This is a genomic window from Pseudomonas sp. dw_612 (assembly GCF_018449725.1).
GTDB lineage: Bacteria > Pseudomonadota > Gammaproteobacteria > Pseudomonadales > Pseudomonadaceae > Aquipseudomonas.
Genome location: NZ_JAAVVC010000001.1, coordinates 230,687 through 288,357 on the forward strand (window position 1 = coordinate 230,687; position 57,671 = coordinate 288,357).

The 57,671-nt window shown below is 59.4% G+C and carries 51 protein-coding genes and 4 tRNA genes (2 of these 55 running past the window's edge); 9 read left to right on the forward strand and 46 right to left on the reverse strand.

Going from position 1 to position 57,671, the window contains the following annotated elements; translation table 11 throughout:
- On the forward strand, positions 1 to 1,199 hold the 3' portion of the coding sequence (locus HB680_RS01010; RefSeq protein ID WP_213936742.1) for a heavy metal sensor histidine kinase. It extends 199 nt beyond the left edge of the window; 1,199 of the gene's 1,398 nt are visible here — the last part of the coding sequence; its start codon lies off the left edge, out of view; its stop codon occupies positions 1,197 to 1,199.
- Positions 1,200 to 1,334: 135 nt separating this feature from the next.
- Positions 1,335 to 1,547, forward strand: coding sequence for a hypothetical protein (locus HB680_RS01015; protein WP_213936743.1), 213 nt, complete (start codon positions 1,335 to 1,337; stop codon positions 1,545 to 1,547).
- A 98-nt stretch (positions 1,548 to 1,645) separates the two neighbouring features.
- On the opposite strand, the gene HB680_RS01020 is transcribed toward HB680_RS01015, so the two are convergent.
- Positions 1,646 to 2,014, reverse strand: coding sequence for a DUF6124 family protein (locus HB680_RS01020; RefSeq protein WP_213936744.1), 369 nt, complete (start codon positions 2,012 to 2,014; stop codon positions 1,646 to 1,648).
- A gap of 756 nt (positions 2,015 to 2,770) precedes the next feature.
- On the opposite strand from HB680_RS01020, the gene HB680_RS01025 reads away from it, so the two are divergent.
- From HB680_RS01025 to HB680_RS01035, 3 genes are all read left to right on the forward strand, one after another.
- Positions 2,771 to 3,268: a PAAR domain-containing protein gene (locus HB680_RS01025; protein WP_213936745.1), complete on the forward strand. Its 498-nt coding sequence runs from the start codon at positions 2,771 to 2,773 to the stop codon at positions 3,266 to 3,268.
- Between the two features lie 133 nt (positions 3,269 to 3,401).
- Positions 3,402 to 3,941 (forward strand): hypothetical protein, encoded by a 540-nt coding sequence (locus HB680_RS01030; RefSeq protein ID WP_213936746.1) that lies wholly within the window; start codon positions 3,402 to 3,404, stop codon positions 3,939 to 3,941.
- Between the two features lie 79 nt (positions 3,942 to 4,020).
- Positions 4,021 to 4,383, forward strand: a complete 363-nt coding sequence (locus HB680_RS01035; RefSeq protein WP_256735435.1) for a hypothetical protein — start codon at positions 4,021 to 4,023, stop codon at positions 4,381 to 4,383.
- Positions 4,384 to 4,606: 223 nt separating this feature from the next.
- Here the strand turns inward: HB680_RS01035 and HB680_RS01040 are convergent, their stop codons facing one another.
- Positions 4,607 to 4,852 carry a hypothetical protein gene (locus tag HB680_RS01040; RefSeq protein ID WP_213936747.1) on the reverse strand — a complete coding sequence of 82 codons (246 nt, stop codon included), beginning with the start codon at positions 4,850 to 4,852 and terminating at the stop codon, positions 4,607 to 4,609.
- Between the two features lie 278 nt (positions 4,853 to 5,130).
- Between HB680_RS01040 and HB680_RS01045 the strand changes: the two genes are divergently transcribed.
- Complete coding sequence (locus tag HB680_RS01045; RefSeq protein ID WP_213936748.1) at positions 5,131 to 5,601, forward strand: hypothetical protein; 471 nt, start codon at positions 5,131 to 5,133, stop codon at positions 5,599 to 5,601.
- A 180-nt stretch (positions 5,602 to 5,781) separates the two neighbouring features.
- Here HB680_RS01045 and HB680_RS01050 read toward each other — a convergent pair whose 3' ends face one another.
- The 4 genes from HB680_RS01050 to HB680_RS01065 all read right to left on the reverse strand — a co-directional run bounded on the left by HB680_RS01050 (position 5,782) and on the right by HB680_RS01065 (position 8,090).
- Positions 5,782 to 6,183, reverse strand: a complete 402-nt coding sequence (locus tag HB680_RS01050; RefSeq protein WP_213936749.1) for a hypothetical protein — start codon at positions 6,181 to 6,183, stop codon at positions 5,782 to 5,784.
- 60 nt (positions 6,184 to 6,243) lie between these two features.
- Positions 6,244 to 7,065 carry a hypothetical protein gene (locus HB680_RS01055; protein ID WP_213936750.1) on the reverse strand — a complete coding sequence of 274 codons (822 nt, stop codon included), beginning with the start codon at positions 7,063 to 7,065 and terminating at the stop codon, positions 6,244 to 6,246.
- A gap of 177 nt (positions 7,066 to 7,242) precedes the next feature.
- On the reverse strand, positions 7,243 to 7,740 hold the full coding sequence (locus tag HB680_RS01060; RefSeq protein ID WP_213936751.1) for a hypothetical protein: 498 nt from the start codon (positions 7,738 to 7,740) through the stop codon (positions 7,243 to 7,245).
- A gap of 273 nt (positions 7,741 to 8,013) precedes the next feature.
- Positions 8,014 to 8,090 (reverse strand) — tRNA-Val (locus HB680_RS01065).
- A 183-nt stretch (positions 8,091 to 8,273) separates the two neighbouring features.
- Between HB680_RS01065 and HB680_RS01070 the strand changes: the two genes are divergently transcribed.
- Entirely contained in the window at positions 8,274 to 9,557 is a 1,284-nt protein-coding gene (locus HB680_RS01070) for an FAD-binding oxidoreductase (RefSeq protein ID WP_213936752.1), read from the forward strand.
- A 132-nt stretch (positions 9,558 to 9,689) separates the two neighbouring features.
- Here HB680_RS01070 and HB680_RS01075 read toward each other — a convergent pair whose 3' ends face one another.
- The gene (locus HB680_RS01075; protein WP_213936753.1) at positions 9,690 to 10,538 is read right to left on the reverse strand and encodes an oxidoreductase; all 849 of its coding nucleotides are present in this window, start codon (positions 10,536 to 10,538) and stop codon (positions 9,690 to 9,692) included.
- 116 nt (positions 10,539 to 10,654) lie between these two features.
- Here HB680_RS01075 and HB680_RS01080 point away from each other — a divergent pair, with 116 nt between their 5' ends.
- Entirely contained in the window at positions 10,655 to 11,554 is a 900-nt protein-coding gene (locus HB680_RS01080) for a LysR family transcriptional regulator (RefSeq protein WP_213936754.1), read from the forward strand.
- 124 nt (positions 11,555 to 11,678) lie between these two features.
- On the opposite strand, the gene HB680_RS01085 is transcribed toward HB680_RS01080, so the two are convergent.
- The 32 genes from HB680_RS01085 to truA all read right to left on the reverse strand — a co-directional run bounded on the left by HB680_RS01085 (position 11,679) and on the right by truA (position 47,680).
- Positions 11,679 to 12,650 carry an XdhC family protein gene (locus HB680_RS01085; protein WP_213936755.1) on the reverse strand — a complete coding sequence of 324 codons (972 nt, stop codon included), beginning with the start codon at positions 12,648 to 12,650 and terminating at the stop codon, positions 11,679 to 11,681.
- Between the two features lies 1 nt (position 12,651).
- On the reverse strand, positions 12,652 to 13,887 hold the full coding sequence (locus HB680_RS01090; RefSeq protein ID WP_213936756.1) for a cytochrome c: 1,236 nt from the start codon (positions 13,885 to 13,887) through the stop codon (positions 12,652 to 12,654).
- 2 nt (positions 13,888 to 13,889) lie between these two features.
- Positions 13,890 to 14,429, reverse strand: coding sequence for a (2Fe-2S)-binding protein (locus tag HB680_RS01095; RefSeq protein WP_007982256.1), 540 nt, complete (start codon positions 14,427 to 14,429; stop codon positions 13,890 to 13,892).
- Positions 14,422 to 17,253 carry a xanthine dehydrogenase family protein molybdopterin-binding subunit gene (locus HB680_RS01100; protein ID WP_213936757.1) on the reverse strand — a complete coding sequence of 944 codons (2,832 nt, stop codon included), beginning with the start codon at positions 17,251 to 17,253 and terminating at the stop codon, positions 14,422 to 14,424. Before HB680_RS01100 ends, HB680_RS01095 begins: the two co-directional genes overlap by 8 nt.
- Before the next feature lie 488 nt (positions 17,254 to 17,741).
- Positions 17,742 to 18,374 (reverse strand): RraA family protein, encoded by a 633-nt coding sequence (locus HB680_RS01105; protein WP_213936758.1) that lies wholly within the window; start codon positions 18,372 to 18,374, stop codon positions 17,742 to 17,744.
- Entirely contained in the window at positions 18,365 to 19,150 is a 786-nt protein-coding gene (locus HB680_RS01110; protein ID WP_213936759.1) for an IucA/IucC family C-terminal-domain containing protein, read from the reverse strand. The genes HB680_RS01105 and HB680_RS01110 overlap by 10 nt, the downstream gene beginning before the upstream one ends.
- Positions 19,147 to 19,938, reverse strand: coding sequence for an ABC transporter ATP-binding protein (locus HB680_RS01115; RefSeq protein WP_054615494.1), 792 nt, complete (start codon positions 19,936 to 19,938; stop codon positions 19,147 to 19,149). Before HB680_RS01115 ends, HB680_RS01110 begins: the two co-directional genes overlap by 4 nt.
- A gap of 12 nt (positions 19,939 to 19,950) precedes the next feature.
- Entirely contained in the window at positions 19,951 to 20,982 is a 1,032-nt protein-coding gene (locus HB680_RS01120; RefSeq protein WP_213936760.1) for an iron ABC transporter permease, read from the reverse strand.
- Complete coding sequence (locus tag HB680_RS01125; RefSeq protein ID WP_213936761.1) at positions 20,975 to 21,964, reverse strand: iron ABC transporter permease; 990 nt, start codon at positions 21,962 to 21,964, stop codon at positions 20,975 to 20,977. Before HB680_RS01125 ends, HB680_RS01120 begins: the two co-directional genes overlap by 8 nt.
- Positions 21,961 to 22,875, reverse strand: a complete 915-nt coding sequence (locus HB680_RS01130) for an ABC transporter substrate-binding protein (protein WP_213936762.1) — start codon at positions 22,873 to 22,875, stop codon at positions 21,961 to 21,963. Before HB680_RS01130 ends, HB680_RS01125 begins: the two co-directional genes overlap by 4 nt.
- A complete protein-coding gene (locus tag HB680_RS01135) occupies positions 22,865 to 24,694 on the reverse strand; it encodes an IucA/IucC family protein (protein WP_213936763.1) in 1,830 nt (609 codons plus the stop codon). Before HB680_RS01135 ends, HB680_RS01130 begins: the two co-directional genes overlap by 11 nt.
- Positions 24,695 to 24,698: 4 nt before the next feature.
- Positions 24,699 to 25,472 carry an aldolase/citrate lyase family protein gene (locus tag HB680_RS01140; RefSeq protein WP_213936764.1) on the reverse strand — a complete coding sequence of 258 codons (774 nt, stop codon included), beginning with the start codon at positions 25,470 to 25,472 and terminating at the stop codon, positions 24,699 to 24,701.
- Positions 25,466 to 27,319: an IucA/IucC family protein gene (locus HB680_RS01145; RefSeq protein ID WP_213936765.1), complete on the reverse strand. Its 1,854-nt coding sequence runs from the start codon at positions 27,317 to 27,319 to the stop codon at positions 25,466 to 25,468. Before HB680_RS01145 ends, HB680_RS01140 begins: the two co-directional genes overlap by 7 nt.
- 29 nt (positions 27,320 to 27,348) lie before the next feature.
- The gene (locus HB680_RS01150; protein WP_213937098.1) at positions 27,349 to 28,764 is read right to left on the reverse strand and encodes a DHA2 family efflux MFS transporter permease subunit; all 1,416 of its coding nucleotides are present in this window, start codon (positions 28,762 to 28,764) and stop codon (positions 27,349 to 27,351) included.
- Positions 28,761 to 29,963, reverse strand: a complete 1,203-nt coding sequence (locus HB680_RS01155) for a type III PLP-dependent enzyme (RefSeq protein ID WP_213936766.1) — start codon at positions 29,961 to 29,963, stop codon at positions 28,761 to 28,763. Before HB680_RS01155 ends, HB680_RS01150 begins: the two co-directional genes overlap by 4 nt.
- Entirely contained in the window at positions 29,956 to 31,737 is a 1,782-nt protein-coding gene (locus HB680_RS01160) for an IucA/IucC family protein (protein WP_213936767.1), read from the reverse strand. Before HB680_RS01160 ends, HB680_RS01155 begins: the two co-directional genes overlap by 8 nt.
- A 199-nt stretch (positions 31,738 to 31,936) precedes the next feature.
- Positions 31,937 to 33,313 carry a diaminobutyrate--2-oxoglutarate transaminase gene (locus tag HB680_RS01165; protein ID WP_213936768.1) on the reverse strand — a complete coding sequence of 459 codons (1,377 nt, stop codon included), beginning with the start codon at positions 33,311 to 33,313 and terminating at the stop codon, positions 31,937 to 31,939.
- Positions 33,314 to 33,671: 358 nt separating this feature from the next.
- Positions 33,672 to 36,095, reverse strand: coding sequence for a TonB-dependent receptor (locus HB680_RS01170; RefSeq protein ID WP_213936769.1), 2,424 nt, complete (start codon positions 36,093 to 36,095; stop codon positions 33,672 to 33,674).
- A 67-nt stretch (positions 36,096 to 36,162) separates the two neighbouring features.
- Positions 36,163 to 37,113 carry a FecR domain-containing protein gene (locus tag HB680_RS01175; RefSeq protein ID WP_213936770.1) on the reverse strand — a complete coding sequence of 317 codons (951 nt, stop codon included), beginning with the start codon at positions 37,111 to 37,113 and terminating at the stop codon, positions 36,163 to 36,165.
- Positions 37,110 to 37,619 carry a sigma-70 family RNA polymerase sigma factor gene (locus tag HB680_RS01180; protein ID WP_213936771.1) on the reverse strand — a complete coding sequence of 170 codons (510 nt, stop codon included), beginning with the start codon at positions 37,617 to 37,619 and terminating at the stop codon, positions 37,110 to 37,112. The genes HB680_RS01175 and HB680_RS01180 overlap by 4 nt, the downstream gene beginning before the upstream one ends.
- Positions 37,620 to 38,000: 381 nt before the next feature.
- Positions 38,001 to 38,077: transfer RNA gene (locus HB680_RS01185), tRNA-Asp, on the reverse strand.
- Positions 38,078 to 38,170: 93 nt separating this feature from the next.
- Positions 38,171 to 38,247 (reverse strand) — tRNA-Asp (locus HB680_RS01190).
- Between the two features lie 55 nt (positions 38,248 to 38,302).
- Positions 38,303 to 38,378 (reverse strand) — tRNA-Val (locus tag HB680_RS01195).
- A 183-nt stretch (positions 38,379 to 38,561) separates the two neighbouring features.
- Positions 38,562 to 39,335 (reverse strand): SDR family oxidoreductase, encoded by a 774-nt coding sequence (locus tag HB680_RS01200; RefSeq protein ID WP_213936772.1) that lies wholly within the window; start codon positions 39,333 to 39,335, stop codon positions 38,562 to 38,564.
- Complete coding sequence (locus HB680_RS01205; protein ID WP_213936773.1) at positions 39,332 to 40,543, reverse strand: O-succinylhomoserine sulfhydrylase; 1,212 nt, start codon at positions 40,541 to 40,543, stop codon at positions 39,332 to 39,334. The genes HB680_RS01200 and HB680_RS01205 overlap by 4 nt, the downstream gene beginning before the upstream one ends.
- Before the next feature lie 174 nt (positions 40,544 to 40,717).
- A complete protein-coding gene (gene purF, locus HB680_RS01210; protein ID WP_123403603.1) occupies positions 40,718 to 42,223 on the reverse strand; it encodes an amidophosphoribosyltransferase in 1,506 nt (501 codons plus the stop codon).
- A gap of 41 nt (positions 42,224 to 42,264) precedes the next feature.
- Positions 42,265 to 42,825, reverse strand: a complete 561-nt coding sequence (locus HB680_RS01215; protein WP_213936774.1) for a CvpA family protein — start codon at positions 42,823 to 42,825, stop codon at positions 42,265 to 42,267.
- A 284-nt stretch (positions 42,826 to 43,109) separates the two neighbouring features.
- Positions 43,110 to 43,769, reverse strand: a complete 660-nt coding sequence (locus tag HB680_RS01220; RefSeq protein WP_213936775.1) for an SPOR domain-containing protein — start codon at positions 43,767 to 43,769, stop codon at positions 43,110 to 43,112.
- Entirely contained in the window at positions 43,753 to 45,060 is a 1,308-nt protein-coding gene (folC, locus tag HB680_RS01225) for a bifunctional tetrahydrofolate synthase/dihydrofolate synthase (RefSeq protein ID WP_213936776.1), read from the reverse strand. The genes HB680_RS01220 and folC overlap by 17 nt, the downstream gene beginning before the upstream one ends.
- Positions 45,057 to 45,977 carry an acetyl-CoA carboxylase, carboxyltransferase subunit beta gene (accD, locus tag HB680_RS01230; protein ID WP_054052935.1) on the reverse strand — a complete coding sequence of 307 codons (921 nt, stop codon included), beginning with the start codon at positions 45,975 to 45,977 and terminating at the stop codon, positions 45,057 to 45,059. The genes folC and accD overlap by 4 nt, the downstream gene beginning before the upstream one ends.
- Before the next feature lie 185 nt (positions 45,978 to 46,162).
- The gene (locus tag HB680_RS01235) at positions 46,163 to 46,792 is read right to left on the reverse strand and encodes a phosphoribosylanthranilate isomerase (protein WP_213936777.1); all 630 of its coding nucleotides are present in this window, start codon (positions 46,790 to 46,792) and stop codon (positions 46,163 to 46,165) included.
- Positions 46,793 to 46,855: 63 nt separating this feature from the next.
- Entirely contained in the window at positions 46,856 to 47,680 is an 825-nt protein-coding gene (gene truA / locus HB680_RS01240) for a tRNA pseudouridine(38-40) synthase TruA (RefSeq protein ID WP_213937099.1), read from the reverse strand.
- A gap of 176 nt (positions 47,681 to 47,856) precedes the next feature.
- Between truA and HB680_RS01245 the strand changes: the two genes are divergently transcribed.
- Positions 47,857 to 48,516 (forward strand): M24 family metallopeptidase, encoded by a 660-nt coding sequence (locus HB680_RS01245; RefSeq protein WP_213937100.1) that lies wholly within the window; start codon positions 47,857 to 47,859, stop codon positions 48,514 to 48,516.
- Positions 48,517 to 48,701: 185 nt separating this feature from the next.
- On the opposite strand, the gene HB680_RS01250 is transcribed toward HB680_RS01245, so the two are convergent.
- From HB680_RS01250 to leuC, 7 genes are all read right to left on the reverse strand, one after another.
- Complete coding sequence (locus HB680_RS01250; RefSeq protein ID WP_213936778.1) at positions 48,702 to 51,368, reverse strand: FimV/HubP family polar landmark protein; 2,667 nt, start codon at positions 51,366 to 51,368, stop codon at positions 48,702 to 48,704.
- Between the two features lie 208 nt (positions 51,369 to 51,576).
- On the reverse strand, positions 51,577 to 52,587 hold the full coding sequence (locus HB680_RS01255) for an aspartate-semialdehyde dehydrogenase (protein WP_213936779.1): 1,011 nt from the start codon (positions 52,585 to 52,587) through the stop codon (positions 51,577 to 51,579).
- Positions 52,588 to 52,812: 225 nt separating this feature from the next.
- Positions 52,813 to 53,925, reverse strand: coding sequence for an aspartate-semialdehyde dehydrogenase (asd, locus tag HB680_RS01260; RefSeq protein WP_064676830.1), 1,113 nt, complete (start codon positions 53,923 to 53,925; stop codon positions 52,813 to 52,815).
- A gap of 69 nt (positions 53,926 to 53,994) precedes the next feature.
- Positions 53,995 to 55,077, reverse strand: coding sequence for a 3-isopropylmalate dehydrogenase (gene leuB / locus HB680_RS01265; RefSeq protein ID WP_213936780.1), 1,083 nt, complete (start codon positions 55,075 to 55,077; stop codon positions 53,995 to 53,997).
- 51 nt (positions 55,078 to 55,128) lie between these two features.
- Complete coding sequence (locus HB680_RS01270) at positions 55,129 to 55,896, reverse strand: class I SAM-dependent methyltransferase (RefSeq protein ID WP_213936781.1); 768 nt, start codon at positions 55,894 to 55,896, stop codon at positions 55,129 to 55,131.
- Positions 55,897 to 56,054: 158 nt separating this feature from the next.
- Positions 56,055 to 56,699 (reverse strand): 3-isopropylmalate dehydratase small subunit, encoded by a 645-nt coding sequence (leuD, locus tag HB680_RS01275; RefSeq protein ID WP_213936782.1) that lies wholly within the window; start codon positions 56,697 to 56,699, stop codon positions 56,055 to 56,057.
- 10 nt (positions 56,700 to 56,709) lie between these two features.
- Positions 56,710 to 57,671, reverse strand: the 3' portion of a protein-coding gene (gene leuC, locus HB680_RS01280) for a 3-isopropylmalate dehydratase large subunit (protein WP_213936783.1). Its footprint extends 457 nt past the window's final position; the window shows 962 of its 1,419 coding nt (coding positions 458–1,419); the start codon falls outside the window, past its right edge — the gene reads right to left on this strand; the stop codon is at positions 56,710 to 56,712.

Here is a 57,671-nt window from a genome sequence, read left to right on the forward strand (position 1 = left end):
TCAAGAGCAAACCGGCCTTGTTCCAGAACATGCTCGGCAACCGCGAATCGGTGCTGGTGATCGGCGCGGCCGGACAAAAACCGTTGCTGGTGGTCAATCCCGGCAGACTCGACTTGCCAAACTTGTCGCCCGTGACCATGGACCATCCGCTGGTGCTGGCCGACGTACAGCACTTTTCCGGCGTGGACGGTGTGCCCTTCGCGGCGCTGGCGGCGACCATCGACTCCGGCGACCTGGGCAGCCTGCAAGTCGTGGCCGGGCGGTTGATGACTGAACGCACCAGCGTGTTGGCCAACTACCGGATACGCGTTTACCTGCTGGCCGGCGTCGCCGCCCTATTGCTCGCACTCTGCGGCTATTTGCTGCTTTATCGCGGGCTGCTGCCATTACGCCGCCTGGCGAAACACGCCCACGGCATCGGCGTCGGCAACCTCACCGAACGCCTCGACAACCACGGCGCGCCGCTGGAAGTGCAGCCGATGATCGACGCCTTCAACGGCGTCCTCGACCGCCTCGCCAAAGGCTTCGTCCAGCTCGGCCAAGTCTCCACCGACATGGCCCACGAACTGCGCACCCCGATCAACAACCTGCTCGGCGAAACCCAAGTCGCCCTCCAGCAAAACCGCAGTGTCGAAGCCTACCAACAACTGCTTGCCTCCAACGTCGAAGAACTCGAACGCCTCGCGCGCATGCTCGACAACATGCTGTTCCTCGCCCGAACCGACCCCGCCAGCGCCCTGCGCCAACGCCAGGAACTCGACGCGGCGGACGAAATGGAACGCATGGCAGATTACTTTGAAGGGTTGGCGGCGGATGTCGGGATCAGTATCAACGCTCATGGTAGCGGCGTGATCTGGGCCGAGCCGATGTTGCTGCGACGCGCGTTGGCCAACTTGTGCTCGAACGCCATCAAGTATGGCGCGCCGGATTCAGAACTGGTGGTGAGTGCGACACCCTCTTCCGAGGGCATCCGTTTGCGGGTGAGCAATCACGGCGCGACCATTGAGCCGGAACATCTGCCGAAGCTGTTTGATCGGTTTTATCGGGTGGATGAGTCGCGGGAACGGTCGGCGCAATCCAACGGGTTGGGGTTATCGATTGTGGCGACGATTATGCAGTTGCATAGCGGACGGTATGGCGTCACCAGTGAGAATGGGGTGACGTGTTTTGAGTTGTTCTTTCCGGCGCGGGCACTGTAAGGATAATCGTGTTTAGTTGTCGATTTAAGTAACAGATTGCGGCATGACTGGCGAACAGCCAGCTATCTCCCTATCATGCCGCCCACTGGCCCTCGAATCTGAGGTCAGAGGACAATCATTCAAAAGGGAATAGACGTGAAAGAGTTCGTAATCGGCGTTAACAATGCAGTTCTGTACGTCGCGCTGGCCGTTATCTGGATCGCCGCAGTGGTCATGATCTTCGTTCAGGGCTTCTGGTCCGGGGCAGGCATTTTCATTGCCGGCACTCTGACGTGGTGCATCATCTCCGGCTTCTGGTTTGTACAGTCGGCGACTTATGAAGAACTGAAAAAGTTGAACGCCAAGTAAGATTGGTTTTAGTTAGTTGGACCTGCCACGCAGGTCCGATGTTGCTTCACGCAACAGTTGTAACGAGGGGACAATCCCCTCGTTACAGTGCCTGGCGACTAGCCAGGCTTGTGGTTATCCAGTACTCGATTCACCGCTAACTCACCCAACCTGATTACCTGCTGCAACACCAGCATCTTCCTGCGCTGTGGGCCGTCCATTGTGTCGGCGATCTCACTCGCCATCTCGGTGGCAGACGCCAACGATTCGCAGGCCTGGACGAGCAGTGTTTCGTCATCCGCCGCTGGGTTGACGATGAAAGTGCTGCAGGGGCTGCGGGGCGGTATCTGCGTTTTCGTCGCCCCGGGGTTGAGGTAGAAGTTGAGTGCGCGGTCGGCGGCCTCTTTTAGTTTCTTGGGGTCAAGATCAAGAGAAGCGTCGTAGGGCACTGGATTGGTGTGCGGGGGATTAGGTGTGACTTTGAACATAGGGACTTTCTCCAGTAGGGCTGCAACCGACTCGCTACTAATACGAGAGGGTGGCGGCTGTGCACAGGTTAGTAGACCGGCAAAGTCACCTAAAACCCCGGCGCGCCCGAGAGCGCCCTGTACACAACCACCATCAAATGCAGGCGATTACCTGACTGGATGACGCTTGTACAACCGAAGATGACTGCCGAGCTACTAAACCCGATCACTGATGAGCAGTGACAGGAACAAAGTTACCGATTAGCCACGAGGTGAACAAGCCGGCGGATTCTGGCGCACGCGTAGGTAATGGCGCAAGGATTTGTAGCCCTTCGGACGTTACATAGCGTGTCTTTAAACAAACAGTTCGCAACGGTTAAACAAACCTCTAAAAACCAAAAAACCGACTGAACGTCCGCGTCGAAAATCGCAACAGGCGCAGCGCCTATCCGCGCCCTCGATGCCTGCTTTTGAAGGGCCAAACCCACCGCCAACATCGCTTAATTCTGTGAACCACAAAACGTCAACTCAAAACCTGTAACAATTGTTGACCAAGACTTCGACTTAGTAGGATTATCCGCAGGCGAATTTACACGGATGGTTAAATTTGATGCGTTCTTCACCCATGGACGGGCCTTCCCCAGCGAATGCGCGCGCCACACCACGCCTCTCCCCATACCGTCCGAACATTTCATAACGCCCCTATGGACAGCTCGCATCGTCGAATTCAGCGACAGCCTGCCAGCACCCATTTGAAACCTTGAAAAGGACCTTCCCATGAGTGGCAAACCTGCTGCCCGAGTCACAGATCCCACCAACTGCCCCTTGCCGGGACACGGCACGAATCCGATCGCCAGCGGCTCCCCCAACGTAAACTTCGACGGCCTCGCCGCCGCCCGAATGACCGACAAATCCGCCTGCGGCAGCCCCATCACCGGCGCCGTCAGCGCCACGGTTTTCATCAATGGGCTGAACGCGGCAACGCTAGATAGCACCGGCGCCCACGGTAACGTAATCGTCGGCGGATCAGGCACAGTCATCATCGGCGACTCGGTGGTCACAGCTCCGTTTAGTGGGCTGATGCCAATGCCTGTGCACTTCAGCGACAAATTCAGACTGGTTGACGAAGACTCCGGCGAACCAATGCCCAATCACGACTACGCCATTCAGCGAGCCAACGGGACTCTTGAACATGGCGTCAGCGATGCGATGGGATATACCCATGTGGTGAGCTCGCACTTACCTGAAAGCATCCAACTGTTTTTAGAGGATTGAGGTATGGCTGCAGAACAGGTAATTCTTTCAGCTACTACGACTGTTAAGCTCGCGAAATGCGATTTGTCGACAGCAACTGACTTCTCTATCTGTCAGATAGCGTTCGTGAAAATCTATTTTGGTGGATATCGCAATGACTGATGTGGTTAGCAAGAACGGTAAAAAAATGTCGTCTAAAGCCACGAAAACGATCACACCAATCAAAGACGCTTCTCCAAAAGACATTGTGGTTTCAGTTAAGCAACAGAAAAGACGGGCGGAGAACGCCGAGTATTTGAAGAATAAGAACGTGAAGGCGTTTTTGGATACCCTTGCGCAGATTGAAGGCGGCGATTACCACGCAAAGTTTGGTTTTGGATGGGCACCAGGCTTTAAGACTGGAAAGTGGACATTTAGTGATGAGTCTACCCACCCCGGTGCGGGTCATGGCGGCTCAGTAACGGCATCAGGTAGGTATCAGATTACGAAACCCGCATGGTCGGAGTCTTCCATTGACGCCATGGGACTCTCTGACTTCAGCCCCGGAACACAGGATTTAATTGCGGTTGAACTTCTGCGCACAGTGAGTGCAATCGAGCCACTGATAAGCGGAGACTTGAAAACCACAATAGGAAAAGCCTGTAGGAAATGGGAGGCTTTACCGATGGGCCAGGAATGGCAAATCGGCCTTTAAAAGGCAAACCATCAGGACAGCCGTATACTGAATACGACGAAGTTATTAATATCTATAAGGGCTATGGCGGCATTGTGAAATGAAACCACTTAAAATACTTATCTGTTTATTATTCAGCGCTAGCTTTTTTGCAAACGCAACAGATGTACCAATAAGAGAAGGCATGTCGTTCTTAAAAGCCAGAAAAGCTTTAATTAAAGACGGCTGGAAACCAAACCCAACCTACTCAGGAGAACCTGGCGTTGAGAAAATCTATATGAGAAAAGGCTTCATTGAATTTGAGTCTTGCACCATGGGTATTCAATACTGCGATCTAAATTACAAAAAAAATGAAATCTGCCTGGGCGTAGCAACTGTAGGCGAAGAAGTAAAAGATATGAAAATCTACTCGTGGAATTTTGAGTGTCCCGAGCCGGAGGAAGAGCATCAAGACAGCGAATAAACTAGCGACGGCTGATACTGACTGAACGTCAGAAGGTAACGAATTGATTTGAGGGTGGATTTATGAAAAATAGATAAGCCCACCTTCTGGCCTGGGGTGATGTCCGGGTCAGCATTATGAGTGAGGCGCCAGATTCAAAATAAATCTCTCCCCTTTTCCTTTAGATACATCCATGAAATGGTGCAGTGGGCCGCAAGCGTAGCGAACGGTACTGTCGGCCTGCTTATGGCTTGGGAACATGACCCTGGAACAGCTTGGTATAGGCGAAATACCCCCCCGCAATTTCAGCGACGGCGAGCACCCCATACACCGCGCCAAACATGAACGATGAGGCGATGAAACCTATCGCCACGATGCCAACAAAAATCTGGATGATTTTCAGCGTCTTTTCGTCTAGAGAAAATTTCCCATGCAGAAACAGACCTGCTGCCAGACCAATCAAAACGCCCACAATGATTCGTGCAAACATCACTCAACTCCTTTTGCTGAAAGGTGGGAAGCTTACTCCAGAAAAGACAACCGCACCCCCTCCAAAGCCAGAGCATCGTAGGGGCTAATTTTTTGGCTATCCCGGAAAATGCAGGAAATTCATTATGGTGGTTCCTTCGAACTATCGGTTCGCTCAGTTTCAGACTGCGCTTCATTCTGCCTTTTTTCAGTAATTGCGACACTTTTTCGACAGTTCCGGCCCTGTGAGCTAGCCTTTTTGTGTCGTGTTACTACCAAGTAGAATGGAGCGCTCTCGCTATGATTACCTGCGATATAAAGGAAGTAACACCGGTAGAGTATGAAGCGTATGCACAGTCGTTTATTGAGTTAATGCAGTTTGATGCAAACGTTGATGCATTTTTTATGGGCAATGCTGAAAAAGCAGCAAATATAGCGGAGTCCTACAGTTCAATAATTCCCGGAAAAAAGTACGTTGCGCTTGCAAAAAAAGGGAATGACATCTACGGTCTGGTTGGCTTGATGACTCTTTCTGTTAAAGACGCCTATATTCAGGTTGATTACATTTGCACACATCCTCTCACTAGCCAGGGAGGGGTGTTACTTATAACACACGCGATTGAAGTATCAAAAGAACTGGGGAAAGGTGGTACGCTTCGTCTTTATGATGCTAGCGGTGGGAGCTTTTACGATAATCTTGGCTTTACTCCTGTTGAGGCCGGATCAGGCACGAAGCAACTAGTGCATGGCGTATTCAGGGATAGAGTGTAGGGTACCCGGCCAACTTTACGCATCTCGCGCAGTCAATGAGCGTCCTGTGCGAAATGGTGAAGATCAAAAAGGTGACAAATTAATTTATTGGTTGGACCTATGAAAAATTAATCCGCAACCATTCTGCAAGCGTAAAAAAGCCATAAAAATAAATGCGTGGCGCCTTTTTCAATGAGCACATTACTCTGAGTCTAAATCCATCTGAATGCGGGCGGCGATAGACGGAGCCCAGTTTTGGCCGGTGATTTGAAAAGTCGAACGCTTTTTGCTGACAATACGAATGGCATACTCATTCGCAGAGCTTGAGACTGGCGTAATAAACAACCCAATGACTTCACCCCACGTAGCCATACCAGCTGGCGCTTCAGATTTGATCACACCTTTGCCCTTGTCCATTTCGACGATAGCCAAATTAGTGCTCATAGCGCTTACCGATGACTTCCAAACCTCAGCAAAAGATTTATTTGAAACATTGACGGTTATACCGGTATCAGAAGGTTGAATGCCATCGATCGTTGAACAAGCACTCATACCAAAACACAAAGCACTGACAGCCAAAATCTTGAACACTCTATTGATCATAAAAACTCCTTATTCATATGAAAATAAATCCATCCCCTTTCCCCGCCCCCCCGAACCAGCTCATTCCAACCTATATTTTCTGAAAGAAATATATTTCGTAAAGCCGAATTTTATGTATGGCTTCCCATTACCAGCGCGAAACGCAACGCCCACAACAATAAAATCAGCACCTTGTAATTCATCAACATCTTTCAGCCGAAAATCTTCAACAAGCTGTTCTTCCAGCTCATCATCTTCAATTAAGATACTTGGCTCTTTTTTATAGTTTCCGCAATTGAGCCAAAGAGCTCCATTTTTTCGATTGACATTGTTTATCCGCCCCCAAAAGATCTTTGGCTCACCTAGAGGAACATTTAATATTTCACTTTGTGAGACTAGATGTTCTGCGAGCCCGCCTTCAAGTACTACCCGCCCACCGTCGGCAACCATTTTTATCTGTTTATCAGATTCAGAAAAATCCGCCTCTCGAGTTAGCTTCGTCAATATCTGCCTAAGTGATTTATTCTCAGGATAGTCTCCAACATTTGAATATCGTCTGACGACACCCCAATTAGAATCTTTCCTTGACTTAGATTGCGACACTACAACATCAATAACTTGTTTACGCTGCTTATCCAGATCTATATTAATTACAGACAAGGGCCCTGGAGATGCATCACCATCGTCATCAGGTATCAGAATAATTTTATTATTACATCCTTCAGCGTGATGAGCTGCAAAACATGGAGCCCGGAGGTACTTCTCGGTTGCAAATCCTTTAACAAACCACGATTTTTCGCGACATACATCGCACAGAATATTTCCTCGGTATTTTTCAGGATGTTCTTGATACAACAAAATTGAACAATCTGAACCATCTACCACATAACAAACGTTTTCCACTCAGCCATCCTCGCTAAATGTATGCCAGAGGCATTTTTCACCGTATTGCTACGGGGTATAAAAAAGGTGACGGATTTATTTAAAGACTAACTCCATGAAAAATAAATCTACCATCTTTCAACTCCGTTCTCTTGATGTAGTGAAAGTGGCCTAGATCGCGCAGCCACTACCATCCGCTCACTTCAATTTGCATGCTTGCATGAATTTGTCTGTTTCTCGTGTAGATCCACCTGCGGAAGCGGTTCCAGACCATTTAGAGTCAAATTCTTCCGACTGAAGTCCGAGCTGAATTACTGACTTCGCATTACGAAGATCAGCTAAAACCTTAAGAATTTCCTCTTTCTCACGAGTGATGTACTGAGCGTAATCGTTATTACGCTGAGCGCTCTCCGCCGTGAAGTGGTGAATCTCACCTTGATCTACTTTGATCAGAAGTTTCCACTCTGAACTGGTCCGCCCGTCCGCCCATTTTTCTTTTTGCAAGAGCGCAAGGGAAAGCCCTTCCGAATCGCAGTCGAACGCAACCGCTTGGCTCAGGCTAATGTTGCCAAAAAGCATTGCTTTCTTGCCACCCGAAAAGATGTCGTCTTGAGTGCTGGTACTCCAATCAGCACTAGCAACTGATGGAATGGCGATACCGAGAAATAAAACCGTTGCGGCTATCCCTGCTTTCATGTCGATACCCTTCGGAAAGATAGGGTGATCTTAGCCGCTCTATGGGCACCTTGCCATCACGTCACGCGCTGGATCTACGGTGGGTGATTGCCACCCTCCTCGCTTCGAGTCCGATGTAGGGCCCACCCACGAAATTAGCCACTATCGGCATTCGCATGCCAAACGTGATCGAACTCAAGATGTCGCGAACGCAGCTCCAAAAACACACAGGCACAAAAAAGGGCCCACCTTTCGGTGAGCCCCTCTAGACCGCCCAGCAGAGCGGATTTTGTTTGGTAGGCGCGATTGGACTCGAACCAACGACCCCCACCATGTCAAGGTGGTGCTCTAACCAACTGAGCTACGTGCCTGCTGTGAGGCGGCATTCTACGGAATTCCGGAGGGGTGTCAACACCTTTTTTCGAGCTAACCCTATGAATATGCAAAATATTTAATTTCGCTGCTGCGACGAAGATTTTCCGGTGGCTGGCGGCGGTTTTTTATCTCGGGTAGGATCGGTGCACTCGTAAAATATATTAAACAGAGGCTGCAGGATGGCGAACACCCCCTACCCAGAGTCCTATTACGCTGCATCGGCGAATGCGGTTCCGCCGCGCCCGGTTTTGCAGGATGACGTAGAGACTGATGTCTGTGTGATTGGCGCCGGTTATACCGGGTTGTCCTCTGCCCTGTTTTTGCTGGAGAACGGTTTTAAGGTAACGGTGCTTGAGGCGGCCAAGGTTGGGTTTGGGGCGTCGGGGCGTAATGGTGGCCAGATCGTTAACAGTTATAGCCGTGACATTGATGTGATCGAGCGCAGTGTCGGGCCCAGGCAGGCGCAGTTGCTGGGGCAGATGGCGTTTGAGGGGGGGCGGATTATTCGTGAGCGGGTCGCCAAATATAATATCCAGTGCGACTTGAAGGACGGCGGTGTGTTCGCGGCCATCACGGCCAAGCAGATGGGTCATCTGGAATCGCAGAAACGTCTGTGGGAGCGGTTCGGGCATACGCAGCTTGAGTTGTTGGATCGAAAGCGCATCCGTGAAGTGGTGGCGTGCGATCAGTATGTCGGCGGCATGCTCGACATGAGCGGCGGGCATATTCATCCGTTGAACCTGGCGCTGGGTGAAGCGGCGGCCGTGGAGTCGTTGGGCGGCACTATTTATGAGCAGTCGCCAGCGGTGCGCATTGAGCGCGGGGCGAATCCGGTGGTGCATACGCCGCAAGGTAAGGTTCGGGCCAAGTTCATCATTGTTGCGGGCAACGCTTACCTCGGGAATCTGGTGCCGGAGTTGGCGGCGAAGTCGATGCCCTGCGGGACGCAGGTGATCACCACCGAGCCGCTGGGCGATGCGTTGGCCAAGGCGCTGTTGCCGCAGGATTACTGTGTCGAGGACTGCAATTATTTGCTCGATTACTACCGGCTGACCGGGGACAAGCGTTTGGTCTTCGGCGGTGGCGTGGTGTATGGCGCGCGGGATCCGGCGAACATTGAGGCAATTATTCGGCCGAAGATGCTTAAGGCGTTTCCGCAGTTGAAAGACGTGAAAATTGATTACGCCTGGACCGGAAATTTCCTGCTGACTTTGTCGCGTCTTCCGCAGGTTGGGCGGTTGGGGGATAACATTTATTATTCCCAGGGTTGCAGCGGGCATGGGGTGACGTATACGCATCTGGCGGGCAAGGTGCTGGCTGAAGCGTTGCGCGGGCAGGCTGAGCGGTTTGATGCGTTTGCGGATTTGCCGCATTACCCGTTTCCGGGCGGGCAGTTGCTGCGCACGCCGTTTGCGGCGTTGGGAGCTTGGTATTACGGGTTGCGGGATAAATTCGGTTACTAAGTAAGCCACACCACAATCCAATGTGGGAGCGGGCTTGCTCGCGAAAGCGGTGTGTCAGTCAATATTGATGTCGACTGATACACCGCTTTCGCGAGCAAGCCCGCTCCCACATTTTGTTTTGTGTTGTGCCTGTTAATCGGGGAAGTCTGCACCTTCGCTGACGCTGGCCCAGCCTTCGAAATCCTTACGCAGGGCTTCGATCTTGCCGCGTCCGCCGGCCAGTGCCGCTTTGCCCAGCAGCAGGCGCAACGGTGGGTTTTCGGCCTCGACCGCATCGACGATCGCCACCGCCGCCCGCACCGGGTCACCCGGTTGTTTGCCGTTGTAGCCCCGGATCATGTCCATGCGCTTGCCCGCTGTTTCATCGTAATCACTGATGGTCCGACTCGCTTCATTGGCCGAGCGCCCTGCCCAATCGGTGCGGAATCCGCTGGGTTCAACGATCAGCACTTTGATGCCCAGCGGCCCGACTTCCTGGGACAGGGATTCGGAAATACCTTCCACAGCAAACTTGGTGGCGTGGTAGAAACTCACCGCCGGGAACGCGACGATGCCGCCGACGGACGAGATGTTCACCACCGAACCGCTGCGCTGCTGACGCATGCCGGGCAACACGGCGCGGGTCATCTGCACGAGGCCCCAGACGTTGATTTCCATCATGTTGCGCACTTGCTCCAGATCGCTTTCTTCGAACGAACCGAAATAGCCAATCCCTGCATTGTTCACCAGCACGTCGATGCGACCGAAACGTGCGTGGGCGGCGTCCACGGCAGCGCTGATTTGCGCCGGGTCGGTGACGTCCAGCTGCAAGACCAGCGCAAGGTCTTCGTGGTCTTTGACGATGTCTTCGACCTGCGCCGGGTTACGCGCGGTAACCACGGTCGGATAGCCGAGGCTGAGGGTGTGCAGGGCCAGTTGACGGCCGAAACCTGTTGAGCAGCCGGTGATGAACCAGACCGGTTTTGTAGTCGATGCAGTCATGCGGGTCTTCCTCCAGGTCACTGCCCGCAGGTGCGAGCGATGTCCTAGAGTATGGGCACGCCTGGCTTTGCGAAAAAGAGCCATAATCTGCAAGACCTTTTCGGAAAAACCACATAATGAAAGACCCGGATTTCCAGCAACTGCGGCTATTCATGCAGGTCGCCCAGGCCAAAAGCTTCACCAGCGCCGCCGATGCCACGGGGTTGTCGGTGTCCACGGTCAGCCATGCCGTGCGCGAACTGGAGAAACAACTGGGGCTGCGTTTGCTGAACCGGACCACCCGCAGCGTCAACATCACGGAAGCGGGCGAACAGTTGATCAGCAAGATCGCACCGCTGATGGAGGATCTGGGCCTGGCATTGCGCAGTGCGTCGGCGGCAGGCGATGAGGTGGCCGGGACGTTGCGTTTGAGCGTGCCTTCAAGCGCCAGTCGGCTGATCCTGCAACCGCTGCTGCGGCGGTTTCTGCTGGCACATCCGGGGATCAATCTGGAAGTCGCGGTGGACAACAGCCTGATCGATATCGTCACCCAACGCTTCGACGCCGGGATTCGTTACGACGACGTGCTGGCCCAGGACATGGTGGTGGTGCCGATTCTGACGGACATGCGCTTTGTGGTGGTGGCCTCGCCGGAGTACCTGGAATGTCGGATGATTCCGCAGCAGCCGCAGGATTTGTTGCAGCACGAATGCCTGAATTATCGCAGCGCCGCGTCAGGCGCCCTGCCCCGCTGGGATTTCGAGAAGGACGGCAAGCACACGCGGGTTGCGGTCAAGGGACGGCTGGCGACCAATGACAGTGATTTGCTGTTGCGGGCGGCACTGGATGGGTTTGGGTTTGCGTACTTGTCCCATGCGCCGATTGCGCAGCATGTGGAGAGTGGGGCGTTGGTGTCGGTGCTGGAGGATTGGGTGCCGACCAGCACGCTTTATCTGTATTACTTTGAGCGCAATAACACGCCGAAGAAATTGCGGGCGTTTATTGATTTTTTGAAGGGTGAGGCTGAAATAAATTAGTCCCAAACAACACAGATCCCCTGTGGGAGCGGGCTTGCTCGCGAAAGCGGTGTGGCAGGCGACATAGATGTCGACTGACATGGCCTCTTCGCGAGCAAGCCCGCTCCCACAAGGAGACCAGTGTTCAGAGGCGATGTCGCGGGATGCCGCTACGGATTCGCAAGATGTCAGCGAGAACCGCCAAGGCAATTTCCGCCGGGGTTTTGCTTCCAAGGTTCAATCCGATTGGAGCGTGAATTCTTGCAAGCTCCGCATCCCCCAACCCACCAATCCTGCGCAACCGCTCAAAGCGCTTCTGCGACGTCTGCATCGAGCCCATCACGCCGATGTAAAACGCCTCGGTGCGCACGGCTTCCATCATCGCCAAATCATCGATGCGCGGATCATGGGTCAGCGCCACCACCGCCGTGTCGCTGTGACAGCCGCCATCGGCGATAAACACCGACGGTAATTGTCGGCGAATCTCGACGCCCTCCAGCACCACACCTTCCAGCACTTCGTCCCGGGGATCGCACAGAATCACTTCGAAGCCCAGGCCCACGGCAAATTCCGCACAGGCCTGGGCAACGCTGGAATACCCCGCCAGCAGTAAGCGTTGAGCCGCACCAATCCGCACGCGCACCCGATCAATCTCACGTTCGATGCGCACACCTTGCTCGCTGTCCGCGAACACGCCGCGCGCACCGCTGGCCAGCTCGACCTCGCGGATCAACCGACGCTGCCCGAGCAGCGCCGATTCCAGTTCCCGCAGATGCACCTGAACCTCGCAATCCGAACCAAGCTTCTCCACCAACACATCGAGCACGCCGCCACAGGGCAGGCTCACCCGTGAGCGCGGGTCATCGCCTTCGCCGTAACGCACGACGCTGACGGCTTGCTCGAACAAACCTTCGGCCACCCGCTCAAGGAAATCTTCCTCAACACAGCCACCGGACAGCGAACCGATCCACTGCCCTTGCGCGTTCACCGCCAGCAGCGAGCCCGGCGCACGGGGCGCCGAGCCATAAGTCGCAAGCACCGTGCACAACCACACACGTTGGCCGGCCACCGACCATTCCAGCGCCCGGCGCACCACTTGCAGATCGAGATGCTGCATGTCAGTGCGCCTTGTGCTCGGCTGGTGGAGCGTCCGCTTGCAGTTTCTGCACGTCGCTGACGACCAGTTCCGCCGATTGCCCGCCCCAACCCTGACGCAAGTAATTCAACAGATCGGTCAGTTGTTCGTGATTGAGTTTGTCAGCGAAGCCCGGCATCGGTTGCATGCGTTCGAACCCGGCGAATTTCTGCTCGCCGATGCCATCCTCGATCACCCGCAGCAGGTTGCGCGGGTCTTCCAGGCGCAACGTGGTGTTGCCGCGCATGGCCACCGCGATGTGCGGTTTGCCCTCGCCGTTCGGTGCGTGGCAACCGGCGCAGACGTTGAGGTAATCCTGACGACCGCGCTGGGCGCTCGGGCTCATCCTGTCCAGCGGCACTTCGGTCAGCACTTTGGCCGCAGGCGCTGGATCGCCCAGCAAATAAGTCGCCATCGCCGACAGGTCCGGATCGCTGAGGCCTTGGGTGCTGTTGTGGAACACCGGGAACATCTCGTTGAACATCGTGCCCTGGGCGCTCATGCCGTGCTTGAGGAACGAGCTCAGGTCTTGATGATTCCAGCCGCGCGCGGCCAAATCAGTGGCCAGCAGGCTGGGCGCCAGATAACCATTGAGCACGCCGCCAGTCAGGCGTTTGTCCTGTTGCATCGCGCCGGGCAAGCCGCGTGGAGTGTGGCATTCGCCGCAGTGACCGAGCACTTCGACCATGTACTCGCCGCGCTTGAAGGCTTCGCTTTTGCCCTCGGTCGGCGCGAGTTTCACGTCCTTGCCGTAGAGCATGTTCCAGCCCATCAAACCGAGGCGCACGTTGAATGGAAAGCTCAGGCTGGTGACCGGCGCCGCCCGTTCGATGGGTTCGACAGTTTTCAGGTACGCATGAATCGCGTCGGAATCTTCGCGCGGCATCAGGTGATACGAGGTGTACGGCATCGCCGGGTACAGGTTCGCACCATCCCGGCGTTTGCCTTCGGTGAGCGCGGCAAAGAATTCGTCATCGCTGTACAGACCGATACCGTGCTCTTTGCTCGGGGTGATGTTGGTGCCGTAGATCGTGCCGAACGGCGAGACAATCGGCAGACCGCCCGCATACGGCGCGCCACCCGGTGCGGTATGGCAGGCCATGCAGTCGGCGGCGCGAGCGAGGTATTCGCCGCGCTTCACCTGATCATCCGCGTGAGCCAGCAACACCGGCGCAGCCAGACCGACCGCCAGCGTCAGGCGGGAAAGTAGATGCTTCATGCTTAACCCTCCTTGACCAGGCCGAGATCGGTCAGCACGTTGCGCGTCGCGCTGTAGTAGCGCACGTAGCCAGTGCAGCGGCAGATGTGATGGCCGAGGCTGTCCTCGATGACTTTTTCGAGTTGGCTTTTGACGATTGGCTGGCGTTGCAGCTTCTCGACCAGCACCGTCGCCGCATTCACAAAACCCGGCGCGCAGTAGCTGCACTGGAAGGCGAACTCATCGACGAAACGCTGCTGGATCGGGTTCAGTTCGGTGACTTTGCCCTGCTCATCACGGGTCGCGTGGCCTTCGATGGTCCGCACTTTCTTGCCTTCGAAATAGTGCGCGCCAGTGATGCAGGTGCGCACTTCTTCGCTGGTGCCGTCCGGGTTATCGACGATCACCACGCAGGCGTGGCAAATGCCCTGGCCGCAGCCGAGGCGCGAGCCGGTGAGGTTTTTATATTCGTGCAGGTAGTCGATCATCGGCAGGTCATCAGGGATGTCCACCGGGCCGACGGATTGACCGTTGAGGGTCAGTTGAAGCGGACGGTTAGCCATTGAGGGCCTCCTTGATGCGTGCGGAAGTGATAGGCAGGTCGCGGACCCTTTTGCCGATAGCGTGGGCCACGGCGTTACCGATGGCGCCGACCACCGGGATCATCACCACTTCGGCAATGCCCTTCGATGGGTCGCTCGGCGACAGCGGCGGCAGGATTTCGGCGGTCTGGTTCCACACCGCAACGTGGCGCGCCATCGGCAAGCGGTAACGGTTGAAGTTCCAGTCGCCTTCCCCCGGTCCGCCTTCGTACAGCGGCATCTCTTCGAGCAGCGCATGGCCGATACCCATGGCGATCCCGCCTTCGAGCTGGCCCTTGACCAGTTCTTCCACCAGCACCCGACCGCACTCGACCCACGAGTGATGGTTGAGCACTTGCACGTCGGCTGAGCCCTTGTTCACTTTCAATTCCACCAGCGTCGCGACCGGGCTGTAGTAAGTCACCGCCGCGTTGTTCAACTGGGTGTCCGGGTAGTGCACGTTCTGGCGATCCAGCAAATGGAAACCGGCGCTGGTCATCTGCGCTTTCTTCGCGTTCGGAGCACCGTCGCCGTACTTCACCGCCAAGCCGTCGAGGGGCAAACGCTCGCGCACGCCGTCGATGCTGAACTCGGCCTCGGCCCAGCTCCAGCGGTTGAAACCGTGCACAGTCGCGCCGGTCACCAGGCCTTTTTCGTGGGCGTGTTTCGCCAGTTGCTCAAAGCTCAGCGGCTGCATGCCGTTGGCGGTGAGTTTGCCGTCCACCCAATGCGCATCTTCGCGACGCACCACGTACGGGTTGGCCTGGCCGCCGTACGGGCCCTGGCCCCAGATCTGCAACGCCGCCGGCCACAAGCCGTGGTTGAACAGCACGCGGGACGCTTCACGGGTGGCGTGGCTGAAGTAGTAGGCGGAGTTGGTCGCCGACGACGCCGAGGCGAGTTTGCCGACCCAGCGCGGGTTGCGCAGGAAACCGTCCTGTTCGGTCTGGCTCATGATGTACGGGTTGCCGCCGGTGATCAGCTGCAACTCTTTCCATTCGGTTTCGCCGGTCTTCACTTCGGTGGCCGGGATGCCGATGAAATCCGCCACCACCAAGGCTTGGGAGGTGGACATGCCGGTGCCGATTTCGATGCCGATATGGCGCAGGGTCACGTGGCCCTCGGCGGTGAATTCGATGCTGGCCATCGGCGCTTCGGAACCGGTGCCGAAGTCTTTCTGGCAGATGGCGAAACCGACGCCGTACCAGTGATCCGGATCGGCCGCTTCGCGCTGCTTTTTGATCGCGTCGCGGTTTTTCCAGACTTCGTGGGCGGAAGCCTTGTCGAGAATCTCGTGCAGGCGCAAGGCCCCGGCAGGGACCGCGCCCTGGGTGTTTTTCATGCCCGAGAGCATCGCGTTTTTCTTGCGCAGGTCGATGGCGTCGATGCCGAGGCGACCGGCGATTTCATCGACCATCATCTCGGTGGACGCCATGCTTTGCAGGGTGCCGTAACCACGCATCGAGCCGGCTTCAACCGCGCGGGAATGGTAGGCCGTGACCTGCAAATCGTTCTGCGGCATGTAGTAGATCGACTGCGCCGCCGTGGCGCCAACCGCCGCCACCGAGGGGCTGTAGTTGATCCGTCCGCCGCCATCGACACTCATTTCGGCGCGGAAAATCTTAAAGCTGTGATCGGTCTTGTCCACGGCCAATTGGTAGCGGATGTCGAACGGGTGGCGCTTGATGCCGCTCTGGAATTGCTCGTAGCGGTCATTCGCCAGACGCACCGGCACACCGGCGCCATACAACGCGGCCAACGCGGCGTAGTAGACGAAGATGTTGTGGTCTTTGGAGCCATAACCGACGGTGTAGCCGGGGTGCATATTCAGGTTGGCCAGGCCGAAACGCGACGGCGCGATCATCTTCGCGGTTTCGGTAGCGGCTTCCAGCGGGCACTGGGTTGCAACCACAAAGTGCAAGGTCTTGGTCGCCGGGTCGTACCAGCCGTTGCCGTTGTCCGGCTCCATCGCGGCGGGCTCGATCGACGGGGTTTTGTAGCGCTCGTCGAACACCAGCCAATTGTCCGGCGGCGAGTCAATTTGCTGCTTCATGCGCTCGGCATAAAACAGACCGCGCTCGGTCAGGTTGCCGTGCAGGTCCGGCTGGGAATTCCACACCGGGCGACGGTTTTTCAGCATCGGGAACAGGATCGAATCCTTGAGGCTGGCGAATTCGTCTTCGTCCGCCGAGGTCGCGCCGCCGACTCGCACGTAGCGGAAGCTGCCGTAGGGATCGCCTTCGTAGAACGGCGCTTTTTCGCCGTAGCGGATGGCTTTGTCATTGAACTTGAGTTTGGCCTTGGCCTGGCGGAAGCGCTCGAAGTCGTTCCAGATCAGGATCGCCACCGGGTGCCCGATGAACATCGGCACCTTGCCTTCGGGCAGCAGCGGATCGGGCGCGTGCTCTTCCGGGAAGACGATGCCGTCCTTGTCCAGGTCGGCGGCGGTGACGATGCGGTCGGGTTGCAACTCGGCGCCGAGCCACGCCAGGTCTACACCTGCGTAGATGCGGTCGGCCTTGGTGGTTTTCAGCAGCATGGCGTGGCCCTGCTGCTGGGGCCAGCCCGGCATGTCCTTGGCGCGGATGTCGCGGGCAAAGACTTTGCTGCCACAGACCTTGGACAAGGCATCGTTACGCGAGCGCGCCTTGCCGTTGTTGCCGAGCCATTGCTCGGACGGCACGGTCACGCTGTTTTCCATCAAGGCCGCCAGCGCCTGGGAGCTGAGCGGCGTGAGCGTCACGCTCACACCCGCCACCAGCCCGCCCTGAAGGAACGAGCGCCGGGAGATATCACGGTTGGACATGGATCATCCTCTGGGCGGTTATGGGTCCGCCCTTCTGGTTATGTTCTGGGGATCTCGAGTCTTGCAGGAGCGCTTTTGGACGAAGCAAAAGGCTGTGTTGACAGTGCAAAGCTGACCGAAAGGTTAACTTTATAGGTTTCTGCGCTTGCGGCAAACAACCGGTTACAAAAAACTGACCAATGAATCAAAATATTGCCGCGTTGCGCTGCAATACATCGATGCAACACGCTGATCTCTATCGATGAAAAACGCTGTCCCCTGTAGGAGCGAGGCTTGCCCGCGAAGGCGTCCTTGAGATCGCTATCGCGGGCAAGCCTTGCTCCTACAGGTGGTGCCCTCGAGGACGCCTTCGCGGGCAAGCCTCGCTCCTACAGGTGGTGCCCTTGAGATCGCTATCGCGGGCAAGCCTTGCTCCTACAGGTGGTGCCCTCGAGGACGCCTTCGCGGGCAAGCCTCGCTCCTACAGGTTTTACGTGAGCCGGGCAGCTCTAGCTACGTCGGGCTTCGAGTCTTTGGAGGAATTCTGTGCGGCGGCGTTGGTCGGCTTCTTCTTTGGCCAACAGTTCGGGCAGCAGCTCGGCCGCTCGCCCGGCATCGAGGATGTAAACACCGTCATCGTCACCAATGGCCAGATCCCCCGGATGCACCGTCACCTCGCCAATCCGGACAGGCTGATTGACCTCACCCTGAACGCCAATACCACGCGTGGTGTACGCACTGACGTCACGACAAAACACCGGCAACCCATGATCGCGCAATGCTCTGACATCGGTGACCGCGCCCGACACCACAACTCCGGCCAACCCTTTGATCAATCCGGCCAACGTCCGCAATTCGCCCCAGCAGCCGCACTCTTGATCACCCAGGCATTCGATCACCAGCACATCCCCCGGCTGACTCAGCAACAGCGCTTCACGCAAAACGCTGCCATCCGGCGGGAAGACTTTGACCGTGACCACGTTGCCGACCATGCGGATGTCGTTGAACAGCGGCTTGATCCCGCGCAGGAAGCCGTGATCGGAAAAATGGCCAACGGTGGACGACGGGATCGTCCGATACCGGGCGATCAATTCCGGGCTGAGGTTTTGTTGGCGGGGGTTTATCTGGTAACTCATCGGCATTTTTTCCCCGGACGCAGCAATGGGCAGGTCGAGCAGTATTCCGCCGGTTCGGTGGCCAGGTAGTAAAAGCAGCAGGTTCGGCGAAAACGAATGCTGCGCTGCCCGTCGTCCACCAGCGTCGGCGGCCGGCGGAAGTGGCTCAGCGGGTTGTAATCGAGGCCGAACAGCGCGGGCTCGGCCTGGGTCATCAGCCAGGTGAAATCCGCTTCGCAGCGCTCGCGCACTGCTGGGTCGTCGATTTTCGCCATGCGTTTTTCGTACAGCGAATACACGCGCACAGCGGTGTTTTCCCAGAGGATGCGCCGGGAAACGCCGGTGATCCGGTTGAAGGTTTGCCACAGTGGTTTCAGCAGATCGGCGAACAGCGCTTGAACGATAGTTTCGCGCCAGGCTTCGCGTGCGCCCGCTTCATACGTCAATGGAAGGGAATGGCTAATCGGCATCGACGACGTCCACAACCCGTCATCGTGACCGTATTCGACCACCGTGTTGTCGAGGGTCAGCAACAGCCCCTTGTCATACACCGACATCGCATACAAACACGCGCCGGTCGCCAGAAATGACAAACGCTTGCCCAGCAACGAGGCGGCGATCGCCCGGGTTGGCGAGCCGATCACCGGGCCTAACGTGTCCAGCAATTGCTCGCACACGCCCTCTTGCAACAAGTCCCGAGCCATCAGCGAACGCGGCAAGTCGCGTTCGGCGCTGTCCTTGAGCCGTAACCCGCCGGACAGCACCGCCCACTCTGACTCGGTGAAATGGCCAGCCAGATTCATTGCGGCAATTCCCGGCCAAACGGAATGCACAGCGGCGTGCCGAAGAACGGATCGGGGATGATCCGGCAATTGAGGTCGAACACGGTTTTGACCAGCGCCTCGGTCAACACCTCATCCGGCCGGCCCTGGGCGAACGCGGTCTGGTTGTGCACCGCCACCATGTGGTCGGCGTAGCGGCAGGCCAGGTTGAGGTCGTGCAGCACCATGATGATGGTTTTGTTTTCCAGCCGATTGAGGTCGCGCAACAGGTCCAGCACTTCGATCTGGTGCGCGAGATCGAGGAACGTGGTCGGCTCGTCGAGCAGCACGATGCCGGTGTCCTGGGCCAACGTCATGGCGATCCACGCCCGCTGGCGCTGCCCGCCGGACAACGCGTCCACCGGCCGATCCGCCAGGGCCAGCAGACTGGTTTGCGCCAGCGCGCGGTTGACCATGGCTTCATCTTCCGCCGACCACTGCTGCATCCAGCTTTGATACGGATAGCGTCCCAGCGCCACTAACTGGCGGACGGTAATGCCCTCCGGCGCGCTCGGGGTCTGCGGCAAAATCGCCAACTCCCGGGCCACCGCTGCGGTGGATTTTTGCTGGATGTCCACACCGTTGAGAATCACCGAGCCCTGCTGCGGTTTCAGCAGCCGGGCGAAGGATTTGAGCAAGGTGCTTTTGCCGCAGCCATTGCTGCCGATCAATACCGAAATCTTGCCTTGGGGCAGTTGCATGTCCAGCGCGTCAATAATCACCTGGCGCTGATAACTCAGGGTCAGGCCGCGACTTGCAATCGACGTCATACGTTGAATTCCTTAATGACGTTGTTTAATCAACAGATAGAGAAAAAAGGGTGTGCCGAGTACCGCAACAAAAATCCCGGCGGGCAGGTCCAGCGGCAAAAACAGCGTGCGCCCGGCGAGGTCGGCCAACACCACCAGGTTCGCCCCGACCAGCGCCGACATCACGGCTTGGCCACCAAAACCCGGCGCCACCAGACGCTTGGCGATGTGCGGCGCAATCAACCCGACAAACGCAATCGCCCCGCCCCAGGCAATCGCCGCACCGGCCAACGCTACGCTGACCAGCAACAAACCGGCGCGCAACCACTGCACGCGCACGCCAATGCCTTGGGCGAGGCTGTCATCCAGTTGCTGCACCATCACCTGCCGCGCCAGGAAAATCAGCAGCGGACAAATGCCCAACAACCAGGACCCCAGCGCCAGCGGTTCCGGCCAACTCGCGCCGTACACGCTGCCAGTCAGCCAGACGTAGGCCGACAACGTCGTGGTCAGCGGACTGAACACCAGAATGAACGTGGTGGTAGCGGTCAACATCGCGGAGATGCCGACGCCGATCAACACCAGTCGCAGCGGCGAAGTCCCCTGTTTCCAGGCCAACAGATAGATTGCCAGCGCTGCCAGTCCCGCGCCGAGCATCGCCGCCAGCGGCAGATACTGTTGACCCAGCGCCACGGAGAAGAACGACAGATACAACACCGCCGCCGCACTGGCGCCGCTGGTGATGCCGAGTAAGTCAGGCGAGGCCAACGGGTTGCGGATGATGCTTTGCAGGATCAACCCGGACACCGACAACGCCGCGCCCACCAGCGCCGCCAACAGCAGGCGCGGAAAGCGCAGTTGTTCGACGATAAACGTCAGGCTGGCGTCCTGGTTCGAGAACAAAATTCGCAGCACTTCCAGGGGCGAGAGCATCACTTTGCCCAGGGACAGCGAGCTGAGCATGATCAGCGCCGTCACCATCAACGCCGCCAGCAAGCGCCACAACGTCGCGACATTGATCCGCCGGGAAAACCCGCTGCGACGCCAGGTCAGGACCTTATCCATAACGACCTCCACGCCGGGCCAGCAGAATGAAAAACGGCGCACCGAACAGTGCGGTCATCACCCCCACCGGCACCTCTTGGGGCAAGATCAGCACCCGCGACAAGGTGTCCGCCAGCAGCAGAACTATCGCACCAAGCAACGCACAGCCCGGCAGCAACCAGCGATGATCAATCGACAACCCTTTGCGCACCATGTGCGGCACCAGCAAACCGATAAACCCGATGCTGCCAGCCAACGCCACCGCGCTGCCCGCCAGGCACACCACCAGCACGCTCATCAGCAATCGGATCAACCCGGTTCGCTGCCCGAGGCCCGTGGCGATTTCTTCCCCGGCGTTCAGCACATTGACCTGCCCCGCCAACAACATCGCGCCAAACAACCCAAGCACGCAGCACAGCAACAACGGCGCAGCGACCGACAGGCTGCGCTCGGTCAACGAACCCGCCATCCAGAACAGCACCGTGTCGAGTCCATCCTGATTCACCACCAGCAACGCCTGGCTGAACGCGGAAAACAACGCCGCCATCGCCGCGCCCGCCAGCACAATGCGCAACGGACTGAGGCTGCCCTGCCCCATGTTGCCGATCAGCCACACCAGACTGCCCGCCACCGCCGCGCCGATAAACGCGCACCACAGCCACGCATCCGGGGACGACAGGGAGAACAGCGAAGAAAACAGGATGATAAAAAACGTCGCGCCGGCGTTGATCCCGAACAATCCGGGGGACGCCAGCGGGTTGCGCGTCAGCGCCTGCATCAACGCGCCCGCCACCGCCAAACTCGCGCCCACGGCCATCGACATCAAAGTGCGCGACAGGCGCGTGGTGGTCACCAGCACATGGCTGACGCTCAATGGATCGGGATGCACAAACGCCGCAAAAATCTGCGACAACGGAATCCAGGTCGCGCCGACCGCCAGGCTCAGCACGCCGCTCAACAGCAACACAACACCTGCGCTCCACATCTTCAACGCGTTGCTCATGAAGTAGTGACCAGACGAGCGACATCATCGAGCATCAAATTCGCCCCGAGCATGCCGCCGGACAGGCTCCACGCTACGCCATCCACCCGCCACACCTGGCCCTGTTGCGGCGCGCGCATTTGCCGCCACAACGGGTGCTGTACCAGGCTTTCATAATTTCGCTGCACTGCCGCTTTCTCCGCGCGCAAGAAGATGAAGAAAATATCGGCATTCACCACCGCCAGGCTTTCCTTGCTGGTGAGTTTGATCGACACCCCGCTCGCCGCCCGACTGGCCTCGCTCCAGTCAAAACCCAACTCGGTGATGACAGAGCCCGGAAAACTCGCCGGCAAGTAACTGCGGATATGGTCTTCGCGCACATCCAGAATCGACACCGTCGGCGGCCAGCGTCCGGCAAACTTCTGCTGCAATTGCACACGCAGTTGCGCCACACGCTGTTGCCATTGGTTCAGCAATTCGTCGGCCTGCTGCTTTCGGTACAGGGCAGCCCCCATCAGCGCCAGGGTCTTTTTAAACTCGAACACTTCCTCCAGCATCAGCACCGGGGCGATTTGCTTGAGCAACGGGGCGATGCGTTCATGGCGAAAGCGCGAGGCGATGATCACGTCCGGCTTCAGCAACGCGATGTCTTCAAGACTGGGCTGAGTCTCCAGCCCGACATGGGGCACCTGCTCCAGTGCCCAACGCAAATAGTGATAGGTGGGTTTCTCGCTCCAGGAATCAACGATGCCGCACGGCGTAACGCCCAACGCCACGGCGCTGTCGGAGGCCCCCTGAAACAGGGTGATCACCCGCAGCGGCGCGGCGTCGGATTGCGCCCAGGCCGGTAACGAATACCTGAGGGCAAGCGCGCCCAACGACAGGCGCAACAACGTACGCCTGGAGGGATGGCATTGAAGGTCAGTCTTCACGGTGCAACCGGTGGAACGGGTTCACCACCTGACCTTTGCCAAACGGCATGCTGCCGGGGCCGCCCGCTCGCTCGATCATCGGCGTGAGCAGCAATTTCTGTGGCCAGTGCGGTGCTTCGAACAGTTGCTGTTTAATCATCGCGCGAGCTTCGGGGTCGAAGTCGATGGTGTCAATCAACTCGTTCAACACTTCGCCCATTGCCGTCCACAAACTGCGTTCCTGCAGCGCGTAAACCAGCGCCAGCGTCTCGATGATCGAGCGGAAGTTGACCTGGATGCCGAGGGTCTGCAACCAGAACAACAGGTCTTCAGGACGCTCGTGATACAGGGTGTTGGCGTGGCCCTTCTTCAACCGGTATGCCGGATCGGCGAGGCCGTTGCGCTCCAGCCACGGCACGAAGATGCGCAGCGAATCGTGGTCGCGCAGCAACAGCCCTTGGGCATGACCAGCCTTCCACACCAGCACCGCGTTTTGTCCGTGGATTTCCCCGAGCATGCCGATGCGGAACATCCGCAGGTTGATGTCGAAGAAGCTGTGGCACAGCTCGCGGAACAGCGTCATCACCGAGGCTGCGTTGGTCGGCAGTTGACGATAAGCCATCCAGTCATCGAAGAAGTGCTGGTTGCTGCCGGGTAGCGGCGTGCCGAGGGCGGCCATGGGAATCAGTCGGGTGTCCCGATCCTCCAGCAACGACGGTGGATAACCGCGAACCATGGCCGCCAAATGACGCGGCGCTTCGTCGAACAGCGTCGCGTCCGGCGGCATAAACGCCCACCACCTGGTTTCATCGCACAGGTGCAGTTTTTCTTGCAGGGTTGCATCTTTGCCCAGCGCCTGACGCAGCAACTTTTCACTCAAGCCGCCGTTGATCATTTTCACGGCGGGCAGGTAACGCGAGGCCCCCAGCGAATAGATCGCCATCGGCAATTTGAGGTAATCGGCGCTGTTGAAGCACGGGGTCATCGAACGCAACGATGAAGTGGCGTAGAAATCGCCATCAGTGAAGTCCAGGCGTTGGCAATCACCCTTGGCGAAGGCGTCGCCGAGTTGCGCTTGCAGCACGTGGTCGAACTGCCACGGGTGCACCGGCAGCGCGATATGGCTCTCGTAAATGCCCCGTTGCTGCATCTCGTGTTGCAGGCCGGCGTGTAACGCGAACGGCAACAAGTACTCGGCGGGCGTCTGCTGCGCCAGGTCGGTCACGCCGTCGCCGCATTGCAGCAAGGTGCGGTCGATGGCGACCCAGTTCAGCGCCACCGGGCGGGCGAACTCGGCTTGATAGTGTTGATATTCCGCGTCGTTCAACCCCTGCTTGGCCTTGGCCAACGGGTGATAAGGACGATCACGCAATGAAGCCCACTGTTCCATGGTCAGGAAAAAGTCGGCGTTGCTCTTTTCCAGCAAGCGCTCGCTGTTGACCCGATGGGCCAGGGACAACTCGGTCTGCCGAACGCTGGTGCGCAGCACATCGAGGAACAGCGCAAAACCCTTTTCATTGTCCTGATAGCGGTCGGTCATCCCGGCCAGCACTTGGGTCATGAAGGTTTGGGGGGACAGCTCGGTCAGTTGCCCATTGTCTCGACCCAATACCGGCGTGCCCGGTACTTTCTCCCATTGCTGCGTGATGCCGGGGCGCAGGGCGACGAGCATTGAACCCTGCCATTCCCAGATGCGCTGATCGGCACTCAACCCGCTGAAGGGCTGGTCGGCTGCGGGCGCCACCAGGTTCAGCAGTTCCGTCCCGAAAAAATGCTCGGCCAGCAAACAATCGACCAGATCCTGCATCACCCTGTCGGCGGCCATTGTGGTGAAGTTCATCGGATTACTTTCCTTCTGCTGAAGTGGCGGCCAATTTGGCCTGGAGGGCACGAAAAGCGATGCCACGCTCGTCACCCAAAACAAAACTTTTAACGCCTCGAGCCAACCAGCGTTCGTGATCGCCCGGCTGGCGTGGAATCGCGCAATACGGCACGCCCGCCGCGTTCGAGGCTTGCCAAGCGCTGAGCAGCGCCGCTTGCACGTCGGGACGGTCGATCTGCCACGGCGTCCCCATCGATTGCGACAAATCCGCCGCGCCTTCGAGGATCATGTCCAGCCCCGGCACCGCAGCAATCTCCGCCGCACGTCGCACGCCTTCGGCACTTTCGATCATCGCCACGATCATGATTTGCTCGTTGGCGAGCCCGATGTACTCCGCGAGGCTGTGTTTACCGAACGCACCGGGGCGTCCGGCATTCAGGCTGCGAGTGCCCTGCGGATGGTATTTGCAGGCGCGAATGCTCTCGGCCAACGGCTCGGGGCCTTCGATCATCGGCAACACGATGCCCTGGGCGCCGCCATCGAGCAGGCGCAGCATGGTTTTCGGGTTGAGGTCCGCCACCCGCACCAGCGGCGTGATCGCGTAGCTTTCGGCGGTGCGGATCATGTTCTCCACGGTTTGCGGATTGATCAGCACGTGTTCCATGTCGATGATCACGAAATCGAACCCGGCTTCGGCGATCAGCTCGATGGCCGCTGGCGCTGGAATCGAACTGATCAGCCCGTAGGCCGACTCCCCGTCAAGGAGCTTCTGCTTGAACAGATTGGTCCTCAGCATGATTGCGGCCGGAACGCGTGCAGCGGATTCGGCACCTTTTTGAACCGACGTTCGCCATCGCCCAGCAGGCGGCGCTTGGTCAGTTCTTCGACTTCATAGAACGGCGCGAACACATCGAACGCTTCATAACGCGCACGGTGTTGCGGATGTGCTTGCTGGTAACCGGTGATGACCTCGGCGGTCATCTGCCAGAACTCGGTTTCGGCCAGTTGATAGTGCTGATGCAGGAAAATCGCCATCTCGGCCATGGCGATGAAAAAGAACGAGTCACAGGAGAAGTCGCGCACCGCATCCACGTCGTCGGTGAGGATGAACGAGTTGCGGTTGAGCTTGGCGTGGCTGGCGGGCAGCGGCACCAGGGTCGGACTCAGTTCGGGGCGGCCGAGGTGTTGCGGCGAGTAGCGCACGCCGTCATGGAAGTCTTTCAGGGCGATGCGTTGCGGCCAGCCTTGCTTGACGATCAGCACGATGTTCTGCCCGTGGGATTCCATGCCAATGCCTTCGGCGTAGAGCATGTGAATGATCGGCGACACCGCGACCTGCACCAGTTGGCGGGTCCAGGCGTGCAGGCCGTATTGCTTGATCCAGGCGTCGATAAACGGGGTTTGTTCACCGCTGCCGTAGCGATTGTCCACGGAGCTCAGGCCGTTGAAGGGTACCGCTTGCTCGTCGTCTTCCAGGTACTGATGAATGCTCTCGCGCCACAGCGTACCCAGGGTGCCGTAGGCCTGGGACATGCGCGTAGCAGGCAAATGGTCGTAGTCAAAACTGACGCCGACCACTTCGCCGAGAATCACAAAACCGAGGTCGCGGGCGGTGCTGTCGCTGCGGATCAACTGGTGCAGCCAATCGGTGATGATCGGGCCGTTCATCACCGTGTGCCGGGCCAGGATGCGCGTGCTGGAGGTGTTGGTCATGCTCAGTGCGAGCTTGACGTACGGCCGCTGTTTTTCCGTGACGTTGGCCAGGGTGCGGATCGATTGCTGCGCCTGGTAGCGATCATCGGTGGTGCCGAGGTGGATCACTTCACCGCTGACCAGCTCCGGGTAGAACACCGGCACAACCACGTTTTCCCACTGCCACGGATGCACCGGCATCAGCCAGTAATCGCCCAGGGATTTGCCTTGATCGGTGAGGCTTTCAGCCAGTTCCTGCCAGCGTTGCAGGCCGAATTCCTGCTGGATGAAGTCGTCATAGTTCAGGTGCCGGGAGATGTTCATCGCCCCACAGCTTTTGGCCACGGCCAGCCAGACGATGGCGACCGGCGTTGCGAACTCTGGTCCGTAATTAGCGTTGTCTTTCAGCGAAAAACCGATGCGCGATTTGTAGCAAGGGTGATAGCTGTGGGCGTCCATGAAGTGCTGTTCCAGCGCATCGACGTCCAGTTGATGGCTTGGCATGGCGGCTTGATAACCCTGGCTGCGCGATTGCAGATCCTTGAGCAGGGTCTGTTCCAGTTCATGGGTGAAGCGCGGCAGGTGCGGACTGTCCTGAAGGTCGCTCAGCAGTTCGGCCAGGGCCTGATGCAAGTGCGGTTGACTGTGTTTGCCTTGGGCATCGACGCGCTCAAGGCTGGAGTAATCGAGGCGGATCAATTCGAAACTGGCACTGAGCAAACCGGTGCACTGGTATTCCACCGGTTGTTGCTGGGCGTCGACGCCACTGACGACAAACCGGTATTGGCTGCCGGCCAAAGGGGAATGTTGGTACGGCAGCACGTTTTCATACAGCAGGGTTTGCAGCAGTTGGCCGACCACACGCTGTTCCACTTGTTGGTAGCGCTGGGTATCGGCAGTCGCGAGCCAGACGCCTGGAGCCTGAGGTGTTGCCTGAGAAGAGGTTGCCATTGTCATGTCATACCTTGTCGATTAAAGAATTAACGGTGTTCGAGGGCCGAAGGCAATGCCTCGGCCGGCTCGTCGGATGCGTGAACGGGAAAGCGCCAGGCGCAGGGCAACGCCAGCAGGACCAGGACGCCGGTGGCCAGGAACACTTCGCTGATCGCCGACGAGTTACCTGCGGAATACACGCCAGTGCCCAAACGAAATTCCAGCCAGAGCGAAGCGATGACGATGGCCAGCGATGAGACGAGGCGCCGGGAAATGTTATTCATCGCCGCGCCCTGGGTGACCATCGGCTCGGGCAAGGCATTGAGCCCGGCGGTGGTGATCGGGATGTAGGACAGGCCCAACCCGGCGCCGCGCACCATCATCAGGAAAAACACCACGCCGATGGAGGTGCCGGCGCCGAGCAGGCCCAGGCCCAGCGTCGCGGCACCGGTCAGCAGCAGCCCCCAGAGCACCACGCCCCGAGGCCCGTGCCGGTCCAGCCAACGACCGCCGAGGTGCCCGAACAGGCTGGCAAACGCCGCGGTGCACAGCAGCGACAGACCGGTCCAGATGGCGCTGTAGCCCATCACCACTTGCACCAGCAACGGCAACAACACCAGGCACTCGAACATGCCGACCGACTGCACCACCGCGATGATTACGCTCAAGCGATAACCGCGCAGGGCGAAGATCCGCAGGTTGAGCAGCGGCGAAGTGCGGTTGAGTTCCAGGCGCACGAAGGCGACCAGACACAGGATCGCCGCCAGCAACATGCCGAGGTTGAGCGGATCGGTCAGGGCTTCGGCGTGACGCAAACGACCGACCGCGATCATCAACAGGCCAATGCCCGCCGCAATCAGCAAGTAACCCGCCAGGTCGAACGGTTTGCGCTCGGACGCTTCGGACGCCGGCAGCACGGCCACGCCAAGGATCAGCGCCACCAAGCCGATCGGCACGTTCATCAGGAACAGCGAACGCCAACTGAACCACTCCAGCATCAGGCTGCCGCATAACGGCCCCAACGCTGGCGCCAGCATCACCGCCGCGCCCCACAGACCAGTGACCCGACCGCGCTCGCCTTTGGCGTAGACCGAAAAAATGATCGCCAACGACAACGGGATCATCAGTCCGCTGGCAATGCCTTGCACCACGCGGGCAGTGATCACCAACGCGATGGAATTGGCCAACGCGCCCATCAGCGAGCCGCAGACAAACAGCGCCACGCCCCACAAGTAAAGACGTTTGCGCCCTACCCGCTGACTGAGAAAACTGGTGAGCGGCATGGTCATGCCCATGCTCACCATGAACGCGGCGACGATCCACGTCGCCAGCACCGGACCAATGTCGAAGGCACTCATGAAGGCCGGCAATGCCGGGTTGAGCGAGCTGTTGTTGAGGCTGACGGTCAGCGTACCCAACAGCACATTGACCACCACCAGCCAGCGCGGAGCGGCCACCGTCAAACCCAAGACGCGCCTCCTGCAAATAGCTGCGGCGGTCGCGGGTGGCAGAGGAAATCGGCATGGGAGATGTTGTAGCCGTAGGCCCCGGCCAGCGGCAGGATCAGCATGTCGCCGACCTCGACGCCGGTCAGCGGGCAATCACGACTCAGCACATCCTTGGGCGTGCAGAGTTGCCCGACCACGGTCCATTTCTGCGCCACTGCGCCCGGAGTTGCATGGCCTCGGGGCAGATGAATGACCGGGTGATCGTGCCCCTGGGCCACCGGCAAACGGAAATGGTGAGTGCCGCCGCGACAGACCAGGAAGTGCTTGCCGTGACTGGTTTTGCTGTCCAGCACTTCAATGGCGTAGTAGCCGCAATAAGCGCTGATAAATCGACCGGGCTCAAAGCGCACGATCGGCGCATCGGCACACGCCGCCAGGGACTGGCCCAGGTGCGTGCACAAGCGCTGCCAATCGAATTGCTGCGGGCCGAGGTAATTCACGCCGATGCCGCCGCCGACATTGAGGTGGGTGATGGTCGCCGGATTGGCCGACAACGCCTTCCATTGCGGCCAGCGCTCCAGATAAAGGTCGAGCAGTTGTTCGTGACGCTCCACCAGCGACTGATGGGACATCGCATGCACATGGAAACCCTTGAGCCGCAGGTGACTGGCGTTATCGACCGCGCTCACCGCTTGAGCCAGCTCCGACTCGTCAATCCCGAACGGCGTAGCGGTGCCAGCCATCGCCAGTTTGCTCGACAGTGGCGACGGCAATTCCGGGTTGATGCGCAGCAACACGTCCTGCACCCTCCCCGCTTCCAGCGCCAGCCGTTGCAGGCGGACGATTTCATTCAGGCTTTCGATGTGAATCGCTTCGACCTGATGCTGCAGGGCTGAACGCAGATCGGAATCCAGTTTGCCGGGGCCAGAGAAGATGAACGGCTTGGGCGTCGGGCAGGTCTGGACGCGATCAATCTCGCCGCCGGAGGAAATCTCGAAGCCGTGCACCAACGGCGCCACGGTGGCGAGGATTGGCGGCTCGCTGTTGGCCTTTATTGCGTAGTACAGCTCCACGCCTTTAGGGAGCGCCGCCATCACTTGGGTCACGTGCTGTTTAAGCGCGTCCAGGTCGTAGATGAACAGCGCCAGCGGATCTTCCTGTTGCGTGCGGGCTTCGTCGATGGCGCTCAATACCGCTGCGGGCAGCTTATCCATGCTGGGACTCCTTGCCCCACGGAGACTCCAGGGTGACGTAGCCCGCCTGGCGATCAGCCTTGGCCGCCAGACGCACTTTCAGATTGGTTTTGCAGGCAATCGGCTGGCCGGCGATCAGCGCATCCAGCTCCGGTGCCGCACGGGTCAATTCGGCGCGGATACTGATCAGTTGCTGCTCGACCCGTTGCCACATCAGCGGCGCCAGGTGCGGACGCTCCCAACTCAGGGCCAGCACGGCCTCGGACAAGTTGTTGACGAACAGGCAGTAGACGATGCGGTTCCAGCCTTGCTGGCGGGAATAAAGCAGCGACTCGCGGACCCGTGGATGAACATCGGCGTCGATCCGCGAAGCACCCAGTTCGTCGGTCAGTTTCACCCCTTCGAAATCCCGCAACAGCAGGCGTTGCGGGCGACCGTTGTCATGCACCAGCACGCTGTTTTGCAGGTGCGGTTCCATGACAATGCCGTGGTTGAAAAACAGCGCCAACACCGGGCGCAGCAACAGCGCCTGGTAGTCATCGAACCAGCTCAACAGTTGTTGATCGTCGATGTCGTTACCGTTGAAGCGGGTCAGGAATTCATGCACCAACGGCCGCAGATGCAGGCCACGGGCGAACAGCGTGCCGGCCATGATGCTGCAGTCGGTGCCGCTGTCGAGGCAGAAGTTCTCGCGCAGGATCGCCCCGGTCTGTTCGCGGAACCAGTGGCTGTCGGCTTCGCTCGCGCTGTGAGGCGCCCAGCTCAACAGGCCCGGTTCAGCCACCACCGACAACCCGCCGAGGGTCTCGGGCTGGGTCAGTTGCAGGTTGCGGAAGATCCGATCGATCATCAGCGCGCTTTCCAGTTCGTACCAGGCGTTTTTCCGGACGCAATTGGTGATGCGCACGTTCAGCGAGCCCTTGATGAAAAACTCGTGACCCTCGACATACCAAGTGCGGATCGACGCCGTGGGATTGGCCATAAACCCCGTGGCGCCCAGATCAACAATATCTTTGGATTTCAGCAAACGCTGTACGCGGCCGTCCTGCATGAACAACTGCGCCTGCACCGGGTGCATGCAGATCACCGCATGCCCTGGCCGCGCCTGGGCCTGATCGGCAAAACCGGCCAACACCTGGGCTTTGCTCAAGCCGTTGGCGCCGACGCTCAAGCCTTCCAGCGGCACTTCGAACAGGTGCAACGCCGTGCGCGCCTGGAATTCTGGGGCGTAGGTTTCCTGGGCCAGATGCGCCGGCCACAACCGCGCCTTGGGTGCCGGGTGGTTCGGGTGACCAAACCACAAGCCTTGCTCGCTGGCCAGGTAACCGCTGAGCGGGTCCGAGTCCTTCGGCGTGTTGTGGCCGACGATGGCCGCGGTCAGCAACTGGCTTTGCAGCACCTGATCCAGCAACTCGTCGTTACTGGCGCGGGTCATGTGTTCGCACGCCGCGAGCAACTGCTCGACGAACTCGGCAAACCTCAGGCACGACCAGTCGCCCTCGCCGCGCCGGGCGTAGACGTCTGACAGGTAACGGTGACTGCCGAGTCCATCGCGACGGTCCACCATCACAAAGAACTGCTGCTGGTTGGGCAGCTTGATGGTCAGCGGGATGCCCTTCCATTCCAGGCCTTCAAGGTAACTGCCCGGGGCAATACCTTGCATCTGCGTCGGCCAACTGTAACTGAGGCAGTTTTCCGGCAGGGCGAACTCTTTGATCAAGCAATTAAGCAACGCGCAGGTCGTTGCCAATTCACTGACCATATTCGGTAACACATTGCGATTTGGATGATTCATGGGTGCTCCACAGTAGCCCGTGAGGTCACTGAATACGTTATCTCGCGAAAAAATTAGTTGCTGATCGACTGAGTTACCGGCCGACAAAACCTCACATAACGACATGACTTCGTTGAGCCTTTTAAATAATGAATGGCACTGCGCCAACGTCATCAAACCACAACTTCACGACTTGTTAACGCAACGTTTAAAAGTTCAATCAAGCACGCAACTGCAATAACGCAGCGGCGACGGCGTTATCAAAACGCTGGATCACTTGCTGGCATTGTTCGTCGTCGATAATCAATGGCGGCAACAAGCGGATGACATTGCCTTTGCGGCCGCCGCGTTCCAGCAACAAACCTTGTTTAAAACAGTGTTGCTGGATGGCCACGGCCAGCGATGGGTCCATCGGGAAATGCCCGTGGCGATCAGCGGGCTCGCGCTCGTCAACGATCTCGATGCCCAGCATCAGGCCGCGACCGCGCACCTGGCCGAGGGCCGGGTAATGCGCCTGCAACTCGACCAGGCGGTCCTTGAGCCACTGGCCACGGCGTTCGGCGTGGGCAGCGAGATGCTGCTGTTGAATCACCTGCATCGTCGCCAGTCCGGCGGCCATGGCCATCTGGTTACCGCGGAAGGTGCCGGCGTGGTTGCCCGGTTCCCAGGCGTCGAATTCACGACGGATGCCCAGCACCGCCATGGGCAAACCGCCGCCGAGGGCTTTGGACATGACGATCAGGTCCGGCTCGATTTCAGCGTGTTCAAAGGCAAACATCTTGCCGGTGCGGGCGAAACCGGTCTGCACTTCGTCGAGGATCAGCAGGATGCCGTGCTTGCGTGTCACCTCGCGAATCGCCCGCAGCCAGCTCATCGGGGCGCAGTTGACTCCGCCCTCGCCCTGCACGGCTTCAAGAATGACCGCCGCAGGCAACGACACACCGCTTTCGACGTCTTCGATGAACTGGGTGAAATAGTGGCTCAGGGCCTCGACGCCAGCCTCACCGCCAATGCCCAGTGGGCAGCGATATTCGTGGGGGAACGGCATGAACTGCACCCCCGGCATCAGGCTGGCGATGGCATTTTTCGGCGCAGTGTTGCCGGTCAGGGCCAACGCGCCGTGGGTCATGCCGTGGTAGGCCCCGGAGAAACTGATGATGTTGTTGCGCCCGGTGTAGGTCTTGGCCAGTTTCAGCGCAGCTTCCACCGCATCCGCCCCGGACGGTCCGCAAAATTGCAGGCAGTAATCGCGGCCCTGGTTCGGCAACAGGCTGAGCAGGGTTTCGCTGAAACCGTCCTTGACCGGCGTCGTCAGGTCCAGAGTATGCATCGGCAGGCCTGATGAGAGGAAGCTGTCGAGACAGGCCATGACCGCCGGGTGATTGTGCCCCAGGGCCAACGTGCCGGCGCCGGCCAGACAGTCGAGGTACGTATTGCCCTCGACATCGGTAACCCAGACTCCATGTGCCTTGGCAATGGCCAGTGGCAACTTGCGTGGATAACTGCGTACATTGGATTCGAACTTGCTTTGTCGAGCCAGATAGTCGGCATTGGTTTTTTGCAAAGTGTTAGAGTGCAATAAGCCATCATTCAACATCGGTTTATCCTCGATAAGTTTCGATATGCAAACTATTCCCATTTAGAAAGCGATGCAACTGATGGCTCGCACTTTTTTGGAATATTTACATAACTTGATATTCAGTCATTAAAACTGTTCACGCACACACCATCACAAGTTATGAAAACCTGATAGTCGATCATCAGTGCCATTACCCGGCCATATTCTTGTTATAAAACTGACAACTTTGTTATTACCTTGGAATAGGCACTAACTTATAGAAAGGTATCGCGATAGATCATCAAGTCAGGGTGGACATGGATGTTTCCTCTGCAGGAATACGAATTAAACAACCGACGGCGCCCTTCCCTGTGGCGCAGCGCACGGTTGCATCGATTTAGAAGTCGACGGTTGCCGACAAGAGGTAGGTTCGAGGGGTCGACAGCGTCAAGCCAGGCTCGCTGTCATCCGAGGCGCCTGCCGAACTCCAGAAGCGCTTGTCCGCCACGTTCTCGACATTGGCCCGCAAGGTGATGTTCTTTTCATCGACCTTGAACGCGTAGCGGGCGCCGACATCCATGCGCGTCCAGGCGTCGATTTCCTTGACGTTGGACTGGTCCAGGTACTGCGAGCTGGAATAGATGGCGCGGCTGGTCAGGGTCAGGCCTTCCACAGACCGCACGTCATACTCGGCGCCCACGTTGACGTTGTATTTCGGCGTCGCAGGCGCGCGATTGCCATCGAAGAGGCCGTCGGTGGTCTTCTTCAACTCGCTGTCGATGTACATGACGCCACCGAGCAGGCGGAAGCCATTGAGCGGCTCGCCGAACATGCTCACTTCCACACCGGTGTTTTCGCGCTTGCCGTTCGGGCCGAAGACCCGCGTGTTGGCGTTGGTCTCGTAGGCCGGTTGCTTGATGCGGAACACGGCGGCGGTTACGGCGAACGGACCCGCGTCGTACTTGGCGCCAACCTCGACCGAACGGCTGATGAACGGCGGAAAGATTTCGTCTTCGTTGACCGAGGTCGACGGTGCGATCTTGCCCTGGCTCAAGCCTTCCATGTAGTTGGCATACAGCGACAGCTTATCGGTGGCCTTGAACAGGATGCCGCCCGATGGCGAAACTTTTTCCTCGTCGTAGGCGGTGTCGCCTCTGACGTTATCGGTCCAGTCGTCAACCTTCACGCGCTGCCAGCGGGCGCCAAGGGTCAGCAGCACGCGATCATCAAAGAAGCCCAGGGTGTCGGACAACGCCACGCCGGTGGAGCGGTTCTCGGTGTAGACCTTCGAGTCCTGCCGCGTGGGATTGTTCGGCGTCGGGGTTTCCACCGGGTCGTAGAGGTTGCTGGGGGCGGAGGCATAACGGGCGCCGCCGTTTTCGAAGTCCATGTAGAAGTAGCTGGCCGCCAGGTTGATTTCATGGCTGACGGAACCGGTGTGGAACCAGTTGCGCACACCGAAATTGGCCGTCCGGACATTTTCATCACGGGTGAAGTCGCGCGGTTGAACGCTGAAATCACCGGCGTTGTTGGTGATGGAAACGGCATGCCGGAGGAAGTCATGATTGCTTTTGCGCGCGCCGACGCCGCCGTAGAGCATCACGGAATCGCTGACATCGAATTCGCCGCTCACCGTACCGAAGGTGTCTTTGGTCCGCGCCTTGCTCCAGGGCTGCGCATAGTTGCGGCGTACATCGCTGGCGTGGGGAACCTGCGCGTTGGCGCCGACGATCACACGCTCCTGCGGGGCGTCGGTATCACGCTCGGTGTGCCCGACGTCCGTCGAGAGCCGCAGACGTTCACCGCGAAAATCCAGGCCCAACACGAACATGTCGCGGTCGACACTCTGGTGATCCCATTCGGTGTCGCCGGACTGCTTCACGCCGTTAAAACGAATCCCGAACTTGTCGTCCTCACCAAAGCGCCGACCGATATCCACGGCGCCGCCGATCTGGTTATTGGAGGCGTAATTGGTGGTGAACGAGGTGATCGGCTTGTCGGTAGCGCGCTTGGGCACCACGTTGATCCCGCCACCGACGCTGCCCCGCGGTGAGATGCCGTTGATGAGCTGGCTCGGGCCTTTAATGATGTCGACCCGGTCGGCCATCTCCATGTCGATCGTATACGTCGGCAGGATGCCGTAGAGGCCGTTGTAGGAAACATCGCTGTTGAACAGGCTGAGCCCGCGAATGGTGAACTGCTCATAACGTCCGCCCGCCGGGTTGGTGGCGCGAACCGACGGGTCGCTGGCCACCAGGTCGCCCAAGGTTCGCGCCTGCTGGTTCTTGACCGCCTCAGCGGTGTAGGTGGTCATGCTGAACGGCGTTTCCATGAAATCTTTCGAGCCCAGCAAGCCTTGTGAGCCTTTGCGCGCGACCTGACCACCGGCATACACCTCGGCGTCCGACCCGCCGGTGGCGCCGAGAATCGAAGTCGGCGCCAGTTGCAGGCTGCCGCCTTCTGGCGCCGGGGTCAGGATGTACGCTTGCTCGCCGACCGGCTGCAGTTGCAGACCGGAACCCTGCAGCAACCGGGCGAAGCCCTCTTCGACCGCGAACTCACCGGAAAGACCAGGGCTGTTACGACCGCTGACGAGCGCCGGGTCCACTGACAGATTGACCCCGGCCAACCCGGCGAACCGGGTCAGCGCGGCGCTGAGGCTGCCAGCCGGTACCTGATAACTGCGTCGAGACGCGTCGTCGGCCCAACCGGCAGTGATGAACAACGGACAGGCACTCAGGCTCAACAACAGACTCAAGTGCAACAACGGGCGCAGCCTGGAAGGAGTCAGACGCGTACTGCAAGGCATCACTGCGGGCATTGAGAATCTCTCTGATTTCGTTTCACTTGCCTTGAATGACAAGCGACACGAAAAAAGGGGACACGCCTCAAACAATATTTTTGCGCGGCAGTAGCGTTACCCAATAACGCGTACGCGAATGCACCTCCAGCGGCAGGCTGGCCGCTAGCAACGCAAGGATGCGATCAGTGTCTTCCAGGCGAAAACTGCCGGTGACGCGCAGGGATTCAAGTTCCGGCTCCCAGCGCAATATGCCTGGACGATAGGTGCTGAGTTCGCGCAGAAAATCCCCCAAGGGTTGGTTCTGCGCCATCAGCACCCCGTCGCGCCAGCCCGGGGCAAGCACGTCGAATGGCTCCACAGCGCCAGCACCTATCGCCTGAAGGTTGACTTGCTGGCCACCGCGCAACGAAAAGACTGGCCCGCGCAGAGGCTGCAACTGCACCGCGCCTTTAAGCACGGACACCTTGCACCCCGTCTGCCCCTGGCGCACGCACACTTCACTTTGACTGACGATCACTTGCCCGAAGTGCGTCTGGATTGTCAGCGGCGAAGACCCGGGCACATTCAGCGCGATTTCACCTTCCACGAGTTTCAGAAGCCGATTCTTCATATCGATATCGACGGCACTCGCGGTGTTCAATTGCAGCGTGCTGCCATCGCTCAACTGGACTTTCTTGCCCTCCCCGGTCGCGGTCCGCAGGTCGGCGCTCCAGACATCCAGCGGCAACTGTCGACTGATCAGCCAAGCTGTCGGCACCAGCGCCACCGCGCCGACAGCGCGTTTGAGGACGGTGCGTCGACTGGCTTGCGGACGGTCCAGGCTGGCCATCGCCAGGGCGGGTGGCAGGTCGGCAAAGCGTTGGCGCAAAAGTTGCGCCTTTTGCCAGGCCTGCTCGTGACTGGAATGGCTATCACGCCAACTCTGCAACTCGGCGCGATCGCGCTCATTGGCGGAGCCGGATTCCATCAGCGCCAGCCACTGCGCGGCGGCCCGCACGACCTGGCGGGCTTCAGCCGAAGGTGCTGAACCGATCACAGCTCCACCAGCAGGCAATGTTCGTAGGCCTGGGCCATGTAGCGCTTGATCGTGCGTTCCGAAACTTGCAGACGCTCGGCGATCTCTTGATAGCCAAGGCCTTCGAGCTGACTCCAGAGAAATGCCCGTCGCACCGGGCTCGGCAAGCCATCGAGCAATTCGTCCAGGGCTTGCAGGGTTTCCAGCAGGATCCAGCGCTGCTCGGGAGATGGCACGCAGTCCTCAGGCAGCAGCGCCAATGCACTGAGGTAGGCTTGCTCCAGACTGCGGCGCTTGTAGAAGTTGGTGAGCAGGCGCTTGCCGACTGTGGCCAGGTAGGCGCGGGGTTCTTGCAGGTCGGCGATGTGCTGGGAGCTGGCGAGTAAACGCACGAACGTGTCCTGGCTGAGGTCCGCCGCATCGTTGCCGTTGCTCATGCGTCGTCTCAACCAGCTTTCAAGCCAGCCCCGGTGGTCGCGGTACAGGTCGTGGAAGGTTTGCCCCGTCGGCATCGCTGCATCACTCATCTAATGGAACCCTGCGCGAAGAAATATTTTAAATGCGACTCATTCTAATTAGTGATGGGACTTCAAATAAAGCGCTTTGTGCGGTTTGCACCCAGTAAATACTTGAATAAATCAATGCCGAGAGAGGGATTTCGGCGCGCAAGCACCGGTTAATCAGGGCTGCGGGTGTTTGAGGGGAGTTATCACGAAACGTCAGAATTCATTGCCGATCGCGCCTGTTCGGCGGATGCGAATCCCTGAGGTGAGTGAAAAGGAGAGAAAAGCCAAATCGCAGACACAAAAAACCCCGGTCTTTCGACCAGGGTCTTTGCTATCGACTCGAAGTAAGCCAGCGGCTTTTCTTCGTAGCTCCAAGGCGTTCAGTGGGCCTTGAAGCAGATATGGCGCAGCGGACGGGACTCGAACCCGCGACCCCCGGCGTGACAGGCCGGTATTCTAACCGACTGAACTACCGCTGCGTATCGCTTTGGACTTGCGTCCAAGTAACTCGTCTGACTGGAAGCTTCGAGGCTTTCAATCTCGAAGCAGGCTCAAAACCTGCTTCGGAAATATGGCGCAGCGGACGGGACTCGAACCCGCGACCCCCGGCGTGACAGGCCGGTATTCTAACCGACTGAACTACCGCTGCGCGTCGGTGGAGGCTTTTAAAAGCTTCCATCTTGCTTTCGCAAGACTCTCGGAAGTGGTGGGTGATGACGGGATCGAACCGCCGACATTCTGCTTGTAAGGCAGACGCTCTCCCAGCTGAGCTAATCACCCGTTTGCATCTCCGAGGCCGCGAAATTTACGCAGGTAGCGAACCTAAGTCAATAGCAGGATTGAAGTTTTTTCAAAACAGCTTCAAGTCCCAAGCTTCAAGCCGCAAGGAAAAGCAGGATTGCGTATTAAGCCCCGCAGAGGCTCGCCCTTGCTTGCAGCTTGTAGCTTGAAACTTGCGGCTGTCTACGCGTAGACCATCTTCTTGGTCATCCCGCCATCCACCACGAACTCCTGGCCCGTGACAAAACCAGCATTCCTGGACAACAGCCACGCCACCATCGCCGCCACATCCTCGACCGTCCCCACCCTGCCCGCCGGGTGCTGGACATGGTCGGCTTCGGTCAGCGGTTCGGCGCGCCGTGCCGACGGATCACGTGCGTCGATCCAGCCGGGGCTGACCGCATTTACACGGATCTCCGGCCCCAGGCTGATCGCCAACGCGTGAGTCAGGGCCAACAGGCCGCCCTTGCTCGCCGCGTAAGCCTCTGTGTCCGGTTCCGACTGCCCGGCACGGGTCGAGGCCAGGTTGACGATTGCACCGTTGTGAGCACGCAGGTACGGCGCACAGTGCTTGGCCAGCAACATCGGCCCACTGAGGTTGACCGCCAATACGCGGTTCCAGTAGGCCAGATCGAGACTTTCCAGGGTGATGTTGTGCGGATCGGCCACCGCCGCGTTGCACACCAACGCATCCAGACGCCCGAACTGCCCCAGCACCTCGGCAACGCCCAACGCCACCTGCCCTTCGTTCGAGACGTCCATGGCGATGAACCAGGCGTTGTCGCCCAGCACCTTCGCCACTTTCGAACCGCGCACGCGGTCCAGATCCGTCAACACCACCTGCCAGCCTTCGCTGATCAGCCAGGCCGCGATACCCAGGCCGATGCCGCGCGCAGCACCGGTGACCAGCGCAACGCGGCCATGGGTGCCTGTACTCGGTGTGGACAACTCGATCACAAGGCAGCCAGCCCGCGCGCCAGATCGACTTGCAGGTCTGCCACGTCTTCCAGGCCGACCGCGATGCGGATCAGACTGTCACGGATGCCCGCCGCTTCACGCTCTTGCGGTGCCAGACGGCCGTGGGAGGTGGTGCTCGGGTGGGTGATGGTGGTCTTGGTGTCGCCCAAGTTGGCAGTGATGGAAATCAGTCGGGTCGCATCGATAAAGCGCCAGGCGCCCTCTTTGCCGCCCTTCACCTCGAAACTCACGACCGCGCCGAAACCCTTCTGCTGACGCTGGGCCAGTTCGTGCTGCGGATGGCTTTTGAGGCCGGCGTAATGGACTTTTTCGATGCCGTCCTGCTGCTCCAGCCATTCGGCCAGTTGCTGGGCGTTGGCACAATGGGCCTTCATCCGCAGGTTCAGGGTTTCGAGGCCCTTGAGGAAAATCCAGGCGTTGAACGGACTGAGGGTCGGCCCGGCGGTGCGCAGAAAACCCACGACTTCTTTCATCTGCTCACTGCGGCCAGCCACGACGCCGCCCATGCAACGGCCTTGGCCGTCGATGAACTTGGTCGCCGAGTGCACGACGATGTCCGCGCCCAGCTTCAACGGCTGCTGCAACGCCGGGGTGCAGAAGCAGTTGTCGACCACCAGCATCGCGCCCTTGGCGTGAGCGATTTTCGACAGTTCGGCGATGTCCACCAACTCGGCCAGCGGGTTGGAGGGCGACTCGACGAACAGTAATTTGGTGTTGGTCTTGATCGCTGCGTCCCAGCCGGACAGCTCCGCCAGCGGCACGTAGTCGACTTCGATGCCAAAGCGCTTGAAGTACTTCTCGAACAGGCTGATGGTCGAACCGAACACGCTACGCGATACCAGCACATGGTCGCCGGCGCTGCACAGGCTCATCACCACCGCCATGATCGCGGCCATGCCAGTGGCTGTGGCCACCGCTTGCTCGGCGCTTTCCAGCGCGGCAATGCGCTCTTCGAACGCGCGCACGGTCGGGTTGGTGTAGCGCGAGTAAACGTTGCCCGGCACTTCGCCAGAAAAGCGCGCTGCCGCGTCAGCAGCGGTACGAAAGACGTAGCTGGAAGTGAAGAACATCGGATCACCATGTTCGCCTTCCGGCGTACGGTGCTGACCGGCGCGTACGGCCAGGGTATCGAACGCTACGCCATCGAGGTCGCTGTCCAGCCGACCGGCATCCCAATCCTGACTCATGCTGTCACTCCTTGCCCTGTTCTCTAATAGATACAAAACCGGCCTGGAGGGGAACACCGATACTGTAGGAGCGAGGCTTGCCCGCGAAGGCGTCATCACATTCAACATCACTGTTGCCTGTGACACCGCCTTCGCGGGCAAGCCTCGCTCCTACAGATGCAGGCCGGTAGTTACTCAGTTGTTATACAGATCAATGATCGCGCTGACTGCCTGGGTCTTGACCTTGGAGGCATCGTTGCGTGCCTGCTCGATCTTGTTCAGGTAAGCCTCGTCGACGTCGCCGGTGACGTATTTGCCATCAAACACCGCGCAATCGAAATTCTCGATCTTGATCTTGCCGCCACCGACCGCTTCGATCAAGTCAGGCAAGTCCTGATAGATCAGCCAGTCGGCGCCGATCAGATCCGCCACGTCCTGGGTCGAACGGTTGTGGGCGATCAGCTCGTGAGCGCTCGGCATGTCGATGCCGTAGACGTTCGGGTAGCGAACGGCCGGGGCAGCGGAGCAGAAGTAGACGTTTTTCGCGCCGGCTTCGCGGGCCATCTGGATGATCTGCTTGCACGTGGTACCGCGAACGATCGAGTCGTCCACCAGCATCACGTTCTTGCCGCGGAATTCCAGTTCAATGGCGTTGAGCTTCTGGCGTACGGATTTTTTCCGTGCGGCCTGGCCCGGCATGATGAAGGTCCGGCCGATGTAGCGGTTCTTCACAAAGCCTTCGCGGAACTTGACGCCCAAGTGGTTCGCCAGCTCCAGGGCCGCGGTGCGGCTGGTGTCCGGGATCGGGATGACCACGTCGATGTCGTGTTCTGGACGCTCGCGCAGGATCTTGTCGGCGAGCTTCTCGCCCATGCGCAGACGGGCCTTGTAGACCGACACGCCGTCGATGATCGAGTCCGGACGCGCCAGGTAGACGTGTTCGAAGATGCACGGGGTCAGGGACGGGTTGGTCGCACATTGACGGGTGTGCAGCTTGCCGTCTTCAGTGATGTAGACCGCTTCGCCCGGTGCCAGGTCGCGAATCAGGGTGAAACCGAGCACGTCCAGGGACACGCTTTCGGAGGCGATCATGTACTCGACGCCTTCGTCGGTGTGACGCTGACCGAAGACGATCGGGCGGATACCGTGCGGGTCGCGGAAACCGACGATGCCGTAACCGGTGACCATCGCCACGACGGCGTAACCACCGACGCAACGGTTGTGCACGTCAGTCACGGCGGCGAACACGTCTTCTTCGGTTGGCTGCAACTTGCCGCGCTGGGCCAGTTCGTGCGCGAACACGTTGAGCAGCACTTCCGAATCGGAATTGGTGTTGACGTGGCGCAGGTCAGATTCGTAAATCTCCTTGGCCAGTTGTTCAACGTTGGTCAGGTTACCGTTGTGCGCCAGGGTGATGCCGTAAGGCGAGTTGACGTAAAACGGTTGGGCTTCGGCCGAAGTCGAGCTGCCCGCGGTCGGGTAACGCACATGGCCAATGCCCATGTGACCGACCAGGCGCTGCATGTGACGCTGATGGAACACGTCACGAACAAGACCATTGTCCTTGCGCAGGAATAACCGGCCATCATGGCTGGTGACAATACCGGCAGCGTCCTGGCCGCGGTGCTGGAGGACGGTTAGCGCGTCATACAGCGCCTGATTGACGTTCGACTTACCGACGATACCGACGATGCCACACATGCGACGCAACCCCTACTTAATGGATCTGAACTGAACACAACTCACTGAGGCGTTTTGGCCGTCGGCAAGAGGTGTTCCTTGAACGGAATTTCAGCGGGTACGCTGATTCCGCTGGCAAGCCACTGACTGCTCCACCCGAGGATCAGGTTTTTGGACCAGTCTGCGACCAATAAAAATTTTGGCACGAGCTGTGATTCTTTCCACCAGCTGTCCTGCTGTACCGGCCCCAGGCTCAACAGCCCGACCGCCACGACCACCAGCAACACGCCACGCGCGGCGCCGAAAGCCATGCCGAGGAATCGATCGGTCCCGGACAGGCCGGTGACGCGAACCAATTCGCCGATAAGATAATTGATCATTGCGCCTACGATTAACGTGGCGACAAACATGATGGCGCAGCCCGTGATCACACGGGCCGAAGGCGTTTCGATGTATCCGGCGAGGTACTCGGACAGTGAACCACCGAACATCCAGGCGACGACTCCTGCGATGATCCAGGTCACCAGCGATAGTGCTTCTTTGACGAAGCCGCGGCTCAGACTGATCAATGCGGAGATGGCGACGATTGCAACGATCGCCCAGTCAACCCAGGTAAATGGCACAGTGCAGCCTACAGACGGATAAGGCGGCGCATTTTAGCAGAGCCCATGCTTATCGGTAAGCTGCGATTGTCAGTGCATTTCAAATCAGGGCGATAGTATTAACCCGTATCGAGCTGCGCTACGTCCTGTAGCAGCTGGCGAAGCCTGCGTTCGACTGCGCAGCAGTCGCGAATTCAGCCGCCGCGACCGTTCAATAAGACCGTGGACGCAGGGTTTACGACTGCTTCGCAGCCGGACGCAGCCTCGCAGGCTCGGCAGCTGCTACGTCAGTCGCGGCGCTGCTGTTAGCCGCGCTCAGGCTGGAAACGCACGACAAAACCTTTGAGGTTCTGCTGGCGACCTAACAAATCCCGCAGGCGATCGGCTTCGGCACGCTCGATCAACGGCCCGACAAACACCCGATTCTTGCCATCGGCGGTACGGATATAGGCGTTGTAGCCCTGGCTGCGCAGGGATTTTTGCAGGCTTTCGGCGCTGGCGCGACTCGACAGACTGGCCAGTTGCACCGACCAGCTGACCGACAGGCCATTGGCATCGACGCGACTCTGAGTGGTGTCCGGTTTTGCCGGTGCGGCAGCAATCGGCTGGGCCGGTGCCGGTTTGGCGACAGGCGCAGGAGGCGGCGTCACCGGCTTGGCGGCAGGTGCCGGGGCCGAGGCTACGGGTGCGGCCGGGGCAATTGGCGTCGACGGTGCTTGCTGATCGGCAATCTCGTCGTCGCTGGGCACGGGTTCCTGAGGCAAGGCTTGCGGTTCAGGCACCACCACCGGTTCGACCTGCAACTGCGGCACCGAAGGTGCCTGGGGGGCAGACGGCGCTTGCACCGTCACCTGACGCTGTTCGTCCTGACGGGAAAACAGCATCGGCAAGAAAATCACCGCCAGCGCGATCAGCACCAGGGCACCGACCATGCGCTGTTTGTACGCCTTATCCAGCAAAGCCATTTGCCGCTTCCTCCGTGGAGCGCCGGGCCAGCCATTCAAGGGCCTCGGCAACACAATAAAATGATCCGAACAACAGAATCTCGTCGTCGCTCGTCGCCAGTGCACACTGCCCTTCCAGGGCGGCGGCCACACTGCCATAGGACGTTACCGACGCGCCAAGGTTCTGCAAGGCTGCGTGTAAATCAGCGACCGGACGCGCCCGCGGCGAATCCAGCGGCGCGACAGCCCATGACTGGACACTAGCACTCAATTCGCCGACAACACCATCCAGGTCCTTGTCCGCCAGCAATCCGAACACTGCCAGGCGCTTGCCGAGCGGTGGACGACTGGCCAGGCGCCGGGCCAGATACTCGGCCGCATGCGGGTTATGCCCAACATCCAGCAACACATTCAACCGCTTGCCCTGCCACTCGAACTGTCGGCGATCGAGACGACCGACGATCCGCGTGGCCTTCAGCGCGTCAATAATCTGTGCGTCGACCCACGGCAAACCAAGCAGCAAATAAGCCTGCAACGCCAGTGCCGCGTTTTCCATCGGCAGATCCAGCAACGGCAGATCATGCAGCTCTACCACACGCCCTTGAGCGTCGAGGCCACGCCACTGCCAGTTGCGATCGGTAATGCCGAGGTCGAAATCGCGCCCACGCAGGAAAAACGGGCAAGCCAGCTCGCGCGCCTTGTCCAGCAGAGGTTGGGGAGGATTCAGGTCGCCACACAGCGCAGGCGCGCCCTGGCGGAAGATGCCAGCCTTCTCGAAGGCCACGGACTCACGGGTATCGCCCAGGTAATCGGCGTGATCGACGCCAATGCTGGTGACCAGCGCAATATCCGCATCCACCACGTTGACCGTGTCGAGGCGCCCGCCCAGGCCGACTTCCAGCACCACGGCATCGAGACTGGCTTGCTGAAACAGCCAGAATGCCGCCAGGGTGCCCATTTCGAAGTAGGTCAGGGTCGTCTCGCCACGACCGGCCTCGACCGCGGCAAAGGCTTCGCACAACTCGGCATCGGAAGCTTCGACGCCGTTGACCTGCACCCGCTCGTTGTAACGCAGCAGGTGCGGAGAACTGTAGACACCCACGCTCAGGCCCTGTGCCCGCAGCAACGAAGCCACGAATGCACAAGTGGAACCCTTGCCGTTGGTGCCGGTGACCGTGATCACCCGAGGCGCCGGCTTGCCCAGTCCCATGCGGGACGCTACCTGTTGCGAGCGCTCCAGGCCCATGTCGATGGCCGAAGGGTGCAACTGCTCAAGGTAGGCGAGCCACTCGCCAAGGGTACGTTGGGTCATATGTTGGCAGGTACCGGTGGAACCACGATCGGCTCGATAGGTGCGGCGACGAATTTCGGCGTCGGCAGGCCCATCATTTGTGCCAGCAGGTTGCCCAGGCGCGGACGCAGTTCCTGACGGTGAATGATCATGTCGATGGCGCCGTGTTCCAGCAGGAACTCGCTGCGTTGGAAGCCTTCCGGCAGTTTTTCACGCACGGTTTGTTCGATCACACGCGGGCCGGCGAAGCCGATCAGGGCTTTCGGCTCGCCGACGATCACGTCGCCGAGCATCGCCAGACTGGCGGAAACGCCGCCGTAGACCGGGTCGGTCAGCACGGAGATGAACGGAATGCCTTCTTCACGCAGACGCGCCAGCACCGCGGAGGTCTTGGCCATTTGCATCAGGGAAATCAGGGCTTCCTGCATCCGCGCACCACCGGAGGCGGCGAAGCAGATCATCGGGCATTTGTTTTCCAGCGCGTAGTTGGCCGCACGAACAAAGCGCTCACCAACGATGGCGCCCATCGAACCGCCCATGAAGGAGAATTCGAACGCCGACACAACGACTGGCATGCCCAGCAGGGTACCGCTCATGGAGATCAGGGCGTCTTTCTCGCCGGTCGCTTTTTGCGCGGCGGTCAGGCGGTCCTTGTACTTCTTGCCGTCGCGGAATTTCAGACGGTCAACCGGCTCCAGGTCAGCGCCCAGTTCGGCACGGCCTTCGGCATCGAGGAAAATGTCGATACGGGCGCGGGCGCCGATACGCATGTGGTGGTTGCACTTGGGGCAAACGTCCAGGGTCTTTTCCAGCTCCGGACGATACAGCACAGCCTCGCAAGACGGGCATTTGTGCCAAAGACCTTCAGGCACCGAGCTCTTCTTGACCTCGGAACGCATGATCGAAGGGATCAGTTTGTCTACTAACCAGTTGCTCATGCTTTCTTTCTCCAGTACCGGCGGCCCGAACGCTTTGGTTCGCAGCCCCGCGTATGCCCTTGAGCTAAATTCATGTGTGTGGCGATGATCGCTGGGTTGCCGGGTCAGTGAAACTGACCTGCGTACACCCCAAAAACCCTCAGCCGTGCCTGCTTTCGTGCAAGTGAAGTTATGGACGGCGGCAGTTAGCCAGCCGTCACATCACGCACTGCTTTGATAAATGCCCGGATCTTTGCGTGATCCTTGATGCCCTTGCTCGCCTCTACCCCGCCGCTGACGTCCACGGCATACGGCCGAACCCGGACAATCGCCTCGGCGACGTTATCGGCATTCAGCCCGCCCGCGAGAATGATCGGTTTGCTCAAGCCTTGCGGTATCAATGACCAGTCGAACGCTTCGCCAGTTCCGCCCGGCACGCCTTCGACATAGGCATCGAGCAGGATACCGCTGGCGCTTGGAAACGCATCGCAGGCCGCCGCGATGTCATCCCCGGCCTTGACTCGCAACGCCTTGATGTACGGGCGATTCCAGCCTTCGCATTCGTCGGCGGCTTCGTCGCCATGGAACTGCAGCAAGTCCAGCGGCACCGCGTCGAGGATTTCCCCCAACTCGCAGCGACTGGCATTGACGAACAAACCCACGGTGGTCACGAACGGCGGCAAGGCCTTGATGATCGCCCTCGCCTGCGCAAACGTCACCGCCCGTGGGCTTTTGGCGTAAAACACAAACCCGATGGCATCGGCCCCGGCCTCGACTGCCGCCAACGCATCTTCTATGCGGGTAATCCCACAAATCTTGCTGCGAACGGCTGACATGTCGATAGAACCCCAAGGCAAATCCGAGAAAGTCCCGGATGGTAACAAATGCGTTCGAGGGCGTCAGCCGTCAAGTTCGGCGAAACCGGTCAAGAAGTGCGGCCCGATGTAACGCTCGGGCAACTGGAACTCGTCGCGGTATTCCACCTGCACCAGATACAGGCCGTACGGATGCGCCGTCACCCCGCCGGAACGGCGAATGCGGCTCTCCAGCACTTCCTTCATCCACTCCACCGGGCGCTCCCCGGAGCCGATGGTCATCAGCACCCCGGCGATGTTGCGCACCATGTGGTGCAGGAAGGCGCTGGCGCGGATGTCGAGCACGATCATCTTGCCGTGCCGCGTCACCCGCAGGTGATGCAATTCCTTGATCGGCGACTTGGCCTGGCACTGACCGGCGCGGAAGGCGCTGAAGTCGTGGGTGCCGACCAGATATTGCGCGGCTTCAGCCATGCGCTCGACGTCCAGTGGACGGTGGTTCCAAGTGATTTCTTCGTTCAGGTGCGCCGGGCGGATCTGATCGTTGTAGATCACGTAGCGATAACGCCGGGCGATGGCCTTGAACCGCGCATGAAAATGCGCCGGCATGACCTGCGCCCAACTGACACTGACGTCGTGGGGCAAATTGATGTTGGCGCCCATGACCCAGGCTTTCAGCGAGCGCTCGACCTGCGTATCGAAATGCACCACCTGACCGCAGGCATGCACGCCCGCATCGGTGCGCCCGGCGCAATGCAGCGAAACCGGTGAATCGGCGACTTTGGACAAGGCGTTTTCGAGGGTTTCCTGCACGGTCAGCACACCTGAGGCCTGACGCTGCCAGCCGCGATAACGCGAGCCCTTGTATTCAACGCCCAACGCGATCCGGAAAAAGCCATCGGCCGCCATTTCGGCGGCCGGATTATCTATATTTGCCAAGGGGTGACAGCCTGCTGATCGACGCAAAGGCGGGCATTATAAGGCCGCAGGTCCATGACGCCAGAGCCGCGTGGCATTGCATCGCCGATACAGAGTTCGCTATATAGATAACTACACAACGAAAACACAAAAACCGAGACCTGATGATGACCGCCACACTCAAAGAAGCCGTAGGCTCGGCTTATAGCCTGGAAGGCATGCTCCACGCCAAACGCAAGACCTGGGAAGCCATCGCCGAAATGGCCCGCCGCATCAAACCCGGCATGCTGGAATCCGAGGCCCAGGCGATGAGCCTGGAAGTGCTGAACGAACTGGGCATGGACCGTATCTGGCATCCCTCGAAAATCCGCTTCGGCGAAAACACCCTGAAAACCTTCAAGCAGCGCTCCGATGGCGATCCGGTGCTGGCGCAAAACGATATTTTCTTTATCGACCTCGGCGTGGTCTGGGATCGTCATGAAGGCGACTCAGGCGCGACCTTCACGGTCGGCGACGATCCCGAGATGAAAGCCTGTGCCGTGGCGGCGAAGACCCTGTTCGATCAGGTTCACGATTACTGGCGCACGAAGCAGGTCGCCGGTCCGGAGCTGTACCGCTATACCGATGAGCAGGCCACGGCCATGGGCTGGAAGCTGAACCTGGAAATCAAGGGTCATCGAGTCAGTGATTTCCCTCACGCGATCTATCGGGCGGGGGACCTGGGCAACTTCGAGGACTGCCCGAATGTCGGGTTGTGGATTCTGGAGATCCAGATTGCCCACCCTACCCGGCCGTTTGGGGCGTTTTATGAGGATTTGTTGGCCTGATTAGCGCAGCCGATCTCCCTTGTGGGAGCGGGCTTGCTCGCGAATGCGGTGTGTCATTCAGCATTGATGTTGACTGGCACACCGCATTCGCGAGCAAGCCCGCTCCCACAGGGGTATTGCGGTGATACAGAAACAAAAACGGCAGCCTCAATGGGCTGCCGTTTTGTTTACAACTGACTCAACTATCAAGCCAGACGCGAAAGCATTTCCTTGGCTTCGCTCTTCTGCCCCGCATCACCCTCGGTTACCACTTCATTGAGGATGTCCCGGGCGCCGTCGTTGTCGCCCATGTCGATGTAGGCCTGGGCCAGATCGAGTTTGGTGGCGACTTCATCGGTGCCGGAGAGGAAATCGAACTCCGGCTCGTCAGCCACCGAGGCGGCCGCGTCTTCGGCGGTAAAGGTCGGTTCGCCGAGGCTCTGGGACAACCGCTCCAGTTCGGCGTTGACGTCATCCAGCTCCGCCGCGAACGCATCCTTGGGCTCAGGGACGTCCATTTCGTCCGCCAGGGACAGGTCGAAATCGGCCGGCAGCTCCAGATCATCCAGCGCGGCTTCCGTCACGGCTGACACTTCGACAGGAGGCAGGTCTTTGACGCCCTCGTCCAGGTCCAGCAGGAAATCATCTTCCGCCAGGGTTGCCGGCGAAGCATCGCCACCGAGGTCCAGGTCCAGATCGAAATCCGACAGGTCGTCGAGGTTTTCCTTGATCTCGGTCTGCTGTTGCAGCACCGACTCAAAGCTCAAATCGTCGTCCAGCGGGAAGTCGTCCAGTTCTGCCAGGGCTTCCGGCGCCGGAACCGGTGTAACCGCTGCCGGAGAAGCGTTTTCCAGGTCGTCCAGGCTCAAGTCAAAAGTGCTGTCGAGATCGTCCACGGCCGGGGCCGGCCCTTCGGGCTCATCCAGCAGCAGGTCCTTGACGTACTGTGCGTCCAGCTCGGCCGCGACGGCGGCGGCTGCAATGCCGCCGGCCGCCGCTGCAAGCACCATGGCCGGGAAACGGCTTTTCAGTTGTTCGACCTGAGCGAAGTTCTCGCCATTGGCCACCAACTGACGCTCCTGAGCCACAAACGCATCACGATCGCCTTGCTGACCGTAGACTTCCATCAACTTCAGGCGCAGGTCGCTGCGTTGCGGCTCTTGCTTGATACCGTCTTCGAGCAACGCGGCGGCCTGATTCAGGCGACCCGCGTTGATGTGCGACTGGGCGTGGCTCAGGACGTCGTCATTACGCTCGGCGGCTGGAGAGATCAGCGGCGCGGCAATCGGCGGGGTCACTACGACGGGCTCAATCACAGGAGCTGGCGCCGGGGCCGGAACTGGCGCAGATGCAGGTGCAGGTGCAGGTGCAGGTGCAGGTGCAGGCACTTTAGCAAGCGTCACGCTCGGCGGCGGCACTTCGAGGCCTTCGAAGCTGCTTTCCGGCAAGTCTTGCTCAGGGGAAAACTCTTGTTCCTCAGCCAGGGCACGCGCCATGCGCAGGTGCTTTTCCGCTTCCTGCTGGGCTTTGCGGCGACGGGCCAGCAGCAACAGCAACAGCAGCAGAACGACAGCGCCGCCGCCCACCAGACCCAGCAGGATCGGATTGGTCAGCAGGTCGTTGAACTTCTGATCGTCGGAAACCGCAGGCGTCGGCTCGACTGGCGTTTCAGCCGGGGCCGGAGTGGCTTCGGGTGCCGTCACGACAGGTGCTGGCGTGGCAGGAGCCGCATCAGTCGGCGTGGCTACCGGCGCTGGAGGCGGCGTCAGTTCAGCGGAAATCACTGGAGCGGTGGCGGCCGCCGGAGCCCCCGCAGCGCCTTCGGCTTGCAGCTTGGCCAATTGATTGTTTTTCAGTTCGATCAAGCGTTGCAGCTTGTCCAGCTGACTTTGCAGATCGGTCATGCGGCTTTTCAGTTCGGCGTTGTCACGACGGGTCGTGTCGAGGCTTTCCTGGGTCACCGCCAACTTATTGCTCAGATTCTTCGCATCACCGGCGGCACCCTTGCGGCCCTTGCCGGATTCGGCAGAGACCAGGCTCAGCTTGTCTTTCGCAGCCTGGGTCGAAGCGGCATCGGCAGTGCCACGCTTGGTGGCATCGAGTTGCTGCTGCCCGGTGCCAGGTTTGGCCACGTAGCGACGGCCCTGGCGCCACGCGGTATTTTGCGCGGCGACTTCAGCGATGGCCTTGGGTTGCGGCAGGCTGGTGCTTTGCACCTGATCCGGCATGCGCAGGACCTGGCCAGTCTTCAGCAGGTTGATGTTGCCATTGATGAAAGCATCCGGGTTCAAGGCCTGGATGGCCAGCATGGTTTGCTGCACCGAGCCGCCATTACGTGCCTTCGCCGCGATTTCCCACAGGGTGTCGCGCGGCGTGGTGGTGTAGGTCGATGGCTTGGTGGCGCCGGTCATCGGCGCCGTCACCGCTTGAGACGGCGCAGGTTGCGCGGCGGCATCGGCGGCTTGCGGAGAGAATTTGGACGGATCGAGCAACACGCTGTAATCGCGCAGCAAGCGACCGTTCGGCCACATCACCTGAACCAGGAATTTCACCATCGGTTCGGAGAGCGGCTTGCTGGAGGTCACGCGCAGGATGCTTTTACCGCTGGCGTTGAGGACCGGGGTGAAAGTCAGGTCGTTGAGAAACGCCTGGCGATCGACGCCGGCCTTGGCGAAATCGTCCGGCGAGGCCAGGCTCGGCACCACTTCGGCAGCGGTGAGGTCCTTGACGTCGAGCAGCTCGATTTCTGCCACCAGGGGCTGGTTCAGGGTCGACTTCAGGGTCAGTTCCCCGAGCCCGAGGGCATGCGCCATACCGGAGGACAGCGCCGAGGCGGCCGCTATTGCTAACACCAGTTTGCGAACTTGAACCATAGCCTCATCCTTTGTTTGAACATTCCTCGGCCAGCGAGAAGGTGTTGAAAGCCGCTGCCGTAAGGCATTGCGCGCGGCGGCGAAGGGTCGTCGCGCGCGATTATTTCTTTGATGCCCTGGAAAGTCCCGTGGGGTGACTCGCCTTCAGCACTCCGGCCAAGCATAGCGCTCGGCTAGAATCATTCGAAAAATTGTTGCCAAGTATCTTTTACAGCAGGTCTTTTATCAACAATTCAGCCACCTGCACAGCATTGAGCGCAGCGCCCTTGCGTACGTTATCTGACGTCAGCCACAAATTAAGTTCCGACAGGTCGTCGACACCGCTGCGAACCCGACCCACATAGACCACATCCTGCCCTACCGCGTCACCTACCGGGGTCGGATAATCACCCGCTTCCACCAGCTCGATGCCTGGCGCATCTTCCAGTGCGGCGTTCACTTTTGCCAGGTCCACAGTGCTGCCTGACTGCAAGGTCACGCTAAAGCTATCGCCAAAAAACACCGGGGCTTGAATGCAAGTGACGGAAATCTTTAATAAAGGTAGCGCCATGACCTGACGCAGCTCGCGCACCAGGCGTTTTTCCAGCAGCGTATGACCTTGATCATCGGGCTTGCCGACCTGGGCCAGCAGGTTGAAAGCCATCTGCCGGTCGAAGAATGTCGGCTCCAGCGGGCGCACGTTGAGCAACTCGGCGGTTTGCCGGGCCAGCTCGGTCACGGCTTCGCGGCCCTGGGCAGACACGGCCAGGCTGGCGGTCACATTAACCCGCTGCAGGTCGATCACATTGAGCAACGGCGCGAGCACCACGGCCAAGGTGGTGGCCGACGGGCTCGGGCTGCTGACCTGGAATGGCATTTTCAGGCCGGCCAGTACTTGAGCGTTGGCTTCCGGCACGATTTGCGGCGCTTCATCCGCCGACAGTGCGCCGGACAGATCGATCAGCGAGCAACCCGCCGCACGGGCGCGGGAGGCGAAACTCAGGGTCACGGCGGGACCGGCCGCGAAGAACACCAACTGAACCTTGCTGAAATCGAACTCATCGACTTCCCGCACCCGCACGTTCTTGCCGCGAAACGGCACCGAATGCCCGGCGGATTCGCTGCTGGCCAGCAGGTGCAGATTGCCGACCGGGAAATCGCGCTCTTCGAGAATCTGCACGAGGGTTTCGCCGACAGTACCGGTGGCGCCGATCACGGCAATATCGAAGGACTGGCTCATGGTTCTACCTCTGGCGAAACGGGGGGAGCGGCACTTTACCGGGTGGGTGGCGGTTCGGCAATTTAGAGCAAAAGATCGCAGCCTTCGGCAGCTCCTACAGGATCGGGTTTACACGCGACCAATGTAGGAGCTGCCGAAGGCTGCGATCTTTTTGCAGGCAAAGAAAATCCCATAAAAAAACCCGCACCTGTTTCAAGGCACGGGTTCTTTCACAGCTTCAACCGATCAACGCTCAAGCAGAATCCGCAGCATGCGACGCAGCGGTTCGGCCGCGCCCCACAGCAGTTGGTCGCCGACGGTGAAGGCGCCGACGTACTGGGTGCCCATGTTCAGCTTGCGCAGACGGCCAACCGGTACGTTCAGGGTGCCGGTGACTTTCGTCGGGCTGAGTTCCTGAATGCTCGCTTCGCGGCTGTTCGGTACCAGTTTGACCCAAGGGTTGTGTTGGCTGATCAGCCCTTCAATGTCGGCAATCGGCACGTCTTTGTTCAGTTTGATGGTCAGCGCCTGGCTGTGGCAACGCATGGCGCCGATGCGCACGCAGATGCCGTCCACCGGGATCGGGCTCTTGAAGCGACCGAGGATCTTGTTGGTCTCGGCCTGGGCCTTCCACTCTTCGCGGCTCTGGCCGTTCGGCAGTTCCTTGTCGATCCACGGGATCAGGCTGCCAGCCAGCGGTACGCCGAAGTTTTCGGTCGGGTACGCGTCGCTGCGCATGGCTTCGGCCACACGGCGGTCGATGTCGAGGATCGCGCTGGCCGGGTCGGCCAGTTGATCGGCGACAGCGGCGTGGGTCGCGCCCATTTGCTTGATCAGTTCACGCATGTTCTGCGCGCCGGCACCGGAAGCCGCCTGATACGTCATGGCGCTCATCCACTCGACCAGACCGGCTTCGAACAAGCCGCCCAGGCCCATCAGCATCAGGCTGACGGTGCAGTTGCCGCCGATGTAGTTCTTGGTGCCCGCATCGAGCTGCTGGTCGATGACCTTGCGGTTCACCGGGTCCAGCACGATCACCGCGTCATCCTGCATGCGCAGGCTGGAAGCGGCGTCGATCCAGTAACCCTGCCAGCCGGCTTCGCGCAGTTTCGGGAAGACTTCGCTGGTGTAGTCGCCACCCTGGCAGGTCAGAATCACGTCGAGGGTCTTCAGCTCTTCAATGCTGTAAGCGTCCTTGAGCGGAGCAATGTCCTTGCCCACGGACGGGCCTTGGCCACCGACATTGGAAGTGGTGAAAAACACCGGCTCGATAAGATCGAAATCCTGCTCTTCCAGCATCCGCTGCATGAGCACGGAACCGACCATACCGCGCCAACCGATCAGACCTACACGTTTCATCGCAACTACACCTTCTTGAAAAAGTGGGCCGCTGCTTTCATGGGTGAAAGTGGCAGCGGGCCCGAGAGATTACAGATTCCGCAGCGCGGCGACTACTGCGTCGCCCATTTCCTGCGTACCGACTTTGGTGCAACCGGTCGACCAGATGTCGCCGGTGCGCAAGCCTTGATCCAATACCAGGCTCACGGCCTTCTCGATGGCATTAGCCGCATCCTGCTGGTTGAAGCTGTAACGCAACATCATCGACACGGACAGGATAGTGGCCAACGGGTTGGCAATGCCTTTGCCCGCGATGTCCGGCGCCGAACCGTGACAAGGCTCGTACATGCCCTTGTTGTTGGTGTCCAGGGACGCCGACGGCAGCATGCCGATGGAACCGGTGAGCATCGACGCCTGATCCGACAGGATGTCGCCAAACATGTTGTCGGTGACGATCACGTCGAACTGCTTCGGTGCGCGCACCAGTTGCATGGCGGCGTTGTCGACGTACATGTGGCTCAGTTCGACCTCAGGGTAATCCTTGGCCACTTCTTCGACAATTTCACGCCACAGTTGGCTGGACGCCAGCACGTTGGCCTTGTCCACCGAGCAGAGCTTTTTGCCACGAACCATGGCCATGTCGAAACCGACACGGGCGATGCGGCGGATTTCGCTTTCGCTGTACGGCAGGGTGTCGTAGGACTGACGCTCGCCGTTTTCCAGGGTGCGGGTGCCACGTGGCGCGCCGAAGTAGATGCCGCCGGTCAGTTCACGGACGATCAGGATGTCCAGGCCCGCGACGATTTCAGGCTTGAGGCTCGAGGCTTCGGCCAGTTGCGGGTACAGAATTGCCGGGCGCAGGTTGCCGAACAGGCCCAGTTGCGCACGGATTTTCAGCAGACCGCGCTCAGGGCGGATGTCACGCTCGATGGTGTCCCATTTCGGGCCGCCCACCGCGCCCAGCAGTACGGCGTCGGCAGCGCGGGCGCGCTCCAGGGTCTCGTCAGCCAGCGGCACGCCGTGCTTGTCGATGGCGGCGCCACCGATCACGTCATGGCTCAGCTCGAAGCCCAGGCTGTACTTGTCGTTGGCCAGTTCCAGCACCTTGACCGCTTCGGCCATGATTTCCGGGCCAATACCATCACCTGGGAGAATCAGAATCTGCTTGCTCATGCTTTCCTCATGTCATCAGTCGGTGCGCCCGTGGGCGCGCCCGGAAAAATTCTATCGTTCTGCCATCAGCACCAGTACATCTGTACTGAACGAACCGTCGGCCTCAATCTCAAAATATTCGCGTACTTCATGGCCCATCGATTGCTGCAACTCGCGGATCGCCGCGCGCATGACTTGCGGTGTGCGCATGCGTTCGACCCAGCTGGTGTACTCCAGACGCAGCCGCTGGCGCGTGGTGCTGCGGGTATGCAACCCCGCTTCGCTGATTTGGCGCAACCACTCGCCGGCAGAATAATCGCGCACATGGCTAGTGTCGCGCAGCACTTCGACGCTTTGCAGGTAGGTGTCGAACAACGGGCTGCCCGGGGACAGCACGTCGACGAATGCCGCCACGCCACCCGGTTTCAGCACCCGGCGCACTTCCCGCAGGGCCAGGCCCAGATCGCTCCAATGGTGCGCCGAATAACGGCTGAACACGAAGTCAAACTCGCCATCGGCGAACGGCAGGCGCTCGGCGGCGCCGTTGACCGTAATGATATTGCTGAAACCACGATCAGTCGCCGCCGCAGCCACCACGTCGAGCATTTGCTGGGACAGGTCGTAGGCCACCACTTCCTTGACCAGCGAGGCTACGTGAAAACTCACGTGACCGGCGCCGCAGCCCAGGTCCAGCACGCGGGCCTCGCCCCGCCCGGCCAGCTCAGCCTGTAGCAGCGCGAATTCGGTGCCTTGAGCGTGAACGGCGCTGCTCAGGTAGGCCGAGGCCTGTTCACCGAATTGCTTTTGTACGACTTGGCTGTGCTGGGCGGTGCTGGTCATGGGGGACTTCCTTTTTGGGGTTTAGCCTTGTGGTGTCTGGGCTGCCGTCTTCGCGAGCAAGCCCGCTCCCACAGGGGGGTTGTGTTCGCCGCAAATCCACTGTGGGAGCGGGCTTGCTCGCGAAGAGGCCAGCCCTGTCTACATCAATCCCGGATCAATCAAACATCGCGAAACAACCAAGGCTGACTCGCCCGGTGCTTGCTTTCAAACGTCGCAATCGCCTCGTGGTCCATCAATGTCAGACCGATATCGTCCAGGCCATTCACCAGGCAATGCTTGCGAAACTCATCCAGCTCGAAGCTGTAGACCTTGCCATCCGGCCGGGTCACGGTCTGGGCTACCAGGTCGACGGTCAACTCATAGCCAGGATTCGCCTCGACCTGCTGGAACAACTCATCCACTTCAGCGTCACTCAAGATGATCGGCAGCAAGCCGTTCTTGAAGCTGTTGTTGTAGAAAATGTCGGCATAGCTCGGCGCGATGATGCTGCGGAAACCGTACTCTTCCAGGGCCCACGGCGCGTGTTCACGGCTGGAGCCGCAACCGAAGTTCTCACGGGCCAGCAGCACGCTGGCGCCTTGGTAGCGTTCGGCGTTGAGCACGAAATCCTTGTTCAGCGGGCGCTTGGAGTTGTCCTGGTAGGCGTAGCCCACGTCCAGGTAACGCCATTCGTCGAACAGATTCGGACCAAAACCGGTGCGTTTGATCGACTTCAGAAACTGCTTCGGAATGATCTGGTCGGTGTCGACGTTGGCCCGGTCCAATGGCGCGACCAAACCGGTGTGTTGGGTAAAAGCTCTCATGTGCGGTTCCTCAGATCAGTTCGCGAACGTCGATGAAACGACCGTTGACGGCAGCCGCAGCGGCCATCGCCGGGCTGACCAGGTGCGTACGGCCACCGGCGCCCTGACGCCCTTCGAAGTTGCGGTTGGAGGTCGAGGCGCAATGCTCGCCCGACTCCAAGCGGTCCGGGTTCATCGCCAGGCACATCGAGCAACCCGGTTCACGCCACTCGAAACCGGCTTCGAGGAAAATCTTGTCCAGGCCTTCAGCCTCGGCTTGCGCCTTCACCAGGCCCGAGCCCGGCACCACGATGGCTTGCTTGATGGTCGAAGCGACTTTACGGCCCTTGGCGATGACTGCCGCGGCGCGCAGGTCTTCGATCCGCGAGTTGGTGCAGGAGCCGATAAAGACACGGTCCAATTGAATGTCGGTGATCGCCTGATTGGCGCTCAAACCCATGTATTTCAACGCGCGTTCGATGGAACCGCGTTTGACCAGGTCCATCTCTTTCGCCGGGTCCGGCACGTTCTGATCAACGGCCAAGACCATCTCTGGCGAAGTGCCCCAGCTGACTTGTGGCTTGATCTGGGTGGCGTCGAGCTCCACGACAGTGTCGAACACGGCATCAGTGTCGGAAACCAAATCTTTCCAGGCTTCGACAGCCATGTCCCACTCCGCGCCTTTCGGTGCGAAGGGACGGCCCTTGACGTATTCCACGGTTTTTTCGTCCGCCGCCACCAGACCCACGCGGGCGCCGGCCTCGATGGACATGTTGCAGATAGTCATGCGGCCTTCGATGGACAAATCACGAATCGCGCTGCCGGCGAATTCGATGGCATGGCCGTTACCGCCGGCGGTGCCGATCTTGCCGATCACCGCGAGCACGATGTCCTTGGCCGTCACGCCGAACGGCAATTTGCCCTCGACCGACACCAGCATGTTTTTCATTTTCTTGGCGACCAGGCACTGCGTGGCGAACACGTGCTCGACTT

Coding starts and splice junctions, on each gene's coding strand:
- HB680_RS01030 (WP_213936746.1), top strand. CDS start 3,402: ATGACTGATGTGGTTAGCAAGAACGGTAAAAAAATGTCGTCTAAAGCC.
- HB680_RS01070 (WP_213936752.1), top strand. CDS start 8,274: ATGGCGAACACCCCCTACCCAGAGTCCTATTACGCTGCATCGGCGAAT.
- HB680_RS01100 (WP_213936757.1), bottom strand. CDS start 17,253: ATGTCCAACCGTGATATCTCCCGGCGCTCGTTCCTTCAGGGCGGGCTG.
- HB680_RS01235 (WP_213936777.1), bottom strand. CDS start 46,792: ATGTCAGCCGTTCGCAGCAAGATTTGTGGGATTACCCGCATAGAAGAT.
- HB680_RS01040 (WP_213936747.1), bottom strand. CDS start 4,852: ATGTTTGCACGAATCATTGTGGGCGTTTTGATTGGTCTGGCAGCAGGT.
- HB680_RS01250 (WP_213936778.1), bottom strand. CDS start 51,368: ATGGTTCAAGTTCGCAAACTGGTGTTAGCAATAGCGGCCGCCTCGGCG.
- HB680_RS01155 (WP_213936766.1), bottom strand. CDS start 29,963: ATGGATAAGCTGCCCGCAGCGGTATTGAGCGCCATCGACGAAGCCCGC.
- HB680_RS01050 (WP_213936749.1), bottom strand. CDS start 6,183: ATGATCAATAGAGTGTTCAAGATTTTGGCTGTCAGTGCTTTGTGTTTT.
- accD (WP_054052935.1), bottom strand. CDS start 45,977: ATGAGCAACTGGTTAGTAGACAAACTGATCCCTTCGATCATGCGTTCC.
- HB680_RS01145 (WP_213936765.1), bottom strand. CDS start 27,319: ATGGCAACCTCTTCTCAGGCAACACCTCAGGCTCCAGGCGTCTGGCTC.
- HB680_RS01110 (WP_213936759.1), bottom strand. CDS start 19,150: ATGAATCTGGCTGGCCATTTCACCGAGTCAGAGTGGGCGGTGCTGTCC.
- HB680_RS01095 (WP_007982256.1), bottom strand. CDS start 14,429: ATGGCTAACCGTCCGCTTCAACTGACCCTCAACGGTCAATCCGTCGGC.
- HB680_RS01115 (WP_054615494.1), bottom strand. CDS start 19,938: ATGACGTCGATTGCAAGTCGCGGCCTGACCCTGAGTTATCAGCGCCAG.
- HB680_RS01205 (WP_213936773.1), bottom strand. CDS start 40,543: ATGAGTCAGGATTGGGATGCCGGTCGGCTGGACAGCGACCTCGATGGC.
- HB680_RS01220 (WP_213936775.1), bottom strand. CDS start 43,769: ATGGCTTTGCTGGATAAGGCGTACAAACAGCGCATGGTCGGTGCCCTG.
- HB680_RS01255 (WP_213936779.1), bottom strand. CDS start 52,587: ATGAGCCAGTCCTTCGATATTGCCGTGATCGGCGCCACCGGTACTGTC.
- HB680_RS01270 (WP_213936781.1), bottom strand. CDS start 55,896: ATGACCAGCACCGCCCAGCACAGCCAAGTCGTACAAAAGCAATTCGGT.
- HB680_RS01085 (WP_213936755.1), bottom strand. CDS start 12,650: ATGCAGCATCTCGATCTGCAAGTGGTGCGCCGGGCGCTGGAATGGTCG.
- asd (WP_064676830.1), bottom strand. CDS start 53,925: ATGAAACGTGTAGGTCTGATCGGTTGGCGCGGTATGGTCGGTTCCGTG.
- truA (WP_213937099.1), bottom strand. CDS start 47,680: ATGGCGGCCGATGGCTTTTTCCGGATCGCGTTGGGCGTTGAATACAAG.
- HB680_RS01170 (WP_213936769.1), bottom strand. CDS start 36,095: ATGCCCGCAGTGATGCCTTGCAGTACGCGTCTGACTCCTTCCAGGCTG.
- HB680_RS01045 (WP_213936748.1), top strand. CDS start 5,131: ATGATTACCTGCGATATAAAGGAAGTAACACCGGTAGAGTATGAAGCG.
- HB680_RS01025 (WP_213936745.1), top strand. CDS start 2,771: ATGAGTGGCAAACCTGCTGCCCGAGTCACAGATCCCACCAACTGCCCC.
- HB680_RS01140 (WP_213936764.1), bottom strand. CDS start 25,472: ATGCTGAGGACCAATCTGTTCAAGCAGAAGCTCCTTGACGGGGAGTCG.
- HB680_RS01245 (WP_213937100.1), top strand. CDS start 47,857: ATGACCGCCACACTCAAAGAAGCCGTAGGCTCGGCTTATAGCCTGGAA.
- HB680_RS01180 (WP_213936771.1), bottom strand. CDS start 37,619: ATGAGTGATGCAGCGATGCCGACGGGGCAAACCTTCCACGACCTGTAC.
- HB680_RS01125 (WP_213936761.1), bottom strand. CDS start 21,964: ATGAGCAACGCGTTGAAGATGTGGAGCGCAGGTGTTGTGTTGCTGTTG.
- leuD (WP_213936782.1), bottom strand. CDS start 56,699: ATGAGAGCTTTTACCCAACACACCGGTTTGGTCGCGCCATTGGACCGG.
- folC (WP_213936776.1), bottom strand. CDS start 45,060: ATGACCCAACGTACCCTTGGCGAGTGGCTCGCCTACCTTGAGCAGTTG.
- HB680_RS01060 (WP_213936751.1), bottom strand. CDS start 7,740: ATGAAAGCAGGGATAGCCGCAACGGTTTTATTTCTCGGTATCGCCATT.
- HB680_RS01160 (WP_213936767.1), bottom strand. CDS start 31,737: ATGAATCATCCAAATCGCAATGTGTTACCGAATATGGTCAGTGAATTG.
- HB680_RS01075 (WP_213936753.1), bottom strand. CDS start 10,538: ATGACTGCATCGACTACAAAACCGGTCTGGTTCATCACCGGCTGCTCA.
- HB680_RS01165 (WP_213936768.1), bottom strand. CDS start 33,313: ATGTTGAATGATGGCTTATTGCACTCTAACACTTTGCAAAAAACCAAT.
- HB680_RS01105 (WP_213936758.1), bottom strand. CDS start 18,374: ATGCCGATGAGTTACCAGATAAACCCCCGCCAACAAAACCTCAGCCCG.
- HB680_RS01080 (WP_213936754.1), top strand. CDS start 10,655: ATGAAAGACCCGGATTTCCAGCAACTGCGGCTATTCATGCAGGTCGCC.
- HB680_RS01135 (WP_213936763.1), bottom strand. CDS start 24,694: ATGAACTTCACCACAATGGCCGCCGACAGGGTGATGCAGGATCTGGTC.
- HB680_RS01035 (WP_256735435.1), top strand. CDS start 4,021: ATGAAACCACTTAAAATACTTATCTGTTTATTATTCAGCGCTAGCTTT.
- HB680_RS01020 (WP_213936744.1), bottom strand. CDS start 2,014: ATGTTCAAAGTCACACCTAATCCCCCGCACACCAATCCAGTGCCCTAC.
- leuB (WP_213936780.1), bottom strand. CDS start 55,077: ATGAGCAAGCAGATTCTGATTCTCCCAGGTGATGGTATTGGCCCGGAA.
- HB680_RS01090 (WP_213936756.1), bottom strand. CDS start 13,887: ATGAAGCATCTACTTTCCCGCCTGACGCTGGCGGTCGGTCTGGCTGCG.
- HB680_RS01120 (WP_213936760.1), bottom strand. CDS start 20,982: ATGGATAAGGTCCTGACCTGGCGTCGCAGCGGGTTTTCCCGGCGGATC.
- purF (WP_123403603.1), bottom strand. CDS start 42,223: ATGTGTGGCATCGTCGGTATCGTCGGTAAGTCGAACGTCAATCAGGCG.